The 45,418-nt window shown below is 73.0% G+C and carries 39 protein-coding genes and 1 pseudogene; 26 read left to right on the forward strand and 14 right to left on the reverse strand.

Annotated elements, in window-relative coordinates:
* Positions 1–5,455, reverse strand: a 5,455-nt coding sequence (locus tag AC3EN4_RS29480) for an ATP-binding protein (protein ID WP_435209568.1), incomplete at its 3' end; no start/stop codon positions are given.
* 376 nt (positions 5,456–5,831) lie between these two features.
* Complete coding sequence (locus AC3EN4_RS29485; RefSeq protein WP_306271566.1) at positions 5,832–6,038, reverse strand: hypothetical protein; 207 nt, start codon at positions 6,036–6,038, stop codon at positions 5,832–5,834.
* 230 nt (positions 6,039–6,268) lie between these two features.
* Here AC3EN4_RS29485 and AC3EN4_RS29490 point away from each other — a divergent pair, with 230 nt between their 5' ends.
* A complete protein-coding gene (locus AC3EN4_RS29490) occupies positions 6,269–7,096 on the forward strand; it encodes a hypothetical protein (RefSeq protein ID WP_435209570.1) in 828 nt (275 codons plus the stop codon).
* 9 nt (positions 7,097–7,105) lie between these two features.
* On the opposite strand, the gene AC3EN4_RS29495 is transcribed toward AC3EN4_RS29490, so the two are convergent.
* The 5 genes and pseudogenes from AC3EN4_RS29495 to AC3EN4_RS29515 form a co-directional block, all read right to left on the reverse strand.
* On the reverse strand, positions 7,106–8,311 hold the full coding sequence (locus AC3EN4_RS29495; protein ID WP_435209572.1) for a low temperature requirement protein A: 1,206 nt from the start codon (positions 8,309–8,311) through the stop codon (positions 7,106–7,108).
* Between the two features lie 261 nt (positions 8,312–8,572).
* Positions 8,573–8,809: pseudogene (locus AC3EN4_RS29500) on the reverse strand (helix-hairpin-helix domain-containing protein); the annotation flags it as partial.
* Positions 8,810–10,089: 1,280 nt separating this feature from the next.
* Positions 10,090–11,439 carry an FAD-dependent oxidoreductase gene (locus AC3EN4_RS29505; RefSeq protein ID WP_435209574.1) on the reverse strand — a complete coding sequence of 450 codons (1,350 nt, stop codon included), beginning with the start codon at positions 11,437–11,439 and terminating at the stop codon, positions 10,090–10,092.
* A gap of 1 nt (position 11,440) precedes the next feature.
* Entirely contained in the window at positions 11,441–11,788 is a 348-nt protein-coding gene (locus AC3EN4_RS29510; protein WP_422740150.1) for a TcmI family type II polyketide cyclase, read from the reverse strand.
* A gap of 62 nt (positions 11,789–11,850) precedes the next feature.
* Positions 11,851–12,693, reverse strand: a complete 843-nt coding sequence (locus AC3EN4_RS29515) for an AfsR/SARP family transcriptional regulator (RefSeq protein ID WP_422740151.1) — start codon at positions 12,691–12,693, stop codon at positions 11,851–11,853.
* 434 nt (positions 12,694–13,127) lie between these two features.
* Between AC3EN4_RS29515 and AC3EN4_RS29520 the strand changes: the two genes are divergently transcribed.
* From AC3EN4_RS29520 to AC3EN4_RS29565, 10 genes are all read left to right on the forward strand, one after another.
* Positions 13,128–13,466 carry a TcmI family type II polyketide cyclase gene (locus tag AC3EN4_RS29520; protein ID WP_435209577.1) on the forward strand — a complete coding sequence of 113 codons (339 nt, stop codon included), beginning with the start codon at positions 13,128–13,130 and terminating at the stop codon, positions 13,464–13,466.
* Positions 13,463–15,190 carry an acetyl-CoA carboxylase carboxyltransferase subunit alpha gene (locus tag AC3EN4_RS29525; RefSeq protein WP_435209579.1) on the forward strand — a complete coding sequence of 576 codons (1,728 nt, stop codon included), beginning with the start codon at positions 13,463–13,465 and terminating at the stop codon, positions 15,188–15,190. The genes AC3EN4_RS29520 and AC3EN4_RS29525 overlap by 4 nt, the downstream gene beginning before the upstream one ends.
* Entirely contained in the window at positions 15,187–15,768 is a 582-nt protein-coding gene (gene accB / locus AC3EN4_RS29530; protein ID WP_435209581.1) for an acetyl-CoA carboxylase biotin carboxyl carrier protein, read from the forward strand. Before AC3EN4_RS29525 ends, accB begins: the two co-directional genes overlap by 4 nt.
* A 14-nt stretch (positions 15,769–15,782) precedes the next feature.
* The gene (locus AC3EN4_RS29535) at positions 15,783–17,213 is read left to right on the forward strand and encodes an acetyl-CoA carboxylase biotin carboxylase subunit (protein WP_435209583.1); all 1,431 of its coding nucleotides are present in this window, start codon (positions 15,783–15,785) and stop codon (positions 17,211–17,213) included.
* The gene (locus tag AC3EN4_RS29540; RefSeq protein WP_435209585.1) at positions 17,210–17,989 is read left to right on the forward strand and encodes an SRPBCC family protein; all 780 of its coding nucleotides are present in this window, start codon (positions 17,210–17,212) and stop codon (positions 17,987–17,989) included. The genes AC3EN4_RS29535 and AC3EN4_RS29540 overlap by 4 nt, the downstream gene beginning before the upstream one ends.
* Positions 17,982–18,386, forward strand: coding sequence for a cupin domain-containing protein (locus AC3EN4_RS29545; protein ID WP_422740157.1), 405 nt, complete (start codon positions 17,982–17,984; stop codon positions 18,384–18,386). The genes AC3EN4_RS29540 and AC3EN4_RS29545 overlap by 8 nt, the downstream gene beginning before the upstream one ends.
* 55 nt (positions 18,387–18,441) lie before the next feature.
* Entirely contained in the window at positions 18,442–19,710 is a 1,269-nt protein-coding gene (locus AC3EN4_RS29550; RefSeq protein ID WP_435209588.1) for a beta-ketoacyl-[acyl-carrier-protein] synthase family protein, read from the forward strand.
* Positions 19,707–20,957, forward strand: coding sequence for a beta-ketoacyl synthase N-terminal-like domain-containing protein (locus AC3EN4_RS29555; RefSeq protein ID WP_435209590.1), 1,251 nt, complete (start codon positions 19,707–19,709; stop codon positions 20,955–20,957). Before AC3EN4_RS29550 ends, AC3EN4_RS29555 begins: the two co-directional genes overlap by 4 nt.
* Complete coding sequence (locus AC3EN4_RS29560; RefSeq protein WP_435209592.1) at positions 20,954–21,295, forward strand: antibiotic biosynthesis monooxygenase family protein; 342 nt, start codon at positions 20,954–20,956, stop codon at positions 21,293–21,295. Before AC3EN4_RS29555 ends, AC3EN4_RS29560 begins: the two co-directional genes overlap by 4 nt.
* Positions 21,296–21,406: 111 nt before the next feature.
* A complete protein-coding gene (locus AC3EN4_RS29565) occupies positions 21,407–22,234 on the forward strand; it encodes a M55 family metallopeptidase (protein WP_435209594.1) in 828 nt (275 codons plus the stop codon).
* A 32-nt stretch (positions 22,235–22,266) separates the two neighbouring features.
* Here AC3EN4_RS29565 and sigJ read toward each other — a convergent pair whose 3' ends face one another.
* Both sigJ and AC3EN4_RS29575 read right to left on the reverse strand, forming a co-directional pair.
* Positions 22,267–23,235, reverse strand: a complete 969-nt coding sequence (sigJ, locus tag AC3EN4_RS29570; protein ID WP_435209596.1) for an RNA polymerase sigma factor SigJ — start codon at positions 23,233–23,235, stop codon at positions 22,267–22,269.
* Positions 23,236–23,247: 12 nt separating this feature from the next.
* Entirely contained in the window at positions 23,248–23,982 is a 735-nt protein-coding gene (locus AC3EN4_RS29575; RefSeq protein WP_435209598.1) for an SDR family oxidoreductase, read from the reverse strand.
* 489 nt (positions 23,983–24,471) lie between these two features.
* Between AC3EN4_RS29575 and AC3EN4_RS29580 the strand changes: the two genes are divergently transcribed.
* The 13 genes from AC3EN4_RS29580 to AC3EN4_RS29640 all read left to right on the forward strand — a co-directional run bounded on the left by AC3EN4_RS29580 (position 24,472) and on the right by AC3EN4_RS29640 (position 37,337).
* The gene (locus AC3EN4_RS29580; RefSeq protein ID WP_435209600.1) at positions 24,472–25,866 is read left to right on the forward strand and encodes a class I adenylate-forming enzyme family protein; all 1,395 of its coding nucleotides are present in this window, start codon (positions 24,472–24,474) and stop codon (positions 25,864–25,866) included.
* Between the two features lie 170 nt (positions 25,867–26,036).
* Positions 26,037–26,303 (forward strand): acyl carrier protein, encoded by a 267-nt coding sequence (locus AC3EN4_RS29585; RefSeq protein ID WP_435209602.1) that lies wholly within the window; start codon positions 26,037–26,039, stop codon positions 26,301–26,303.
* The gene (locus tag AC3EN4_RS29590; protein WP_435209604.1) at positions 26,303–26,548 is read left to right on the forward strand and encodes an acyl carrier protein; all 246 of its coding nucleotides are present in this window, start codon (positions 26,303–26,305) and stop codon (positions 26,546–26,548) included. Before AC3EN4_RS29585 ends, AC3EN4_RS29590 begins: the two co-directional genes overlap by 1 nt.
* Positions 26,541–27,638, forward strand: a complete 1,098-nt coding sequence (locus AC3EN4_RS29595; RefSeq protein WP_435209605.1) for a beta-ketoacyl synthase N-terminal-like domain-containing protein — start codon at positions 26,541–26,543, stop codon at positions 27,636–27,638. Before AC3EN4_RS29590 ends, AC3EN4_RS29595 begins: the two co-directional genes overlap by 8 nt.
* Before the next feature lie 158 nt (positions 27,639–27,796).
* Positions 27,797–28,291 carry a beta-ketoacyl synthase chain length factor gene (locus AC3EN4_RS29600; RefSeq protein ID WP_435209607.1) on the forward strand — a complete coding sequence of 165 codons (495 nt, stop codon included), beginning with the start codon at positions 27,797–27,799 and terminating at the stop codon, positions 28,289–28,291.
* Entirely contained in the window at positions 28,288–29,904 is a 1,617-nt protein-coding gene (locus AC3EN4_RS29605) for a class I adenylate-forming enzyme family protein (protein WP_435209609.1), read from the forward strand. The genes AC3EN4_RS29600 and AC3EN4_RS29605 overlap by 4 nt, the downstream gene beginning before the upstream one ends.
* Before the next feature lie 22 nt (positions 29,905–29,926).
* The gene (locus AC3EN4_RS29610) at positions 29,927–31,165 is read left to right on the forward strand and encodes a beta-ketoacyl-[acyl-carrier-protein] synthase family protein (protein ID WP_435209610.1); all 1,239 of its coding nucleotides are present in this window, start codon (positions 29,927–29,929) and stop codon (positions 31,163–31,165) included.
* A gap of 73 nt (positions 31,166–31,238) precedes the next feature.
* Complete coding sequence (hppD, locus tag AC3EN4_RS29615) at positions 31,239–32,318, forward strand: 4-hydroxyphenylpyruvate dioxygenase (protein ID WP_435209611.1); 1,080 nt, start codon at positions 31,239–31,241, stop codon at positions 32,316–32,318.
* Positions 32,315–33,223, forward strand: coding sequence for a phytanoyl-CoA dioxygenase family protein (locus AC3EN4_RS29620; protein WP_435209612.1), 909 nt, complete (start codon positions 32,315–32,317; stop codon positions 33,221–33,223). The genes hppD and AC3EN4_RS29620 overlap by 4 nt, the downstream gene beginning before the upstream one ends.
* A 2-nt stretch (positions 33,224–33,225) precedes the next feature.
* On the forward strand, positions 33,226–34,017 hold the full coding sequence (locus tag AC3EN4_RS29625; RefSeq protein ID WP_435209613.1) for a DUF3050 domain-containing protein: 792 nt from the start codon (positions 33,226–33,228) through the stop codon (positions 34,015–34,017).
* Positions 34,014–34,985 (forward strand): thiamine pyrophosphate-dependent dehydrogenase E1 component subunit alpha, encoded by a 972-nt coding sequence (locus tag AC3EN4_RS29630; protein ID WP_435209615.1) that lies wholly within the window; start codon positions 34,014–34,016, stop codon positions 34,983–34,985. The genes AC3EN4_RS29625 and AC3EN4_RS29630 overlap by 4 nt, the downstream gene beginning before the upstream one ends.
* 28 nt (positions 34,986–35,013) lie before the next feature.
* Positions 35,014–35,982, forward strand: a complete 969-nt coding sequence (locus AC3EN4_RS29635; RefSeq protein ID WP_435209617.1) for an alpha-ketoacid dehydrogenase subunit beta — start codon at positions 35,014–35,016, stop codon at positions 35,980–35,982.
* The gene (locus AC3EN4_RS29640; protein ID WP_435209618.1) at positions 35,979–37,337 is read left to right on the forward strand and encodes a hypothetical protein; all 1,359 of its coding nucleotides are present in this window, start codon (positions 35,979–35,981) and stop codon (positions 37,335–37,337) included. The genes AC3EN4_RS29635 and AC3EN4_RS29640 overlap by 4 nt, the downstream gene beginning before the upstream one ends.
* Before the next feature lie 73 nt (positions 37,338–37,410).
* Here AC3EN4_RS29640 and AC3EN4_RS29645 read toward each other — a convergent pair whose 3' ends face one another.
* Positions 37,411–38,100: an SGNH/GDSL hydrolase family protein gene (locus tag AC3EN4_RS29645; protein ID WP_435209620.1), complete on the reverse strand. Its 690-nt coding sequence runs from the start codon at positions 38,098–38,100 to the stop codon at positions 37,411–37,413.
* Positions 38,101–38,109: 9 nt separating this feature from the next.
* A complete protein-coding gene (locus AC3EN4_RS29650) occupies positions 38,110–39,051 on the reverse strand; it encodes an exo-alpha-sialidase (protein WP_435209622.1) in 942 nt (313 codons plus the stop codon).
* A gap of 224 nt (positions 39,052–39,275) precedes the next feature.
* Between AC3EN4_RS29650 and AC3EN4_RS29655 the strand changes: the two genes are divergently transcribed.
* Positions 39,276–39,842, forward strand: coding sequence for a hypothetical protein (locus tag AC3EN4_RS29655; RefSeq protein ID WP_435209624.1), 567 nt, complete (start codon positions 39,276–39,278; stop codon positions 39,840–39,842).
* Positions 39,843–39,846: 4 nt separating this feature from the next.
* On the opposite strand, the gene AC3EN4_RS29660 is transcribed toward AC3EN4_RS29655, so the two are convergent.
* From AC3EN4_RS29660 to AC3EN4_RS29670, 3 genes are all read right to left on the reverse strand, one after another.
* The gene (locus tag AC3EN4_RS29660; protein ID WP_435209625.1) at positions 39,847–40,752 is read right to left on the reverse strand and encodes an aminoglycoside phosphotransferase family protein; all 906 of its coding nucleotides are present in this window, start codon (positions 40,750–40,752) and stop codon (positions 39,847–39,849) included.
* A gap of 251 nt (positions 40,753–41,003) precedes the next feature.
* Complete coding sequence (locus tag AC3EN4_RS29665; RefSeq protein WP_435209626.1) at positions 41,004–42,224, reverse strand: MFS transporter; 1,221 nt, start codon at positions 42,222–42,224, stop codon at positions 41,004–41,006.
* On the reverse strand, positions 42,221–43,780 hold the full coding sequence (locus AC3EN4_RS29670) for an AMP-binding protein (protein ID WP_435209628.1): 1,560 nt from the start codon (positions 43,778–43,780) through the stop codon (positions 42,221–42,223). The genes AC3EN4_RS29665 and AC3EN4_RS29670 overlap by 4 nt, the downstream gene beginning before the upstream one ends.
* Positions 43,781–44,065: 285 nt before the next feature.
* Between AC3EN4_RS29670 and AC3EN4_RS29675 the strand changes: the two genes are divergently transcribed.
* On the forward strand, positions 44,066–45,370 hold the full coding sequence (locus tag AC3EN4_RS29675) for an SGNH/GDSL hydrolase family protein (RefSeq protein WP_435209630.1): 1,305 nt from the start codon (positions 44,066–44,068) through the stop codon (positions 45,368–45,370).
* Positions 45,371–45,418 lie beyond the last annotated feature (48 nt).

Here is a 45,418-nt window from a genome sequence, read left to right on the forward strand (position 1 = left end):
TCAGCCGCGCCTCGATCGCCTCGATGACGCGCGGACGCAGCTCCGCGGCGCGGATCACGGCGTCCACCGAGCCGACCTCGACGGCCCGCTGGATGTTGTGCACCCGGTCGAACTCCGTGGCCACCTCGCCGAGCTTCTCCGCCCGCACCGAGGACCGCAGCTCGTCGAGCTCGGCCGTCAGCGCGGCGCGCTCGGTGCCGGACGCGGCGGCGACGCGGGCCTCCAGGGCACGTACCCGCTCGTCGGCGGCCGTCCGGGCGTTGACGTCGGCGGAGAACACCACCGCGGCGGCGGGAGCGCCACCGAGCACCGAGGCGAACGACCCCTCCAACGCGAGCACGGTCATGCTCGGGTTCAGCGCCTTCGAGAACACCACGAACGCGCCACCGTGGTACCGCGAGATCACGCAGAACACGATCGGACCCCGGAAGTTGACGATCGCCCGGCCGATCTCCGCGCCGTACTCCAGTTGCAGCTTGCGCATCGACTCGGGCGAGCCGTCGAAGCCGGACAGGTTGGCCAGCACGACCAGCGGACGGTTGCCGCTGGCCGCGTTGATGGCCCGCGCGGCCTTCTTCGACGAGCGCGGGAACAGCGTGCCCGCCGTGTAGGTGTCCGGGCCGTCGGTGGGCGGGAACCCCCGGCGCGGCACCGACCGGGACTCGATGCCCAGCAGGCACACCGGGATGCCGCCGAGGTGGGCGTCCTGCACGACCGCCGTGTCGGCGTCCGCCATGCCCGCCCACCGCTCCAGCACCGGCCGGTCCTGGTCGGCCAGGGCCCGCAGCACCGTCCGGATGTCGAACGGCTTCTTGCGGTCCGGGTTGGCCTCGGCGGAGAAGATCTCGCCGACCGTGCGGAACGGGCTGCCCGCCACGTCGTGCGGGAACTCCGAGATGTCCCGGTCCACCGGGTCGGTGGTGGTCACCCGCCGCGGGGCGTCCTCGCCGGGCGCGACGTACGTGTGGTCGTAGTGGGCCATCAGCACGTCCCGGGCGGCGGTCAGGTTCGGCGCCCAGTACTGCGCCTGCCCGTTCGGGCCCATCACCCGGTCGTACCCGCCGATGCCGAAGTTGTCCTCGGCGGAGACGCCGCCGGAGAAGTCCAGCGACTGCTTGCCGGTGAGCACCATCGCCGAGTCCGGGGTCATCACCAGCACGCCCTTGGTGTGCATGAGCATCGTGGCCTCGGCGTTCCAGTACGGCTGCGCGCCCACGTTGATGCCCGCGACCACGATGTTGATCTCACCGCCGTCCTGGGTGAACTCGACGATGCGCTTGAGCGCCGCCGCCACCCAGTCCATGTTCTCGGTACCCGAGGTCATCGAGATCCGGGCCCCGGCGGACAGCGCCCACCACTCCACCGGCACCCGCATCCGCTCCGCCAGGTCCAGCGCGGCGATCACCCGCCGGCACTCCGGCTCGGACAGCGCGCCCAACGACTTCGTCGGGTCGCCGAGCAGCACGACCCGGGTCACGCCCTGCGGGTGCCGTGCGGTGGGCGCGGTGACGACGCCGGCGACGATGGCGGCGCGGTTGCGCCCCTTGGGCCGGTCCACCGGCACCAGCGCGTACGCGTCGTCGAGGTCGTGCTCGACGAACTCACCGAGCCGGGCGGTCAGCTCGTACGGGTACACCGTGTTGCGGCTGCTGGCCCGGAGCACCTTGAGCCGGTACTCGTCCAGCGGCTCGACCGGCTCGGCCGGCGGCTCGCCCACGGTCAGCTCCGCGCCGCCCTGGGCGTCGAACGAGATCCGTACCGCGATCTTGGTCAGCTCGCCGGTGCGGCGGTCGCGCTGCCGCGCGATGAACAGGATCTCCTCCAGGCCGGCGCCCACCGTCGTCGGGCGCACCCGCCCGGCGATCATCTCCATCTCCTCGCGGGTCAGCTCGCTCGGCGGCCACACGTAGATGACGATCCGGTTGGTGGTGAACCGCGTCTTCGACGGCCGGCGCGACTGGGCCCGGCGGATCGAGTCGAGGCAGGCTGCCACCGCGTCCTCGGCGGTGGGCAGCGCCACCAGCCGACCGTCCTGCTCGCGCAGCTCGGTCAGGTCACGGACCTGGGCGAACGCCACCAGGCGCTCGTCGGCCGGGTTCTCCCGCGCCACGCACTGGAAGAGGTAGACCTCCTCGTCCGACGACGGCAGCCGGGTCAGGTCGAACTTGTGCAGCCGCTCCAACTGCATCCGCTGCGCGATGTACGGGTGCAGACCGCGGATCAGCCGGTCCTCGACCATCCCCGCGTCCGAGGGGCGGAAGGTGAAGTGGTGGTGCATGACCGCCCCGCCGCGGCCCGCGACGGTGGCGGTGAGCCGACGGACCTGCGCCGGCAGCGGATAGGCGGCGAGCACGTCGCGCAGCGCGGCGGCCATCGCGTCGAAGTCCTCCGGCTGGTTCTCCCAGCCGAGGTAGATGTCGGCGTCGACCGACTCCTCGGTGGCGGCCAGCTCGGCGAGCCCGCGCAGCGCGTCGCCCAGCCCGTCGAAGCGGACGGCCGCGGAGACCACACTGGAGTCCGCCCGCTCGGCGACCACGAAGGCGCAGTCGCCGACCTCGCGGGTCCGCACCCGGCTGAGCGCCTTGTTGCCGTAGTAGCGGCGGGTCAGCACCTCGAGCATCACCGTGTTGTCGAGGTGGTGCCGCACGAGCCGCTGGCCGAGCAGCCGGACCAGCGGCTCGGTGCTGCGGACCATCTCGGCGACGCGCTCGGCGCGGTCCGGCGCGTCCGGGTGGGCGTCCAGGTGTCGCAGGTGGGCCCGGACCTGCGCGTAGACGCGGGCCCGGTTGCGGCGCAGCAGCGGCTGCGCGAACCAGGCGAACACCACGCCCCGGGCCAGGTCGGCGATGGCCGGGAAGCGGACCTGCGTCGCGGCGATCAGCCGTTCCAACGCCAGACCGGCGGGCTCGCGCAGCGACTCGTCCGGCGGGGTCTCGCGCAGCCACTCACGCAGCAGCGCCGCCACCACGGTGGCGTCCACGGACGCGCGCTGCTGGGCCAGGAAGATCCGGAACACGGCGGCTTCCAGGCCGGGGGAGCGCTCCAGGTCGGTGACGCCGTAGTGGCCGAGCGCCTTGGCGAGCTTGGCCTGGAAGGCGTCCGGCAGCCCGGCCCGCTCCACGTCGAGGCTCTGCAGGTAGGTGTGCAGGTACTCCCGGTCGCTGCGCGCGTGGGCGCCGCCGTCCTCGCCGGTCGGCCGGTTACGGCTCAGCTCGGCCAGGTCGGCGAAGACGTCGACGAGGTCCACCTCGGCGGCCAGCGGCCGGTGCCCGTCCTCGGCCGCCAACCGGCGTACGACGAGGTAGTCGTCGAGCACCCGGCGGTCGTCGTGCGGGTCGACGTCGAAACCGAGCAGCAGGCCGCGCAGGTCCTCCTGACCGCGCCGGCTGCGCTCGTACGCCGATCGGCCGGCGTCGGCGGCGGGCAGGTCCAGCTCGACGGTGGGACCGCTCGGGCCGGCCACGGCGTCGGACGCCTCGTCGGCGACCGGCTCCAGCCGCAGCAGCGGCGCACCGGCCTCCACCTGGCTGCCCACCGAGACGGCGCACTCCTTGAGCCGGGCCTTGAACGGCGCGCGCAGCACCGTCTCCATCTTCATGGCCTCCAGCACCAGCACCGGTGCGCCCGCCTCGACCTCGGCGCCCACCTCCAGCGGGGTGGCGACGACCAGTGCGGGCATGGGGGAGCGCAGGACGCCACCCTCGTCGCGGCTGACCCGGTGCGTCACGCCGTCCACCTCGACCAGATGGGTCGGGCCGTGCGTGCCGGTGAGCAGGCGGTACCGGGCGCCGTTGACGGCGATCTGGCCGGTGTGCCGGTCGAAGCGGTCCAGCTCGACGTCGGCCGTGCGGACGTCGCCGCCCACCTCGATGCCCACCCGGAACCGGTGCGCGCCGATCCGGGCCACCCGCAGCCGGTAGGTGACACCGCGCAGCTTGAGGTCCAGCGGTCGGCCGCTGGCGTGCTGCACCTGCGGACGTCCACCGGCGGCGGTCGACAGCAGCCGCTGCCGCTCGGCGCGCTCCTCCTCCTCGTACGACTCGATCGCGGCGGCGGCCAGCGCGACGGCGGAGTGCCGGTGCGTGACGAGCCGGCCCTCGCCCCGGACCCGGTCGATCCAGCCGGTGTCGGCGCTGGCGTCGATGACCTCGGGCTGGTCGAGCAGGTCGAGCACGAAGCTCTTGTTCGTCGCGCCACCGTCGATGATCACGGTGGTGTCGGCCATCGCCCGCCGCAGCTTGCCCAGCGCCTCGTCCCGGTTCCGCCCGTACGCGATGATCTTCGCAATCATCGAGTCGAAGTCGGCCGGGATGGTGTCGCCCTCGCTCACGCCGGTGTCCACCCGGATGCCCGGCCCGGCCGGCAGGTCGAGTCGCGCGATCCGCCCCGGTGACGGCGCGAAGTCGCGGTCGGGGTCCTCGGCGTTCAGCCGCGCCTCGATGGCGTGCCCGCGCTCGACGGGCGGGTCACCCACGAGCCGGCCGCCCGACGCGACGTGCAGCTGCGCCTTCACCAGGTCAAAACCGGTGGTCAGCTCGGTGATCGGGTGCTCGACCTGGAGCCGGGTGTTGACCTCCAGGAACGCGAACAGCCGGTCGCCGGGGTGGTAGAGGAACTCCACGGTCGCCGCGCCCCGGTAACCGACCGCCACGGCGAGCCGCTCCGCCGACGTCTTCAGCTCGGCGGCCTGCGCCTTGTCGAGCACCGGCGAGGCCGACTCCTCGATGACCTTCTGGTTGCGCCGCTGCACCGAGCAGTCCCGTACGCCCAGCGCCCAGGCGGTGCCCTGACCGTCGGCGATCACCTGGACCTCGACGTGCCGGGCGCCGGTGACCAGGCGCTCCAGGAACACGATGCCGCTGCCGAACGCCCGCGCCGCCTCCTGGCTGGTGCGCTCGTACGCGTCGGCGAGTTCGGCGTCGTTGGTGACCACGCGGATGCCGCGCCCGCCACCGCCGGCCGTCGCCTTGAGCATCAGCGGGTAGCCGATCTCGGCCGCCGCCGCCGTCGCGGCGTCCAGGCTCTCGACGGCGCCGCGGCTCCACGGCGCGACCGGCACGCCCACCTCCTCGGCGATCAGCTTCGCGCCGATCTTGTCGCCGAGCTGGCGCATGGCCTCCGGGCTCGGTCCGACGAAGGTGACCCCGATCTTCTCGCACAGCTCCGCGAAGGCCGGATCCTCGGCGACGAAGCCCCAGCCGACCCACGCGGCGTCGGCGCCGGTCTCGGTCAGGGCGCGCTCGAGCGTCGCGAGGTTCAGGTACGGGCGGGCCGACGCCGGACCGAGGTCGTAGGCGATGTCGGCCTCGCGCACGAAGGTGGCCGTGCGGTCGACGTCGGTGTGGAGGGCGACCGTCTCGATCCGGCTGCCCGTCTCCGCGGCCAGCTCCCGGACCGCGTGGATGAGCCGCATGGCGGCCTCACCACGGTTGACGATGGCGACACGGTTGAACACCCGACTGACCCCTTTGGTAGACCATGATGTACGTGCCGAGACACGACGGCTCCCGGCAGTGATCACTTTTCCGGCTCGGAGCGGACGGCGCCATGGTGCAACGGCCGAACCAACCGCCGCTGAATTGTAGAGACCCCACAAAACTTTTTGGCTGTCCGTCGCGGAGCGCCGGATAGATGTCCCCTCTTCGCGATGAACGCCCCGACATCACCTTTCGGCTTCTTCACCCCATTGCGCCCACCCTGGGCCCGTCGCCCACCCCTGACCGAGCGGACGCGCCACGGCCGACGGTTCGCCGTGACGCGCCGCGGCCGACCCCGGGACAGCGAAAAGGCCCGCGCCCTCTGTGGGCGCGGGCCGGTGGAACGTCTTCGTCCTACTTGGACGGCTCGGGCAGCTTGCAGTCGACCTTGGGGTTGGCCCCGATGTAGTTCAGCGGTCCGGCCACGATCGTGACCAGGATCGTCCCCGCCTCGGCGCAGTTGGTGTCGTCGCCGCTGTAGTAGCCCCGCTGGCCGGCGGCGACCGCGCCGATCACCAGCCAGATCACGACGATGACTCCGAGTATCGAGGTGCCGCGCATCGCTGCCTCCTGAAGGAATGTGGTGTATCTGAGGTGCAGGCGTTGTACCCAATCGGGTCGCGTCGCCAAACGGTGGGCGCGGCGTACCCGGGCGCATCGTCCGTCCGGCCGATGTCGGCATCGGCCGCCCGCACCACGTCTCCCCGCGCGGCTATCGGATCGCCGACCGACCCGGCCGCCGCGCGGGGCATCGGACGTAGAACTGCCTCACGGCCCGCCGAGGAGGACCCATGGACGTCCCGACACCGTCGCTCTACATCGACCGCCCCCAGGACGTCGCGGTCGCTGCCCGCGCGCTCGCCGAAGGCGCGGTCGTCGCGGTGGCGTTCGCCAACGTCTACGCTCTCGTCGCCCGCCCGGACCCGGCCACCGTATGTCGGGTGAACCTGGCCAAGGGCCGGGCCGTCGACCAGGTCGGCAGTATCACCACCGCGATCGGGCGCATCCCGGGGATGTTCGACTGGACCCGCATCTCGCCGCGGTTGCCGGTCGGCCGGGTACGGGCCCTGATGGACACGCTCTACGGGGCCGGGCCGTTCGGCTTCCGGGGTCCGGCCGCCAGCCGGCTGCCCGAGCACCTCACGCAGGTCGACGCCGGACTGCGTACCGCCCAGGTCATCGCTCCCGGCCTCACCTGCCCGTCCAACGCGTTCTTCGAGCGGGCGCTCGTCGAGGCCGGCACCGACCATCTCTACATCACGTCGGCGAACCGGTCCCGGCACCACACCGGAGCCCTCGACGAGCCGGCCCACTGGAAGGCCGGGGCGCTCGCCGCCGACTTCGCTCACCTGCGCGACCTGGTCGTGCTGGCCCACCCGGACGAGGCGGTGGCCCGGGCCGCCTACCCGGGCTACCTCACCACCTCGGTCACCCTGCTCTCGTTCCACGCGCCGGTCGGCGAACTGGAGGAACCGCCGGTGCTGACCGTGGACCGGCACGGCTCGCTGCACGTCGACGACGTGCGTCGGGCCGCCGTGCCGCTGGGCCTTCAGGTCCGCCTCGGCGCGACCGCCGGGCAACGGCTACAGGCCCGGGGGTACGCGGGCGCGCTGGTGTGACCATGCGGCTCAGTGCGGCGGTGCGGGGGCTTCGGGCGGTTTGCCGCGGCTGCGCCGGTGGTCCGCGTAGGCGACCCCGGCCAGCACCAGCATCGCGCCGACCGAGGTGGCCAGCGGTGGCAGGTACAGCGCCACGGGCGCGATCGTCAGCAACGCGAGGAGCCCGCCGGGGCGGGACGGCGACACCCGGCTGAACACCTCGTACTCGAACGACGACCGGCCGATCAGGAACAGCGCCGGGCCACCGAGGATCACCGCCGCCCAGGCCGGCGGCGTACGACCGAAATGCTCGTGCAGCACCAGGTCGAACCCGGCGGCCGTGGTCACCACCCCGGCGATCATCAACAGGTGGGTGTACGGGGCGGTGAACAGGAACTTGGCCGGCGCACCGGACATCTTGATGGCCGTTGGCAGCAGTTGGCCGGACTTGTGGACGTAGATCCGCCAGAGCAGCAGGGTGGTCACGAACGCCACCGCGAACGACGCGATGTTCTGCGCCTCGGTGTGCGCCAGGTTGAACATGGTGCCGATGGTCAGGATGGCGTCGCCGAGCGCGATGATGAAGAACTGCTGGTACCGCTCGGAGAGGTGCTCGGCCGTGACGTTGCGCTGCGGCTCCGGCACCACCCCGAGGCCCGGCACCGGGTACGCCAGCCGGAAGCCGGTGTAGTCGATGGCCAGCGCGATGGCCCAGCACGCCAGCCGGGCGTCACCGGCCACGAACGCGCCGATGATCCAGGGGATCGCCGACACGACGAACCAGCTGAAGATGCGCAGCGCCCGGCGCTGGGTCTGGGGTTCGCGACGCACGGCCGGCATCAGGAACAGCCCGCGCCCGAGGTGGATGGCCACGTACGTGCCCGCGAAGACGATGCCGCGCGCGTTGAACGCCTCCGGGATCGCCGTGGTCATCAGCAGCGCGCCGAACATGACGGCCGAGATCAGCAGCTTGATCTCGGTCCGTTCCGGGTCGTACAGGTCGGTGACGAGGGTGGTGATCGCCCACGTCCACCAGACGGCAGCCAGCAGGATCAACGCCTGCCCGGCGCGGTGCCAGTCCAACTGGGTGACCATGCCGCGCGAGATGAGCGCCAGCGCGACCACGTACACCAGGTCGAAGAAGAGTTCGAGCAGCGTCACCCGGCGGGGGGAGTCCGGGTCGCGCACCGGTGGTTGCGTCCTGCCCGGCCCGGGCTCCGGCGCGGAGTAGTGCACGCTCGCTCCTGCGGTGCCGGTGGACTCGGCGGACCGTCCTGCCCACCTTCACCGACGCTAGCCAGCGGCGCACCCGCGCACCCCGGGATTCGTCGCACCGTCCCCCGACCGGGCGGTCGATCGACGATTTCGCGGGCGGCCGGGTCCGCTGATCGGCCCGGGGGTCGATCAGGACGGGCGTCGTCCCCACCGTGCTCGGGCGCCCGGAACGAGCGAACCCCCGGCGGTCCGCAGGGACGGCCGGGGGTTCGTGGTGGTGCGTCAGCCCTGGTCGCCGCCGGGCAGAACGGCGCTCGCCTGGTCGCCGGCGCCGGCCAGCACCCGAGCCTGCTGGGGCCAGCTGGCCAGCCCGGGCGCGGCGCGCAGACCGGCGGCCCGGATCAGGTCGCGCAGCGCCGGCTCGTCCAGTTCGCCGAGCTGGCGGTAGGTGCGCACGCCGGCCGCCTGCAGCGCGGCGGCCATCTTCGGCCCCACCCCCTGGATCCGGCGGAAGTCGTCCGCCGGACCGGTCGGGTCGGTGTCCGCCGTGGCCGCCGGGATCGACGCGGCGTCGGCCGCGCGGACCGGCGGCGTGGCCCGCGCCGGCTCGGCCTCGTCGACGTCCGCCGCCGTCCCGGCCGCCGCGACCGCCGGGGTCGTCTCGGCCGGCGTCGTCCCGGTGTACGCGCTCTCGGCGGCAACGCCGTCGGCCTGCTCGGTCGGCGTGGCCCCGACCGGCGTGGCCGCGACCGGCGCGACCTCGGTCGCCGTGGCCGCGACCGGCGCGACCTCGGTCGCCGTGGCCGCGACCGGCGTGGCCTCGACCGGCGTGGCCGCGACCGGCGCGACCTCGGTCGCCGTGGCCGCGACCGGCGTGGCCTCGACCGGCGTGGCCGCGACCGGCGCGACCTCGGTCGGCGTGGCCTCGACCGGCGTGACGTCGACCGGCGCGACCTCGACCGGGGTGGCGTCAGTGACGGTCGGGCTGGTCTCGGCCTGCTCGATCGGCGTGGTGTCGGCGGGCGTGTCGTCGACGGGCGTGTCGTCGACGGGCGTGGTTACGACCGGCGTGGTGTCGGTGGGCTCTGCCGGCGTGCTGTCGGGCGACGGGGTGTCGGTGCTGTCGTCCAGCGGCTGGCGCGGTGCGATCACCGTCGCCGGGGCGGGCTGCTCGTCGACCGTGCCCGGCTCGTCGACCGGGTCGGTCCGCTCGGTCGTCGGAAGGGTCGGCGGGGCTTCGGTGAGGGCCATGTCGCCGGGGTCGACGGCGTTCGGCGCGGAATCGTCGTCCGGCGTGGTCACGGCGGCCGGCGCGCTGACCGTGTCCACCGGGGTCGGCTCGTCGGCGACCGCCACCGGAGCGGGGTCGATGGTCGCCGCCGGCCGGGCCTCGTCGGTCGTGGCCGGTGGCTCCGGGTTGCTGACCACGGCCAGGCCGGCGACCGGGTCACCGTCCACGATGGGCCGGGTGGTGGCCCCCGCGCCCTGCCGGCCGCGCAGCAACCATCCGGCGGCCAGGCCCAGCAGCACCGCCACGACCACTATCAGCGAGTGTCCGATAGACCACTCCACGGCGAACCTCCCTCACACCTCGTCGAGAAAGTCACGAAAAAAACTCGCCGCAGCTTCGCACACGCGCTCGGACGACGACAGACAGGACCGGCGGCACGCGACCACCACCTCGCGGGGTGCCCGGCAGGTGACGCAGAGTCGCACCTACCTGCCCGTCCACCAACGGCGGAGACGAAGCGACCCGGGTACGACGTGTGCACGTCGTACCCGGGTCGCTGGTGCCGTGGTCAGTCCTGGTCGCCCTCGTAGGTGTGGAAGTCGTCGACGAAACGGCGTCGCAGCGGGGGGACCCGGCTGGTCACTCCGAAGTAGCCGCGCGCGCCGAGCAACGCGAGACGGCCCACCACCGGCTTGTACATCCGGTCGTCGCCGTTGGTGCCGCTGCGGTTCAGCGACTCGGCGACCCGTGCGAAGCCGTACGGCACCATCGCGGCTTCGTAGTCCGCCACGGCCTGCACGAGCGTCTTGTCCCCGGCGGCGGCGCTGGTGAGGTGCTGGCAGAGCAGGCGGGCGTCGCGCAGCGCGGTGTTCGCCCCCACCCCGCGCCCCGGGGTCATCGTGTGGATGGCGTCCCCGAGCAGGGTGACGGTGCTGCTCTTCCACGGTGGCGTCGGCTCGGACGTGCTCACCCTGATCGGCAGGACACTGCCCGGATCGCTGATCCGCAGCAGTTCCCGCAGGTGCGGGTGCCAGTTGGGGGTCAGGTCCAGCGCGACCCGTTTCAGATCCTCGCCCCGGCGTTGCAGGACGTCGGACGGGAACCGGCGGGCGGTGCTCCAGATGATCAGGTTGATGTAGTCGGCGCTGGTGTGCTCCGACAGGCCGGACCAGTCCCGCAGCAGGGCGGCGTCGTCGGCGCCGACGCCGGGCTTGACCGCCCCGTCCGGGTCCCACTTGAACTCCATCACGTGCAGCACACCCATCGTGCCGCCGGCGCCGAAGATCAGCGAGATGCCCCGACCGACGCGCTCGGGCACGAGGCTGCGGGTCTGCGCGGTCAACGGGATGCGGGTGGCGATGTTGATGGTCCCCGCGTCCCGGATCACGGCGTGCGGCAGGTACTGGCGGCGTACCGCCGAGTGCGTGCCGTCCGCCGCCACCAGCAGGTCGCCGGTGGCGCTGGTCCCGTCGGCGAAGTGCGCGGTGACCGTGCCGTCGTCGTGCTGCTCGTACCGGACGAAGGTCTTGTCGAAGTGCACCACGTCGGCGAGGCCGGTCAGCAGCACCTGGCGCAGCACCATCCGGGCCACCGAGTGCTCGGTGTGCACGGGATCGACGGCCGGCCGCAGCTCGAACGACGCGGTCTCGCGCAGCCGCTGCGTGACGACGTTGAAGTAGCTCGGCGGCCGGGCGCAGGTGGCCAGGAACGTGGCGAACAACCGCGGTGGCAGGCAGTCGCGCAGCGCCCGGCTGCCGGTGGGACCGATCCCCACCCGGTAACCGAGCAGCCCTTCGCCGCTGTGCCGGTGCCGCTCGTAGACGGCGACGCTGATGCCGGCGCGGCGCAACCCGTGCGCCAGGCACAGGCCGCCGGTGCCGGCGCCGATGATCAGGACGTGTGGTCCGGTGGTGGACATGTCAGCCGGCCGGGTGAGGCGCCGCCGCGTCGGCCGCGTCCCAGCGGTAGAAGCACTCGGCGATGGCGTCCTTGGGGGAGCGCCAGGTCGACAGGTACGGCGAGGTGTGCGCGGCGAGCCGCTCGTTGACCTGCTGGAACAGCGGATGGGTACGGGCGGCCGCGAGGGCGCCCGGGTCCACGTCCGAGGTTTCGATGAGGTGCACGAACACGTCGTGCAGGCCGTACAGGGACCGGTGCGTGACACCGGTGAGGCCGGGCAGTTCGGTGGCGTCGGACTCGGCGAAGATCTGGGCGACCCGCCCCTCCGCGCCCGGGATGATCCGGCTGACGATCAGTAGACGACTCATGGGACCCCTTCCGCCGGTGGCCGATCCCGACCCGCGGGCCGGTGGTCACGTGCTCGATGCGGTCACCGTGCCGCAGGCTGTGTCACATCACCGTCACGTGCGCCGCCCGGTCCGTGACGGCCGAGCGGCGGTGTCCCGGCCGGCGGCTGCGGACGGCTGGCCGCCCGGATCGGGGCGAGCGTGTCGTCGAGCAGGGCGCTCATCGCCGGGCTGGGTTCGAGACGCAGCTCGCGGCGCAGCAGGTCGCGGTAGACGTAGAAGGCGTGCACGGCCTCGAAGGCGTTGCCCTCGGCGAGGTGGATCCGCACCACCAGCCGGTGCGGCGTCTCGCGCAGCGGCTCGGCGGCCATCGCCTCCAACGCCGCCTCCAACGCCTCGCCGTGCCGACCGGCGGCGAGGTGCTGGGCGGACACCTGCTCCAGCATGTGCAGGCGCAGTTGCCGCAGCCGCTCCCGGTCCAGCAGCACCCAGTCGTCGTACCAGCCGGGCAGCAGGTCGTGCCGGCCGGCGGCGAGCGCCCCGGCGGTGCTCCGCGGGTCGTCGCCGTTGCGCACCCGGGCGGCCGTCCCGACGAGGTCGTCCACGTCGAGGCGGACGGCCGGGGCCAGTCGGACCGTGTCGCCGGCGACGATCATCGGGCAGCACGGGTCCTGCCGCAGCCGCCACAGCGCGGTCCGCAGCGACGACAGCGCCCGCTCCTCGGACACGTCGGGCCAGAGCAGCCCGGCGAGCTGGCTGCGGGTGGCGCCGGGGCGCAGCCCGATCAGCGCGATGACCCGTTGCAGCCCGCGTGGCACCACGATGTGCGCGGTGGCGTGCAGGAGGCGGAAGCCGCCGAGCAGGTGCAGCGTGAGGTCACCCGGGTCGGGACCTGCGGCGCTCGGCACGGACGAATCAGCGGCCACGGCGGCACCCCCTGCGGAACGCTCGTCCCGACTGTCTGCTGTGTCCCGGATCGGCTGCCCGCGTCGCCACCGTCGGCTCCGTCGATGGAATCCGACCACGGCTGTCCAGGCGCGGCACCACCCGCCGGAGCCGCCGGGCTGACCACCGTGAAGATTATCAATTACGGTCACGGTGAGTCAACGCCCATGTTGGCCCCATCTCGCCCATGAAATCGGTTCTGAACTGGTAAAACGTCGATCCTTTCCGGTGGGCTGCACAAGGGACGCATAGCTCATGCACAGGTTGCGTCAACGCAGCGTCACCAATGGGCGTCGCCGGCCGGCCCGTCGCGGTGACGCCGCCGTGACGACGACTGCCGCATCGTGGCGGCAGTCGTCCAGCGCGTCCGAGAGGCCATCGGCCCGGCCCGGACGCCGTGGGGGGAGGCCCAGCCATGGACCGATCGCTGATCATCGCGAAGGTCGTACCGACCGCGCAGGAGCAGGTCGCCGAGATCTTCGCCGAGTCGGACGCGACCGAGCTGCCGCACCTGGTCGGCGTCCGGCACCGCGCGCTGTACCGGCTGCACGACCTCTACGTGCACCTGCTCGAGACCGAGCAACCGGCGCAGCCGGCGGTCGAGGCCGCCCGGGGGCACCCCGAGTTCGTCCGGGTCAGCGACCGGCTCCGACCGTACGTCTCGCCGTACCTGCCGTCCTGGCGCTCCCCGCGCGACGCGATGGCGCGCTGCTTCTACCGGTACGACGCCCCGGACGCCGGGGGGCGCTCGTGACCGCCGTCGCGGGGCAGGAGGAGCAACTCTGGTCCCGCTGCGCCGGCTGCGCGAGCCTGCTCTACCGCAAGCGGCTGCGCCGCAACCTGGACGTCTGCCCGGAGTGCGGTGAGCACTCCCGGCTCGGCGCGCCGGAGCGGCTGCGGCAACTCGTCGACCCGGGCTCCCTGCGCCTGCTGCCCGACCGGCTGCCCGAGGCGGACCCGCTGGACTTCGTCGACGTGCTGCCGTACCCGCACCGGCTCACCGCCGCCCGGGCCGCCACCGGCCTGCCCGAGGCCGTCCTCTGCGGCACCGGCACCATCGGCGGGCACCCGGCCGCCCTGGCGGTGATGGACTTCCGCTTCCTCGGGGGCAGCCTCGGCGCCGCGGTGGGCGAACTGATCACCCGTACCGCCGAGCGGGCGCTCGACGACCGGGTGCCGCTCATCCTGGTCACCGCGTCCGGCGGCGCACGGATGCAGGAGGGCGCCCTGTCGCTGATGCAGATGGCCACGGTCAGCCAGGCGATCGCCGCCCTGCGCGAGGCGGGCCTGCTCACCATCAGCGTGCTCACCGACCCGACCTACGGCGGCGTGGCGGCGTCCTTCGCCACCAACACCGACCTGGTGCTCGCCGAGAGCGGCGCCCGGATGGGCTTCGCCGGTCCCCGGGTGATCCGCCAGGTCACCGGTCGGGCCCTGCCGGAGGGGTTCCAGACCGCCGACTTCCTGCTGCGCCACGGGCAGGTGGACATGGTGGTGCAGCGCCGGTCGTTGCGCGGTCGGCTGGCGGCCCTGCTGGCCGCGGTCCGCGCCGGCCGTCCGGCGCGGACACCCGTACCCCGTCAGGAGCCGGCGCGGGACCACGAGCGCCTGGCCGACGCGGTCCCGCCGGCGGCGGCCGACGGCGGCCCGCCGCCGGAGGTGGGCGACGCCTGGGACACCGTGCGCACGGCCCGCCACCCCGGTCGACCCACCACCCTGGACTATCTGGACTCGGTCTTCGACGGGTTCGTCGAGCTGCACGGCGACCGGCTCGGCGGGGACTGTCCTGCCATCGTGGGCGGGATCGCCCGGTTGGCCGGGCGGCACGTGATGGTGATCGGCCACCAGAAGGGGCACACCACCGCCGATCTGGTCGCCCGCAACTTCGGCATGGCCAGCCCGGCCGGGCACCGCAAGGCGTTGCGGCTGATGCGTCTCGCCGCCCGACTCGGCCTGCCGGTGGTCACCCTCGTCGACACGCCCGGCGCCGACCCGGGCATCAGCGCCGAGGAGCAGGGGCAGGCGGCGGCGATCGCGGAGAACATCCTCACCCTCACCGTGCTGCCGACCCCCGTCGTCACGGTGATCACCGGTGAGGGCGGCAGCGGCGGCGCGCTGGCCCTCGGCGTCGCCGACCGGGTGCTGATGCTCCAACACGCCGTCTACTCGGTGATCAGCCCGGAGGGCTGCGCCGCCATCCTCTGGCCGGACCGCTCCGCCGCCCCGCAGGCGGCCCGCGCGCTGCGGCTGACCGCACCCGACCTGCGCCGCCTCGGGGTCGTCGACGAGATCGTCCCCGAGCCGGCGACGGCCGCCCACGACGACCCGGCCGAGACCGCCCGGCGGCTGCGCGCCGCTCTGCTGGCCAACCTGCTGCCACTGCTGGACGTGCCGCCCGCGATGCTGGTCCGGCTGCGACGGCAGCGCTTCCGCCGGTTCGGCGCCACCCGCGCCGGTGCCCAGGTGGGTGCCCGGTGACCGCCGGCGCCACGGTGTCCACCGCCGACGGCCCGAACGGCCGGGCGGACGTCGACGGGCAGCTCCCTGCGGGGAATCCGGGGTCCGACCCGGACGGCGAGGAGGTGCTGGCCGGGCTCCGTCGACAGGCGCGGCATCTGCTCGCCGAGCTGGCCGGGCCGGTACGCCGGATCCGGTTGCGCAGCGGGGCGACCGTGCTGGAGATCGAGTGGCATCCGGACGAGGCGGTCGGACGGTCGGACGTACCCCCGCCGCTGCCGGCGGTCGCCCCCACGCCGTCGCCGCCCGCGGCCGTGCCCGGGCCGCCGGCCGCGCTGATCCGTCCCCCGGTCCCCGGGCGTGCGGCGGTCCGGGCGCCGATCGTCGGCACCTTCTACCGCGCGTCGGAGCCGGGTGCGCGACCGTTCGTCGCCGTCGGCGACCTGGTCCGTCCCGGCCAGCCGGTGGGGATCGTCGAGGCGATGAAGCTGATGAACGAGGTGAGCGCCGACCGGGCCGGCCGGGTCGTCGCGATCCTCGTCGAGGACGGTCAGCCGGTGGAGTACGACCAGGCGCTGGTCGAGCTGGATCCGGCCTGACGGCGGGGGTGCGCATGTTCGAGACCGTGCTGATCGCCAACCGGGGCGAGATCGCCCTGCGGGTGCTACGGGCCTGCCGGGAACTCGGCGTCCGTACGGCGGTCGTCTACTCGGCCGCCGACGCGGACTCCGCGGCCGTCCGCCTCGCCGACCAGGCCGTGCGGATCGGGCCGGCGTCCAGCCGGCGCAGCTACCTCAACGCCGCCGCGATCGTGGAGGCGGCCCGCCAGGTGGGCGCGCAGGCCGTGCACCCCGGGTACGGCTTCCTCTCCGAGGACGCCGACTTCGCCGAGATCTGCGCGGACAACGGGCTGGTCTTCATCGGCCCGCCGCCGTCGGTGATGGCGGCGCTGGCCGACAAGTCCTCGGCCCGGGCCCTGATGAGCCGGGCCGGGCTGCCCCTGCCGGCGGGGAGCGTCGCGCCGGTGGCGACCGCCGCGGCGGCGGCCGAGGTCGCCGACTCCGTCGGCTATCCGGTGATCGTCAAGGCCGCCGCCGGGGGCGGCGGCCGGGGGATGACCGTGGTACGCCGTCCGGCCGAGCTGGCCCGGGCGTACGCGCGGACCCGGGCCGCCGCCCAGGCCGCCTTCGGCGACGACCGGGTGTACGTCGAGCGTTACCTCACCGAGGCGCGGCACGTCGAGGTGCAGGTGCTCTGCGACGCCCACGGCAACGGCGTGCACCTGGGCACCCGCGACTGCTCGGTGCAGCGGCGGCACCAGAAGCTCGTCGAGGAGGCCCCCGCGCCCGCGCTGTCCGCCGCGACGCTCGACGCCATCGCGGAGACCGCGCTGCGGGGCGCGCTGGAGGTCGGCTTCGTCGGCGCCGGCACGCTGGAGTTCCTGGTCGACGCCGAGGAACGCTTCCACTTCCTGGAGATCAACTGTCGGATCCAGGTGGAGCACCCCGTCACCGAGATGGTCACCGGGATCGACCTGGTGCACGAGCAACTGCACATCGCGGCCGGCGTGCCGCTGCGGTGGCGGCAGGAGGAGATCCGCCTACGCGGCGTCTCGGTGGAGTGCCGGGTGAACACCGAGGACCCGGCGCGCGGCTTCGCCCCCACCCCCGGGCGGCTGGAGCGGTTCACCCCGCCGGGCGGACCGTTCACCCGGGTGGACACCCACGCCCGCGCCGGCTACCTGGTCGGCCCCTGGTACGACTCCCTGCTGGCCAAGGTCGTGGTCTGGGCACCCGATCGGGAGTCGGCGCTCAACCGGCTGGAACGCGCCCTGGACGAGTTCGACATCGCGGGTCCGGGCGTGCACACCACGATTCCGTTCGTCCGGCGGGTGCTCGACGACGCCGGGTTCCGCAAGGGCCGCTACACCACCGGCCTCGTCGACCGCCTGCTCGCCGCGCCCGCGTCGCGGCCGGCGGCCACCCCCACACCCCGCGCCGCGCCCGCCGCGGAGCCCGACGTAACCCACAGGAGGACCCGATGACCGTCACCCATGGTCGCCCGATGACCACCGAGATCACCGACATCCTGGTGGCGCACTGCGGCCTGGACGCCGAGACCGCGGCCCGCTCGCCCGCCGCGTCGCTGGAGGAACTGGGCATGGACTCGCTCGCCCTGCTGGAGCTCTCCGCGGTCGTCGCCGACCGGTGGCAGGTGAGTATCGGGGAGGAGGCGGGGCAACTGAGCATCGCGGCGGTGGCCGACCTGGTCGCCCGCCGCGTCGACCCGCCCGGGCACACCGAGAACTCGGTGGTCATCGACGCGCCGCTCGCGCTGGTCTGGGACGTCACCAACGACGTGGCGAACTGGACCGAGCTGTTCACCGAGTACGCCGTGGTGGAGATCCTGCACCGCGACGGGCACACCGTACGGTTCCGGCTCACCATGTACCCGGACGAGAACGGGGTGGCGTGGAGCTGGGTCAGCGAGCGCACCGCCGATCCGGTGAGCCGTCAGGTGCGGGCGCACCGGGTGGAGACCGGGCCGTTCGAGTACATGCGGATCCACTGGCGCTACACCGAGGAGGACGACGGCACCCGGATGACCTGGACGCAGGACTTCGCCATGAAGCCGACCGCGCCGGTCGACAACGCCGCCATGACCGAGCGGATCAACACCAACAGCGTCATCCAACTCGCGGTGATCAAGGATCGGGTGGAGCGGATCGCCCGGGAACGCGCCGGCCAGGACGGCAGGTCCGATCCGACGCAGCTTGAGGGTTCGACGGCCGGCGTTTCGACGGAGGTCGGCGATGAGTGACCTGGGCACCCGGCTGATCGCGGCATCGGACGTGCCGGCCGACCGGCGACGCGGCGGTGAGCTGCGGGTGCTGTTGGGCCCGCGCACCGTCGGCAGCACCTCCGGCTTCCTCGGGGTGGCGACCCTCGCGCCGGGGGAGCGGATCGCCGAGCACTACCACCCCTACAGCGAGGAGTTCCTGTACGTGTCGCGCGGCACGATCACCGTCGACCTGGACGACCAGCCCACCGAGGTGGCCGCCGGTGAGGCGCTGTTCGTCCCGGTCAACGTGCGGCACCGGTTGCGCAACACCGGCACCGAGCCGGCCGAGGTGGTCTTCCACCTGGGCCCCCTGGCCCCGCGCCCGGAGCTGGGGCACGTCGACACCGAACTCGTCGAACAGCGGGGTGGGTCGTGAGCGCGAGGAGTGAGCCGGGTTTGCGAGCCCCGCAGTCGCGAACAGAGGTGGCGTCGTGACCGGGCGGCGCACGGTGGTGACCGGGGTGGGCGTGGTCGCCCCCGGCGGCGCCAGCCGGGACCGGTTCTGGAAGACCATCACCGAGGGGCGTACGGCCACCCGGCGGATCAGCTTCTTCGACCCGTCGCCGTTCCGCTCGCAGATCGCCGCCGAGTGCGACTTCGACCCGGTCGCCGCCGGGCTCACCGACGTCGAGCGGCGGCGCGCCGACCGGTACGTGCAGTTCGCGCTGGCCTGCTCCACCGAGGCCATCGCGGACGCCGGTCTGGTGCTCGACGACGCCGAGCGGGACCGCGCCGGGGTGGTGCTCGGCACCGCTGTGGGCGGCACGATGGCCCTGGAGGAGGAGTACGTGCGGGTCAGTGAGCACGGCCGGCGGTGGCTGGTCGACGCGACGCTCGGCGGTCCGTACCTCTACCAGGCGCTGGTGCCCAGCAGCCTGGCCGCGGACGTGGCCTGCCGGCACGGCCTGCACGGCCCGGCGCAGGTCGTCTCGACCGGCTGCACGTCCGGCATCGACGCCATCGGCTACGCCCACCTGATGATCGTGGACGGCGAGGCGGACATCGTGCTGGCCGGCGCGGCCGACTCGCCGATCTCACCGGTCACCGTCGCCTCGTTCGACGCGATCAAGGCGACCAGTCCCGACAACGACGATCCGGCGCACGCCTCCCGCCCGTTCGACGCCGACCGGCACGGGTTCGTGCTGGCCGAGGGCGCGGCCGTGCTGGTGCTCGAGGAGGCCGAGCACGCCCGTCGGCGCGGCGCCCACGTCTACTGCGAGGTCGCCGGCTACGCCAGCCGTAGCAACGGCTACCACATGACGGGGCTGCGTCCCGACGGGCTGGAGATGGGCCTGGCCGTCAGCGACGCGCTGCGGCAGGGCCGGATCATTCCCGAGCAGGTCTCCTACATCAGCGCGCACGGCTCGGGCACCCGGCAGAACGACCGGCACGAGACGGCCGCGTTCAAGCGGGCGCTGGGGCAGGCCGCGTACCGGGTGCCGATCAGCTCCATCAAGTCGATGGTCGGGCACTCGCTCGGCGCGATCGGGTCGATCGAGATGGCCGCCTGCGCCCTCGCGATCGAGTTCGGGGTGGTGCCGCCGACGGCCAACTGGAGTACTCGGGACCCGGAGTGCGACCTGGACTACGTACCCAACGAGGCCCGGGAGGTCCCGGTGAACGTGGCCCTCTCGGTGGGCAGCGGGTTCGGCGGCTTCCAGTCGGCGATGGTGTTCCGCCGGCTCCCGGCGGCGGCGTGAGCACCGCCCGGGCGGTCGTCACCGGCATCGGTGTGGTCGCGCCCAGCGGCGTCGGGGTGGACGCGCACTGGCGTACCGTCCTGAACGGCACCCGACGCACCGGGCCGATCACGCTCTTCGACCCGGCGGGCTACCCCACCCGCCTCGGCGGCGAGGTGCCCGACTTCGTCGCCGGGTCGTACGCCGAGAGTCGGCAACTGGTGCAGACCGACCGGTGGACGCACCTCGGCTTCGCCGCCACCCGCCTGGCGCTGGCCGACGCCGGGCTGCCCGAACGGGCACCCGATCCGTACGGCTACGCGGTGACCCTGGCCAGCTCGTCCGGGGGCAACCTGTTCGGCCAGCGGGAGCTGCAACGGCTGTGGGGCGGTCCGTCGCGCACCGTCGGCGCGTACCAGTCGATCGCCTGGTTCTACGCGGCCAGTGTCGGGCAGCTCTCCATCCACCACCAGTTCAAGGGGCCGAGTGGCGTGCTGGTCGCGGAGGCGGCCGGCGGGCTGGACAGCCTGGCGCACGCCGCCCGGGCGGTACGGCGGGGCACGCCGGTGGTGATCGCCGGGGCGACCGAGTGTCCACTGAGTCCGTACGCCCTGGCCTGCCAGCTACGCTCCGGGCTGCTCAGCGACGTGGCCGATCCGGAGCGGGCGTACCGGCCGTTCGATGCGACGGCCAGCGGCTACCTGCCGGCCGAGGGCGGCGCGGTGTTCGTGGTGGAGGAGTTGGGCCACGCGCTGGCCCGGGGCGCCCGGATCTACGGTGAGGTCAGCGGCTGGGGCGCCACCCACGACGCCGCCCACACCACGGCCGACAGCGCCGGCGACCCGGTCCAGTACGCGCGGGCGATGCGGCTGGCCCTGGACCGGGCCGGCGTACCGGCGACCGGTGTCGACGTGGTGCTGCCCGACGCCCTCGGGGTGCCCCGCTACGACCGCAGCGAGGCCGCGGCGCTGCGTGCCGTGTTCGCCGACCGGCCGCCGCCGGTCACCACCCAGAAGCCGCTGACCGGCCGGGCCCACCAGGGCGGCTCGGCGCTGGACGTGGCCACCGCGCTGCTCGCGTTCGCCCACGACACGCTGCCCGCCTCGGTCGGCCCCGACGAGGTTGCCGACGGATGCGAGCTGGACTTCCTGCGCGAGCACCGCCGGCCGCGCAGCCGCCTCGCGCTGGTCTGCGCGCGGGGCTTCGACGGGTTCAACAGCGCGCTGGTCCTGCGGGGCGCCGCGCCGACGGAAGGAGAGACGCCGTGAGCGAGCAGCGGGCCCGAGTGGTCTTCCTGGTGCGGGTGCCGGCGCCACGTACGGAGGCGTTCCTGGCCGCGTACGAACAGATCCGGCACCTGGTCGCCGACGGCGTGCCGGGGCACCTGGTCGACCAGGTGTGCCGCTCGTCCACCGACCCGGAGCAGTGGCTGATCACCAGCGAGTGGGCGAGCCTGGCCGACTTCGAGGCGTGGGAGCGTACCGAGGAGCACCGCGACCTGGTGCGGCCGATGCGCGAGTGCTTCACCGACGCCCGTTCGCTGCGCTTCCACATCCACGCCCAGACCCCGGACGAGGCCCGTCTCGCCGCCGCCACGGGGCTCTGATCCACTCCAGGTCGCCGACGTGGGGGTGTCCGGACGTGTTGATGCCCCCACATCGGCGACCTGCAGTGATCATCACCGTGACCCCTCGGGAGCGCGTAGGGTCCCAGGGTCATGAAGGTACTGATCTCCGTCGACATGGAGGGCGTCTCCGGGATCGTGCATCCCACCGAGACGAATCCCGATCGGTACGACTACGAGCGCGGTCGGACCCTGATGACCGCCGAGGCGAACGCGGTTGTCGCCGGCGTTCTCGATGCCGCACCTGACGCCGTGGTGTGGGTCGCCGACGCGCACGGGTCGTTCCGCAACATCCTGCCGGAGGACCTCGACCGCCGTGCTCACCTCGTGCGCGGCAGACCCCGCCCGCTGGGCATGCTGGCGGGGCTGGACGAGCACACCGATGCCGTCATGTTCATCGGTTACCACGCTCGGGCCGGTGCCGGCCCCGCCGTACTGGCCCACACGATGAGTGACGCGATCCTCGACGTACGCGTCGCGGGGCGGTCGCTGGGCGAGATCGGTCTCAACGCCGCGATGGCGGGACATGTGCAGGCGCCGGTGGTTCTGCTCAGCGGAGACGACGCCGCCTGCGCCGAGTTCGGTGAGCTGGTGCCCTCGGCGGTCGCGGTCGCCGTCAAGCAGACCCTGGGCCAGGCCGCCGCCGTGGCCCTGCACCCGCGGGAGGCGCGCGAGCGGCTGCGTCGCGCTGCCGCCGACGCCATCACCCGACGCGCCTCGATTCCCCCGTGGACGATGACCGGGCCGTTGGACGTCGAGGTCGACCTGTACGGCCCCTACATGGTCGACCTCGCCGTGCTGGTGCCGGGTGTGACCCGGGTCGGCGGCGGTCGGACGGTCGCCTTCCGCGCCGCCGACGCCGCCGAGGCGTACCGGCTCGTCCAGCTGCTCGTCCAACTCGCCAGCATCAAACCGGGCTGACGCGGGAAGCGCCCGACATCGACCACGGAGACTCAGTCGAGTGGCCAACTCGTCAGTTTCAGCGGATTGAGCATCAGCCACACGTTCGTGACACGTCCGGCGCTGACGTCAAAGGTGGCCATCCCGTAACGACGCTCCCCATCCGTCAGCATGTATCCGAGACCGTCGGCCGTGTCGCGTCGCTCAAAACGGAGGGCGGGTTGCTTGCGCATCACTCCCATGAGCCACCGCGCTACATGGTCCCCACCACGGATGACCCGAGGTGCGGCATTGACGAATCCGCCGCCATCCACGCGCAGCTCGACATCTGGGGCCAGCACGCGCAACAGTTCTTCGATCTTCCCTCCAACCGTTGCGTCGCGGAATGCCCGAACGACCTCATCATGCTGTCGCGGAGAAACCCGCGCTCGCCGTCCCCCTCGAACGTGCTGACGTGCGGACGTCGCCAATTGCCGTACGGCACCCGGTGAACGGCCCACCACACCAGCAATCTCGCCGAACGGCACGCCGAACACATCATGCAGTACGAACGTCACTCGCTCCGCTGGGGTCATGGACTCGAGGACCGTGAGCAGAGCCATGCTGACCGTTTCATCGAGGGAAACGTGATCGAGCGGATCGGCGGCGATATGACGGGAGCTCGTTGGCCCCTTCGCCGCATCCGCAAAGAGGTCAGATGGAACCGGCTCCGGTAGCCACTGTCCGACGTACGTCTCCCGTCGTGCCCGCGCGGAGCCCAGCATGTCGAGTGAGATCCGGCTCGCAACTCGCATCAACCACGCACCGGGTGTGGCAATCGCTTCGCGTTCCTCGGCATCGAGGCGGTACCACCTGACATACGTCTCCTGCACGACGTCTTCAGCGTCGGCCAGGGTGCCCATCATGCGAAACGCCAGCGACATCAGGTGGCGACGTTCGGCGGCGACGGAATCGAAAGCCCGCGATTCATCGCGCTCGGCTCCTCCGGACCCTGCGGATTCGACAGGAAGATCTTCCGACATCAGGCGCCCTTTTCAGACGATCGGGATCCCTGAAATGGGGTACCGCACAGTGCCCACCCGGTGAGCGCCACGGGGAACCATGGCATCAGGTGCCCCTTCCGCGTCCACGGTCACAACCTCGCGGTCGTCTCCGCGATCCGCCAGCGTGGCACGGAAGAGGTCATCGTGGTAGAAGCGGTCGGGCCCGGCGATCTCGACCTCGCCTCCCGGCTCCATTGTCGTGGCAGCCTCGGCGAGCAGCTCGATGACCTCGTCCAGCTCGACGGGCTGGATGAACGACCGGGGAGCGACGACCTTGCCGTCCACCGTGTGCTGGTCGATGAGGACGGGAATGTAGCTCTGGAACTGAGTGGCTCGGATGATGGTCGCGGGAATCGAGCCGGATCGTGCGGCCTTCTCCTGGGCTACCTTGCCGAGGTAGTACCCAATCTCAGACGCGTCTCCTTGTCCGACGCCGACGATGGAGAGCAGGACGTGACGACGCACACCTGCCCGCTTGCCCTCCGCATCCAGATTGTTGATCGATCCCTCGAAGAACGAAATTGCCCCCTCCGCGTCAAAGCGGGGTGTGTTCAGGACGTTCACGATGGTGTCGACCCCGACGAGGGCCTCGGCGAGCCCTTCGCCGGAGATCACGTCGATCCCGTCATCGAGTCCTCCCGAGACCACCTCGACGCCTCTGGCCTCCAGCTTGTCGGCAAGGGGGGAGCCGACACGGCCGCGCCCACCAGCGATGAAAACCTTCACTTCGCACTCCGTTCCGGGCCACCGGTCGCCGCCCTCACCAATATGACGACGCAGGCCACGGATATGTCAGGCTTTGCGGCGGATTCTCTCCCGGAGCCCCTCAGGCACGGCGACCGGCGGGCAAGCCGGGGTGGGCCTCACCGGTGAATGCGGGCCGTGGGAAGGGCGATCGCGCCCGCGTTGGACGGTGCGGCTCCGCCGCCGGCGTGGCCCGGCGGGCCGACCTCGCCGGCCTGACCCGTCCGTGATCGACTCGGGATCCCGGAAACGGCGGTATCCGACCGAGTGGGATGCCCCGGCTTGCGGGAAGCCGAGTCGATCATGAGTTGGAGCGGTATGTGGCAATCGGTCCGGGCGCTCAATTTGATCTAGCCATTTGCATCTAGCGATGCCCAGCGCGGCTGTCGTAGGGTTCCGGCAGCACCTCGAAAGATGCCGGAAATTGGCTCCTATGCCCTACTTTGCGCTGCGCGTCGAATGGTGGGGGCAATGAATCATTTCGCCGAAAACCTTACGGTAGATGACCCGGGCTGGGTGGACGAAGTCCTGTTCGCCGGCCGTCCGACCGATGTTTGTCTCCGCCTGCCGGAGCCGATCGACCGGGCCACCCTGCACCGGTTGGTGACCGCCGCGCAGGACCGGCTGACCGCTGCCGGACTGCGTCCCGGTGGCGCCGCCGCGCTGCGGTTGCCGCCGTCGCTGGCGTACGTCGTCAACCTGCTCGCCACCTGGCGGGCGGGCGCGCAGGCCATCCTGCTCGACCACCGGCTGACCGACCACGAGGTGGACCGGGCGCTGACCCGACTCACCCCGCAGGTGGTCGTCGCGCCGCTGCGCACCGGCGGCGGCGCGCTGAAGGTGTTCGTCGACGTCACCGAGAGCGTCACCGGCTACGCCGACCGTCCGGCGGTCAGCGGCCACGCCGTGATTCAGCTCAGCTCCGGCTCGACCGGTCCGTCCAAGGTGATCGGCCGGACCGCCGCCGACCTGGTCGCCGAGGTGCGCCGTTACACCCGGATCGACGGGGTGGCGCTGCCCGGCGAGCGGATCATCCTGCTGCCCTCCATGGTGCACGTGCTGGGTCTGGTCGGCGGCCTGCTCTACGGGCTGCACGCCGGCGTGGAACTGGTGCCGCCGCAGCGCCTCAGCGGCGACGCCGTCCTGGCCGCGATCGCGGCCGAGGAAACCCCGGCCACCGTGCTGGGCGTGCCGTTCCACATCGGTCTGCTCGCCTCCAGCCGGCCGACCGGCCCACTGCCGCAGTTCCGGCGGATGACCACCGGCGGCGAGCTGGTCCCGGCCGCGGTGGCCCGGGCGTTCACCGACCGGTACGGGGTGCCGCTGGGCAACATGTACGGGATGACCGAGGTCGGGGTCATCGGCACCGACCTGTACGGCGCGCACCGCCCGTCGATCGCCCCCGCGCCCGGCATCGAGGTCCGCGAGTCCGGCGGTGAGCTGTGGGTGTCCTGCCCGGCGTCGCCGTACGTCGGGTTGAGTGACCCCACCCGCTGGTCCGACGGCTGGCTGCACACCCGCGACGCCGGCACCGTCGACGCCGACACCGGCCTGGTCACCGTGCGCGGTCGCCTCGACTCGCAGGTCTCCGTGGGTGGCCTGAAGGTCGACCTCGCCGAGGTCGAGGCCACCGTCGCGGAGCTGCCCGGCGTGGCCGCCGCCGTGGTGGTCTGGGACGACGGCATCACCGCCTACGTCCAGCCCGACGGCCCGCTGTCCGAGGAGATGCTGGACAAACTCCTCGCCGAACGGTTGGCCGGCTACAAACGACCCCGGGTGCTGCACCTGCTCGACGCGTTGCCCCGCACCACCACCGGCAAGCTGGTCCGCTCGACGGACGCGCTGCGCTCGGCGGTGACGTCGTGACCGGCCCGCTGCGCCAGCTCGACGCCGCCACCCGCGCAGACACCCGCGCCGCCAGCCGCGCGTGGCAACCCTACGGCGGGATCCGGCCGACCGCCGGTGTCCCGACCGACCCAGACCTACGCGGTGTCCCGATCGGACACCGTCACCTGGCATTCGCAGAGAGGGTATCCATGAGAGCCGAGGTCCGCGCCTTCGTCGTCGAGCAGCTCGTCGACATGAACTACGACGTCGAGGGGCTCGACGACGACACCACGCTCGGCCCGTCCGGCGTCGACCTGGAATCGCTGGCCCTGTCCGACCTGGCCGTCCGGGTCGAGGACCACTTCGGTCTGAAGTTCGCCGACGACGAGTCGGAGAAGCTGGCGCTGATGACGGTCGGCGAGTTCACCACGATGGTCGCCGACCGCGTCGCCGAGGCGAAGCGCGACGACGCCTGATGACCGGTCAGCCCGACCTGGGGCGAGCTGACCTGCTGACCATGCTCGCCGAACTCACCGCGAAACCCGCCGACGAGGTCCCGGACCGGGTCGGCTCGATGGAACTGGCCTGGCTCGTGCACCTTGTCGAGCAGCGCTACCAGCGTCAACTCGACCTCACCGACGACGACCTGGCCGGCATCCGTACCGTCGACGACGCCCTGACGGTCCTGCGGGCGTCGTTGACCGCTCCCGCAGATGGCTGAGCCGCCCGTCGTCCAGCTCACCGGTGTACACGCGGTCAGCGCCCTGGGTCGGGGCGCGGAGGCGCAGCTCGCCGCCGCGCCGGTCTTCGGTCCGGTCCACCGCTTCGACACGGCCGCCCGCCGGGTCACCGTGGCGGCCACCCTGCCCGAGGTCGGCACCCTCGCCGACGAACTGGTCGACGCGATCGACGCGGCCTGCCGGTCGGCCGGCCTGGACCGCGCCCGGCGCGCGGAGTCCGCGCTGCTGCTCGCCGTACACGGCGGCCCGGCGCCCGGCGTCGAGCCGGTCCCGTCCGCGCTGGCCGGCCGGCTCGCCGCCCGATGTGGACTCTCCGGTCACACCCGGGTCTACACCAGCGCGTGCGTGTCGGCGAGTACGGCGGTGGCCGACGCCGCCACCCTGATCAGCCGGGGGGAGTTGACCCGGGTGGTGGTGGCCGCCGGCTACCTCGTCGAGCCGGACCAGTTCGCTCTCTTCGACGCGGGCCGCGCCCTCGCCGACGACGGCGCGGTCCGCCCGTTCAGCGCCGGCCGCCGGGGGCTGCTGCTCGGTGACGGCGTGGCCGCCGTGGTGGTCGAGTCCCGGGCCGCGGGGCGGCGTGGCGTGGAGCCGGTGGTGACCGTCGCGGGTTGGGGCCGCGCCGGGGACGCGTACCACCCGTGCCAGCCGGACCCGACCGGTGCCGGGCTGGCCCGCGCGGCCGGCGCCGCGCTGCGCCGGGCCGGGCTGCCACCGCAGGCGGTCGGGTACGTCAACGCCAACGCCACCGGCACCGCGCAGAGCGACGCCGCCGAGGCCGCGGCGCTGCGGCGGGCCTTCGACGGGTACGCCGCCGAGGTGCCGGTCAGCTCCACGAAGGGGTTGCACGGGCACGCGTTGGAGGCGTCCGGGCTGCTCGAACTGGTGGTCACGGCGATGGCGCTGCGGGCCGGCGAGTTGCCGGTCAACGCCGGCTGGCAGGCCCCCGACGAGGCGTGCCCCCTCAACGTCATCACCGGCGCTCCGCGCCGCACGACGCCGACCCACGCCCTCACCCTCAACGCCGCCTTCGGCGGGGCCAACACCGCCCTCCTGGTCGGCGTGCCATGAGCACCCCCAGCACCCCCTCACCCCTGCCCGTCCCCTCGCGATCTTGCACTTCCTGTGGCGACATAAGGGGCGAAGAACGCAGTCCGACCGCACAAAGTGCAAGATCGCGGGGCGGAGACGGGGGCGGGGACGGGGGCGCGGGCGCGGGTGGGGGTGGGGTGCGGGAGATTGCGCGGGCGGGGTGGCCGGAGCCGGGGGACGGGGTGGTGCCGGGGGTGCCGGGATTCGTGCACTCGGCGTTCGCGCCGACGGTGGTGGCGGTCGCCGAGCGGTGCCTGCGGCGGCGGTACGGGACCTCGCCGGCACCGGAGGAGGTGCGTACGGCGATCGTGCTGGTCAGCGCCAGTGGTGACCGGGCCAGCGCCGCACACGTCCGCGCCACGGTCGAGGCCGGCGGCCGGGTCGGGCCGCTGTTCTTCTACCAGTCCGTACCCAACAGTGTGGCCGGGCACCTCGCGGCCCGCTGGGGGCTGCGCGGCCCGGTGGTCTGCCTCAGCCCGACCGGAGACCCGTACGCCGAGGGCGCCGCGCAGGCGGCCCTGCTGCACGACGACGGTGACGCCGACGAGGTGTTGCTGATCCTGATCGAACAGACGCCCGACCTGTCCACCGAGGCGGTCGCGGTGCTGCTGGGGGGAGGAGCACGACCATGAGGAAACCGGGACTGCGTGGCCGGTTGGCCGCCGACACCGAGCTGGGCGCGGGCAACATGCTGGCCCGCGTGCTGGCGCACGGCGCCGACCCGGACGGGCCGGCGCTGACCTTCGACACCGCCGTCGACGGGCATCCGGCCGAGGTGCCACTGACGCTGGGCCAGCTCGACGAGCGGGTCGCCGCCCGCGCCGCGTGGCTGCACGAGCAGGGGGTACGCCCCCGTGATCCGGTGGCCGTCTGGGCCACCGCCGCCGCCGACATGGTGCTGAGCTTCCTGGCGCTGGCCCGGCTCGGCGCGATCCCGGCGCTGATGAACGGCAAGCTCCGTCCGGAGATCGCCGCCGAGTACATCCGTCGGCTGCGCGGCGTCGGTGTGCTCGCCGACGACGCGCACACCGCCCTGCTGGCCGGACACGAGCTGGGCGTACCGGTGCTCGGCACGCCCGCCCGGGCCGGCACCGGCGACCCGGCGGCGGCCCCGGCGCACTACCGGCACCACCCCGACGATCCGATCGTGATCACCCACACCTCCGGGACGACCGGGGTGCCCAAGGCGGTGCTGCACTCCCACGCCAGCCTCTTCGCCGCCACCCGGCACCTGCTGAGCATGCCGCAGGCGCAGGGCACCAGCCGGATCCTCAACGCGCTGCCCGCGCCGCACACCGCGACCGTGCTGATGGTCAACCAGGCGTTGGGCAACCGCGCGCAGATGTTCCTCCTGTCCGAGCAGGGTGGTGAGCGGGTCCTCGACGCGATCCAACGCTGGCGTCCCGACGGCGTGTTCGGTTTCTCGGTCACCTGGGCCGAGCTGGCCCGGTTCGACCTGTCCGGGTACGACCTGGACTCGGTGCGGCTCTGGTTCAACACCGGCGACTGCTCGCACGAGCCGCACATCCGCCGCCTCGTCGCGGTCGGCTGGCACGACACGGTCACCAGGGACGGGGTGGCGCGGGTGCCCGGTTCGCTCTTCATCGACGGGCTGGGCTCCAGCGAGATGGGGCACTCGATGTTCCACATCACCCACCGCGCCGACACCGACCGGTACGGCCGCTGCATCGGTCGGCCGTACCAGTTCACCAAGGTCGCCGTGCTGGACGCCGACGGCGAGCCGGTGCCGGTCGGCGAGGTGGGTTTCCTGGGCATCGACTCGCCGTCGCTGTTCCGGGGCTACTGGAACGACTCGGCCACCACCTACCGGTTCCGCCAGCGCGGCTGGTACCTGACCGGCGACCTGGTCCGTGCCGACGCCGAGGGCCGGTACTACCACCTGGACCGCGCGGTCGACTCGGTCGACGCCGGGGACGGGCGCCGGTTCTTCACCGCCCTGTCCGAGGAACGGATCCTCGCCACCTGCCCGGACGTCACCGACTGCACCGTCGTCATCGTCGCCGAGGACGGGCGGGTGGTGACCGACGTGCTGCTGGAGTTGGCCGCCGGTGCCGACGAGGCCGAGGACCGTACCGAACGGGTCCGCGCCGCGCTCGGCGCGGACGTCGGCGGCACGCTGCGCCGGGTCGTGCCGGTACGCTCCGACGACATCCCGGTGACCGTGACCGGCAAGGTCCGCAAGGTGGCCCTGCGGGAGCGCTACCTCACCGAGGCCGCGTCGTGACCGGGCGGGTCGGAGCGCCGTCGTGACGGCGCTGATCACCGGCATGGGTCTGTTCAGTCCGGTCGGGCGGGGCGTCGAGGAGACGTTCGACGCGTTGACGACCGGACGGTCCGGGCTGACCCGCCCACCCGAGGGGCATCCGGCGGCGGGCTCGCTGGACGTCGCCGGCCTGCTGCCCGACATCGACCCGCGCAGCGTCCTGCCCGGACCGGAGAGCCGGGTGCTGGACCGGACCGTGGTGCTCGCGCTGCTCACCGCCGCCGACGCGCTCGCCGACGCCGGCATCGAGGTGGGGCGCGATGTCGACCCCGCCCGGATCGGGGTGATCGTGGGCGGGGTCGGCGGGATGGCCACCCTGGAGTCGCAGGTGCTGGCCCGGTCCGCGCGGGGGCGCTCGGCGGTCAGCCCGTACCTGCTCACCGGCATCCTGCCGAACATGCCGGCGGCACGGATCGCCATCGCGTACGGCATCCGGGGCTACAGCTCGTCGGTCGGCACGGCCTGCGCCTCCGGGGCCCAGGCGGTGGCCGACGCGGTCCGGCTGATCCGCTGCGGGGAGGCCGACGTGGTGGTCTGCGGGGCCAGCGAGGCGCCGCTCTTCCCGACCTTCACCGACACGTTCGGCAACGCCCGGGCGCTGGCCCGCGCCGGGACCGACCCGACCCGGGCGAGCCGGCCGTTCGACACCGCCCGCACCGGGTTCGTGCTGGCCGAGGGGGCGGCGCTGCTGGTCCTCGAACGCGCCGAGCACGCCGCCGCGCGCGGGGCCCGGGGGTACGCCGAGGTGGCCGGCTACGGCGCGACCACCGACGCGTACCACCCGACCGCCCCGCGTCCGGACGGCGCGGGCGCGGCGGCCTGCATCCGGGGTGCGCTGCGCAGTTCGGGAGTGCCCGCGGCGGCGGTCGGCTACGTCAACGCCCACGGCACCGGCACGAAACTCGGCGACATCGCGGAGACCACGGCCCTCGCGGACGTCTTCGGAGACGGTGCCGTGCCGGTCAGCTCCACCAAGGCGCTCACCGGGCACCTGCTCGGCGCGTCCGGGGTGCTGGAGACGGCGGCGACGGCGCTGGCGCTCGGCCGGGGGCTGCTGCCGCCGACGTACCACCTCGACGACCTGGACCCGGCGTGCCCGGGGGACCACATCCGGGGGGCGCCGCGCCGGACCGACGCGGAGTACGCGCTGACCAACTCGTTCGGGTTCGGCGGCCAGAACGTGAGCCTGGTGCTCGCGCGGGTCGCCGAGCCGAGGAGGTGAGCGACGCGCATCCCGGACGGGGGGCGTCCGGACGGCAACACGGACGAAGCGATGGGGAAGGGCACTCGAGAACATGGACATCCGTGGTATCGACCACATCGAACTCTACGTAGGTGACGCTCGGCAGGCGGCGTTCTGGTTCAGCACCGCCGTCGGGTTCCAGCTCTGCGGGCAGGGGGGCCCGGAGACGGGGCTGGCCGGGCAGCGCTCGCTGCTGCTCCGTCACGGCGACATCCGGCTGCTGCTCACCTCCGGACTGGACGTCGACCATCCGGCGGCCCGGTACGTGCACCGGCACGGCGACGGCATCGCGGTGATCGCCGTCGAGGTCGACGACGTCGCGGCCGCGTACGCCGAGCTGCTGGCCCGGGGTGCGACGGGCGTGACGCCACCGACCACGGTGACCGGCGCGGACGCCGAGGTGGTCACCGCCGAGGTGGAGGGCTTCGCCGACGTGCGGCACCGCCTGGTGCAGCGCCGGGGCGACCGGGGCGACTTCCTGCCCGGGCTGATCACGCCAACCCCGCCCGGGGTGCACGACGCCGAGCCGGTCCTCGCCGAGGTCGACCACCTGGCGGTCTGCGTACCGCCCGGGGACCTCGACGGAACCGTCCGGCACTTCGAGGAGCTGTTCGGCTTCGCGCAGATCTTCGAGGAGCACGTCGAGGTCGCCGGGCAGGGGATGAACTCGAAGGTGGTGCAGAGCCCGTCCGGCGGCGTCACGGTGGTGCTGCTGGAGCCGGACCGGACCCGCCGGCCCGGGCAGATCGACGCGTTCCTCGACCAGCACTCCGGTGGCGGAGTGCAGCACCTGGGGCTGCGCACCGACGACATCGTGGCGGCCGTGGAGGACCTCGGCCGACGCGGGGTCCGCTTCGCCGGCACCCCCGGCGCCTACTACGACACCCTCGAGGCGCGGGTGGGGCGGGTGGACGCGCCGCTGGACCGGCTGCGCGAGCTGGGGGTGCTCGTCGACTCCGACCACGGTGGACAGTTGTTGCAGATCTTCGCCGAGTCGATGCACGTACGTCGCACGCTCTTCCTGGAGCTGATCGAGCGGCGGGGCGCGAGCGGCTTCGGCAGCGGCAACATCAAGGCGCTCTACGAGGCCAAGGAGCGCGAACTCGCCACGTTGCAGGGGGTGGGGGCGTGAGCCTGACCGCTGCCGAGCAAGCGTTGCTGCCCTCCGACGAGGACGTGCGGCACTACGCCGAGCACGGCTGGTACCTGTCGAAGAAGCTGTTCACCGACGACGAGGTGGACGCGCTGGTCGCCGCCGCGCAGCGCTACTACGACGGCGAGCGGGACCGCCGCCTGCCGGTACGCCCGCCGAAGCTCGCCTACTGGGAGCCGTCGAACGGGCCGGTGCAGCGGCACAACGACTACGTCCACCACGAACACGACGGCCTCGGCGCGATCCTGCGCAAGCCGCTGCTCGGCGCGGTGGCCGCCCGACTGGCGCAGGCCGACGAGATCCGCGTCTTCCAGTCCACCCTGATCCTCAAGCCACCGATCTCCGGCGAGCCGAGCAACATCGTGCCCTGGCACTTCGACAAGCACTACTGGGCGTCCTCGTCGTCGGAGAAGATGCTCACCGCGTTCATCCCCTTCCACGACTGCGGGGAGGAGATGGGCACCATCACGATGGTCGACGGCTCGCACCTGTGGAAGGAGATCGGCGCGGACGACACCGTGGTGCGGCACTTCGCCGACCGGGACCGCGGCCAGCTCGAGGAGATGCTGGCCGAGAACGCCGCGTACAACGGCGCGGAGATCCGCAAGATCCCGATGGTGATCCCCCGGGGACACGTGAGCTTCCACCACTGCCGCACCTACCACGGCAGCGGCCCCAACGTCAGCGGTCGCCCCCGACAGGCGGTCTCGCTGCACCTGCAGGACGGCGACAACGCCTGGCGGGAGTATCCGCTCTCGGACGGCACCCTCGCCGCGTACAACCACGACGTGCTGGTCCGTCGCACTCACGAGGGGCGACCGGACTACGCGGATCCCGACTACTGCCCGGTCATCTGGCGCGACCGCGCCCAGCAGGGAGGTTGACAATGTCACGGTACGACTGGGGTAAGACGCACCCGGGCATCGAGCGGCTGGAGGCGGCGGTGACCGAGCGGCGCGACGCCGTGGTCAAGCACCCGCTCTACGCCAACCTGGACACCCACGAGGCGCTTGTCACCTTCATGGAGCACCACGTCTTCGCGGTCTGGGACTTCATGTCACTGCTGAAGTCGTTGCAGCGGCAGCTGACCTGCGTCACCGTGCCGTGGATCCCGACCGGCCCGACCGGCAGCCGCCGGCTCATCAACGACATCGTGATGGTCGAGGAGAGCGACGAGCTGGGCGAGGGCTACATCAGCCACTTCGAGCTGTACGTGCGGGGGATGGCCGAGGCCGGCGCGGACACCACCGCCGTGAACGCCCTCGTCGACCTGCTGCGCGCCGGCCGGCCGGTGACCGACGCGCTCACCGAGGCCGGGGTGCCGGCCGCGTCCGCCCAATTCGCCGCGACCACCTGGCACATCATCGAGTCGACCCCGGTGCACTGCCAGGCGGCGGCCTTCGCGTTCGGCCGCGAGGACCTGATCCCCGACATGTTCACCCAGGTCGTCGCCGTCAACGAGCGCAGCAACCGGCTGCACACGTTCGTCGACTACCTGGAACGGCACATCGAGGTCGACGGCGAGCAGCACACGCCGATGGCCATGCAGATGCTCGCCGACCTGTGCGGCGACGACGACGCCAAGTGGCAGGAGTGCGCCGACACGGTCAACACCGCCCTCGCCGCTCGCGCCCGGCTGTGGGACGACATCCTCGCCGCCGTCAAGGGCCCCACGTGAGCGACGCCGACCCGGTCCGGCTCTACCGCACGGTCCGGCTGATCCGCCGGTTCGAGGAGCGGGCGGTGGAGCTGGTCCACGGCGGGCAGATCGTCGGCGGCATCCACCCGTACCTCGGTCAGGAGGGGATCGCCGCCGGCGTCTGCGCCGCGCTGGGCGTCGACGACGTGCTCGCCGGCACGCACCGCGGGCACGGGCACGTGCTGGCCCGCGGCGCGGACCCGGCGCGGATGCTCGCCGAGCTGTGCGGCCGGGTCACCGGGCTCAACGCCGGTCGGGGCGGCTCGATGCACGCCGCCGACCTGAGCATCGGCGTGCTCGGCGCGAACGCCATCGTCGGCGCGTCCGGGGCGATCATCACCGGCGCGGTCTGGGCCCGCCGCCGGCAGGGTCGGGACACCGTCGGGGTGAGCTTCTTCGGCGACGGCGCGGTCAACGAGGGGATGCTGCTGGAGGCGTTCAACCTGGCCGCGCTCTGGCGGGTGCCGGTGCTGTTCGTCTGCGAGAACAACGGCTACGCCACCACCATGCCGGTCGCCGGCGCGGTCGCCGGCAGCATCGCCGGCCGCGCCGCCGCCTTCGGCATCCCGGCCGTCGACGTCGACGGCCAGGACCCGGAGACGGTACGCGCCGCCGCCTGCGCCGCCGTCGCGCGGATGCGCGCCGGCGGCGGCCCCGAGCTGATCGAGGCCCGTACCTACCGCTTCGACGCCCACCACACCTTCGAACACGGGGTACGCCTCGACTACCGGACGCCCGATGAGGTGTCCCGGGGTCGGTCCCGGGACCCGGTGGCCATCCAGGGTTCCCGGCTCGCCGACGCCGACCGGGCAGCCGTGGACGCCGAGGTCGAGGCGACCCTCGACGCGGCGGTCGGCTTCGCCCTGGCCAGCGCGCACCCCGACCCGGCCGACTCGCTCGCCCACCTGTACGCCAGCGGCCTGACCGCCCGCACCGGAGGTGGCTGAATGACCCTTCCCACCGGAGGTGGTTGAGGTGCCCCGACTGTCGTACCGGCGGGCGTTGACCCGGGCCCTCGCCGACGAGCTGGCCCGCGACGAGTCGGTGTTCCTGCTCGGCGAGGACGTCCAGGTCGGCGCGTCGCTGGTGACCACCGGGCTCGCCAAGCGGTTCGGCACCGACCGGGTCCGCGACACTCCGCTGTCCGAGCAGGCGTTCACCAGCTTCGCCACCGGCGCGGCGCTGGCCGGACTCCGACCGGTGATCGAGTTCCAGATCCCGTCGCTGCTGTTCCTCGTCTTCGAGCAGATCGTCAACCACGCGCACAAGTTCCCGTTGATGACCGGCGGGCAGTGCGCCGTGCCGGTCACCTACCTGGTGCCCGGCTCCGGGTCACGCACCGGATGGGCCGGGCAGCACTCGGACCACCCGTACAGCCTCTTCGCGCACGTCGGGGTGGTCACCGCCGTACCGGCCACCCCGGCCGACGCGTACGGGCTGCTGGTCACCGCGATCCGGCACGACGATCCGGTGGTCGTGTTCGCGCCGGCCGGCGCGATGGACGTTCGAGACGACGTCGCCGCGCTGGAACCGGTGCCGCTGGGTCGGGGCCGTGTGCACCGGCACGGCGACGACGTCACCGTGGTCGCGGTCGGGCACCTCGTGCACGACGCGCTCGCCGTCGCCGAGGAGTTGGCCGGCGACGTGTCGGTCGAGGTCTTCGACCCGCGCACCCTGTACCCGTTCGACATCGACGGCGTCTGCGAGTCGGTGGCCCGTACCGGCCGTCTCGTCGTCCTCGACGACGCCAACCGCTCCTGCGGCATCGCCGCCGAGATCATCGCCTCGGTCGTGGAGCGGGTCCGGCTGCTCGCTCCGCCGCGCCGGGTGACCCGACCCGACGGCGCGGTGCTGCCGTTCGCCCCCGCCCTGGACCGGGCCGTGCAGCCCGGCCGGGAGCAGCTCACCACCGCCATCCACCTGACGATGAAGGACGGCTCATGATCGACCCGAACTATCCCTGGCCGTCGGCCGACGGGGCATGGACCGACCTGCCCGACCCGGCCCGCCGGGCCATGGTGGCCACCGGCGCCGCCGCCTGGGAGCGCGTCTTCCACGGCCGCGCCACGTACAACAAGCAGTGGCGGCTGGCCCGGCCTCCGGTGCTGGCCGCGGACACCTGGCGGGAGCTGAACGACGTCTGCGACCGGCTGGCCCAACTCATCCTCGACGCCTGCCGCCGCCGGGTGCACACCGCCGGCGAGCTACGTCGGTTGCTCGGTGTCCCGGCGGGGGAGACCCGCCTGTTGGACGAGTCGGAGCCGCTGAGCGAGGCGCTGTTGGCCGCGTACCGGCCGGACGTGATCTTCACCGACGGCGTGCCGAAGTTCGTCGAGTACAACATCGACAGCAGCCTCGGGGGAGGGTTCGACGCGGACACCGTCATCCAGCGGTTCGCGCAGCTCTACACCGAGCACGGGCTCCTCGACGACCTGCCCCTGCGGGCCGCGCCGTCCCTGCTGGACCAGCGGTTCGTGGCGATCCGCGACGAACTCGGCCTGCCCGAGGGCACCCGGCTGGCCCTGTTGATGGACTTCGACGCCGACTACCCGGGCCTGGACGACCCGGAGACGTTCATCCGGATCCTCAGCCCGCTCGCCGTCCGGGCCCGGGACTTCGGCATCGACCTGGTCATCGCGCCGCTGTCCACGGCCACCCTGGACGCCGCCAACCGCCTCGTCGTGGACGGCGCGCCGGTCGACGCGCTGTTCCGGCTCTTCGTGCCGAACCGGGTCACGCCCACCGCCGGCCTGGACGCCGTGGCCGGCGCCCTCGCGGCCGGCACGCTGCCGATGTACGTGTCGACGGCGGCCTGGCTGCTCGGCAACAAGACCACCTTCGCCTGGCTGTGGGAGGACGTCGACACGCTGCCGGCCGACGACGCGACGCTGATCCGCCGGCATGTGCCGTACACGGTGCCGTTGACCGTCGCGGTGCTCGACCGGGCGATCGCCGAGCAGTCCTCGCTGGTGGCGAAGCCGGCCGACGGCTCGGCCGGGCACGGCGTGCTGATCGGGCCCGAGCTGAGCCCGTCGGACTGGGTCGAGGGTCTGCGCGCGGCCGTCGACCGGGGCGGGGCGATCCTGCAGCAGTACCTGCCGGCGGACCGGGTGCCGATGGACTTCGTCCAGATCGAGACCGGCGAGACGGTCACCGCCGACGTCCCGTACTCGCTGGCCCCGTACCTGTTCGGTCGAACAGCGTCCGGCGGCCTGGCGCGGGTCGGCTACCCCGGCGGCGACGGCATCCTCAACCTCGCCCACGGAGTCCTCCTGACCGGAATCCTCCTCCACGACTGACCCACCCGGTTCTGCCCGTCGATCATGAAGTTATTGTCCCGACACGCCGATGACGGTGACGATAACTTCATGATCAGCGCGCGGTGGGGTCTCTGCGGTGGCGGGACAGGGCGCGGAGGGTTTCGGCCGTCGCTATCGCGTCGCTGCGGCCGCTGCCGTGCCGGCCGTCGGTGCTGTAGAGGGTCGGGTCGGCCGTCAGCGGGTGGTCGGTGAGGTGCACGTGGACCGTTCCCAGGCGTTCGGCCAGCCGTGCGGTGTGGGCGGAGAGGCGGCGCATCCGCTCACCGAGGCCGGCCCGGACGTGTTCGGGCACGGCCGGGCTGTGCGACACGTCGAACATGCCCACGGTGATCACGTCCGCGCCCGCCTCGCGGAGCGCGCCGATCATCGCGGTCAGCTCGACGTCGACCGCGTCCGCGTCGTACGCCGGATGAAAGGCGTCGTTGCCGCCGCAGACCACCAGCGCGAGGTCCGGTGCGGCGGCGAGCGCCGGGGCGAGTTGGCCGGCCCGCACCTGGTGCGCGCGCAGTCCGCGTCGGCCCAGATTCAGGTACGCCAGCTCGGGGCGTACCGCCCGCAGTTCGGCGGCGAGCCGGTCGACCCACTGCACGTCCGGGTAGCCCGGCGTCGGCTCGCACATGCCCTCCACCACACTGTCGCCGAGCGCCACGAACCGTCGCCACGGGTGCGCGCGCAGCAGCTCGGTGGCCTCGCCGGGACGCAGACAGTACGGGTCCGTCGATTCGCTCAGCGTCGATGGCATGCCGGCACGCTAGCCGACCGCCGTCTCCTCGGCCAGGCTCACCTCGGCCAGGTACACGCAGGTCCGTTCCTCGTGTGAGGAGTAGTAGCTGACCCACAGCCGGTCGTCGTGCCACACCAGACCGGGGTAGCTGGTGTCGCCGCCGGACGGCAGCGTCACCAGTTCGGTAAGCGTGCCGCGCTCGGGGTCGACCGCGCAGATCGCGGTCCGGATGTCGCCGTCGAGCAGGCGTACCCCGGCGATCAGTCGCCCGTCGGGCAGCCGCCGCAGCGCCGGGCCGCCCACCCGTACGCCCAGGTCGGTCCAGGTCCACTCACGGTACGGTGGGCCCGCGCGCCCGAGCTGCGCGGTGGCGCTGTCACCGTCGCGGCGCAGCAGGCAGTGCGCGGTGCCGTCCGGGGCGAAGGCCAGCCCGGACTCGTTGGGGTAGCCGCCCTCGAACAGCGTCGGCACCCACGGCCGCAGGTCGAGCCCGTCGACGCTGCGGTAGAGCCGGGCGAACCGGGGATCCCGGGTGGCGTAGGCGACGCCGTACATGGCGTCGCCGTGCCAGGCGGCCTGCCACACCCATACGTCCGGCTCGCCCACCGGCGTCGGCCCGCTCCAGGCGTGGCCGTCGTCGGAGAGCCAGGACACCGTCGTGAACGTCCCGGTCCGGGCCGCGGCGAGCAGTTGCAGCCGCCCGTCAGGCCGGGCCACGAAACGCGGGTCGCGCAGGTCGACGCCGGTCGCCGCCAGGACCGCCGCGGCACTCCACGCCCGTCCGTCCGTCGAGGTCAACACCCGGATCACCCCGTCGTCGGAGAGGTGGTTCCGGGCCTCACGAAAAGCGCAGAACCACGTCCGGGCGTGCCGGACGAGGTCGGTGAACGCGCTGTGCGGCGCGCTGTCGCCGATCCGGTGTACGGCGACGACCTCGGCGGTGGTGCGACGGGTGGGTGACGACGTCATGCGCGGCGGGCCTCCTGGCGCTGGTGGGCGGGACGCCCCCGGGACGACGGCCGACGGTAGCCGCCGCCGTCGACGCCCGGACGGCCGTGCGGCGAACGGCGGACAAACGGTGGCGTGTCGGATAGACGTCGCTGTGGGCGGCGTCGGCGCGCGGGGCCGGGGATCGATGGCGGCGGCCGGTCACGATGACGGTGGTCGGACGGCGTCGGTCGGGAGGTGGCAGCGTGTTCGCGTCGTTCCTGCAGCAACTGGCCAGCAAACTGGTCGAGGAGATCCTCAAGAAGATCGTCGAGTGGCTGGCGCCGAAGGCGCTGGGGTCGGTGCCGCACGCCGCCTCGCCGAACTGCCCGCGCTGCGGCGGGTACGGAGTGGCCCGCTGGGCGCCCGGCGGAGTGTGGCCGCTCTTCATCCCGTCGCTGCTGACGTTCACCTGGGGTTTCGCGGCCCTGCTGCTCAGCCTGCCGGTGCTGCTGTTCGGGGTGGTCGGCGCGCTGGTGACCGGCGAGGGAATGTCCGCTCTCGTCGCGCTGCTGGGTCTGCCGGTCTGGGCGACCGTGATGCTGCTGGGCGCGTTCGGGCTGGCCCACTACCACAGCTACCCGCCCAAGCGTTGCCACCGCTGCCACGGAAGCTGGCCCCGGCGGACGCGCGAGGAGTACCTGCGCGCGGCCCAGCCGGTGTTCGTCTGCGCGTGCGGCCAACGGCTGCGGGTGCCCCGCGCCGCCGGCTCACGGCTTCGCTGCCCGCGCTGCCGCACCGAACACGCCACCCCGGCGGCGGCCGGCCGCTGACGGCTCAGCGGCGTTCGTGCAGCAGTTCGTCGATCACCCGCTGGGAACCGGCGGGGTCGGGACCGTCGAGGGTGATCAGGGCCTTCCACAGTGCCCAACCGCGCCCGCGCGCCCAGGTGCCCGCGTCGACGTCGAGCGCGTCGCGGAACGCGGCCCGGCTGACGCCGTGCAGCAGGGTCCAGGCGATCACCGTGTCGCAGGCGGGATCGCCGACGCCGCAGCAGCCGAAGTCGATGACGGCGGCGAGCCGGCCGTCGCGCACCAGCAGATTGGCGTACGCGATGTCGCCGTGGAACCACACCGGCGGCCCGGCCCAGGTGGCATCGAGCGCGTCCTGCCAGACGGCGGTGACGGCGTCGACGTCGAGCCGGTCGCGGTGTGTCCCGATCGCCTCCCGGGTCTCGGCGTCGTAGGTGGACAGTGGCCCTCCCCGCCAGAAGCTGTGCGGGCCGGCCGCCGGGCCGTCGGTGGGGTCGACGGCGCGCAGGGCCCGCAGGAAGGCCGCGAGGTCCGTCGCGAACCGGGTCAGGTCGTCGATCCGCTCCGCGCGCGCGGTGTGTCCGTCGATCCAGCGGTAGACCGACCAGGGGTACGGGTAGCCCGCTCCCGGTCGGCCCTGGGCCAGCGGCACGGGGATCTCCCACGACAGCCGCTCGCCGAGCACGGGCAGCCACCGCTGCTCCTTGGCGACCTGGAGCATGTACCCTTCGCCGCTGGGCAGCCGCACGGTCATCTCGTCGCCCAGGTGGAAGGTGCGGTTGTCCCAGCCACCCACGTCGACGGGACGGACCGGCAGGTCGGCCCAGCGCGGGAACTGCTCGGCGACCAGGCGGCGCGCCAACGCGGCGTCGATCGGTGGGGCGGCCGGCTCGTCGGTGTGCGGCATATCGGGTGCGGGTTGTGCGCTCATCCGCCCGAGCCTGCGGGCTCCGAGGGCCGACCCGCAACCGATTTGCGTCCGATGGGGACCGGTCGGCCAACGCTCGGGACAGGTGTCGGGGAGGTGCCGGGAGGTGCCGGGCGGCCTGGCCCTACCTCAACTGCCGCCTTTGCTCTGCTTCAACCGAGGCAACACCGAAGCCCCGAAAGTGTTGCGTGGGTTGAAGCAGAGCAAAGGGGGCGTAGCAGCTGGTTGCGAGCCGTCCGCTGGGCAGCAGGACATCAGGCGGCGGCAGGTGTCGGCCGCGTCGGCGTCTTCGGGTTGGACCCCCTGGCCACCAGCGGAACTGCGGTGACGAGCAGGCAGGCCGCCGCCATCAGCAGCAGCGCCGGGGTGAGGCCGAACGCGTCCACCGACCAACCGCCGAGCAGCGCGCCGACCGGCAGGCCGACGAACGCCAGCGAACCGGCGATGCCGAGGACCCGGGTCTGCAGATCCGGTGGCACCCGCTCGTAGAGCGCCACCCCGAGCAGCGGATTCACCGCCGCGATACCGATCCCGGACACGAAGGTCACCGCGAGGACGACCGGCAGTTCGTCGCTGACCGCCAGCGCCACCAGCCGGGGTGTGCCGGCGACGGTAGCCCCGATCAGGAACGTCAACCGGCCGGGCAACCGGGGCCCGAGCGCGGTGAACGCCACGTTGCCCAGCAGCGCGCCCGCCGAGAACGCCGCCAACACGAGACCGAGCCCGCTCGGGCCGTGCAGTTCCCGGGCGACCCAGAACGGGATGTAGACGGCCACGCTCGCGTTGGCCACCATGTTCAGCGCCGAGACGACCACCAGCATGCCCAGCAGCGGCCGGTCCCGACCGAGGTAGCCGAAGCCGTCCCGCAGCGCGCGGAGGTAGCCCACCGGCGCGGCGGGCGTCGTCGGGGCGGCCGGCGGGCGGACCAGGAGGCCGATGAGCAGCGCGCAGATCGCGAAGCTGGCCGCGTCGATGAGGATCGCCTGGGTCACCCCGAACGCGGCGATCAGCAGACCGCCCACGGCGGCGCCGAAGAGCGTCACCACCCGGCTCAACCCGTCGTACGCCGAGGTGAGGCGGATCAGCGGTACCCCGGCGGCCTCGGCGACCGGCCGGAACATGACGTGCTTGACCCGGTCCCCGATGCCGCGCAGCGCCCCGGCCACCGCGACCAACGCCACCAGCGGTACGAAGCCCAGCCACGGCGTGAGCGCCACGACGACCATCGCCAGCGCGCTGCCCGCGTCGCAGAGGATCGACGTCCGGCGCAGGCCGATCCGGTCCGCCCAGGGTGTGCCGAGGGCGCTGGACAGCAGGTACGGGAGCGTCTCGGCGAACGCGACCAGACCCATCTTGGTGGGGCTGCCGGTGGTGACCAGCACCAGCCAGGGGATGGTCACCACGGAGATGCGGGTGCCCAGGTTGGAGATCAGGTCCGCGCCGACCAGGACGACCAACTGCCGACGGGGGGTCACGCCCCGACCGCCGCCGCCCGCCGCGCGGCGTACTCGGCGCGCAGCGCCCGCTTGTCCACCTTGACCGACCGGTTCACCGGCAACCGGTCGACGAACTCCACCCCGGCCGGCGCCCACATCTCGTTCAGCTCGGCGGTCACCAGGTCGATCAGGTCCACCGCGGTGACCGTCGCGCCCGGCGCGGGCACCACGTACGCGTACGGCACCTCGCCGACCTCGTCGTCCGGTACGCCGATCACGGCGGCGGCCCGCACCTGGGGGTGCCCGGCCAGCGCGTCCTCGATGGGCCGGCAGAAGATCGCCCAGTTCCGCCGGTGCGTGACGATCATGTCGTGCGCCCGGTCGACCAGGTAGAGGTAGCCGTCCTCGTCGAGGTGGCCGATGTCCCGGGTACGGACCCAGCCGTCGACGAGCGTCTGCGCGGTCAGCTCGGGCTGCCCGTGGTAGCCGGCGAAGCTGAGTCGGCTGCGCACCCACACCTCGCCGTCGTGACCTGGCGGCAGCACCACGCCGTCGTCGTCCCGGATCTCGATCCGCACGTCGCCGTAGGGACGCCCGCAGGAGCGCAGCCGCTCCGGGTGCTCCGGATCGTCGGTCAGCCCGGGCAGCGCGGTGATCACGACCGCCTCGCTGAGGCCGTACACGATGCGCAGCACCGGGCCGAACCGCGCGATGGCCTGGCGCAGCCGGGCGGGCGCGGCGGGCCCGGCGCCCACGTTGAACATGAACATCGCCGAGAAGTCCGCGCCCACCAGCGCCGGATGGTCCAGCAACTCGTAGAGCATCGGCGGGGTCACGAAGGTGGAGTTGATCCGCTCGCGCTGAACGGTCGCCACGAACGCCCTCGGGTCCCAGTCGTCCCGCAGGAACAGCACACCGCCGGTGAACATGTTGAACAGGGTGGTGATCTGGCCGCTGGCCAACCACATCGGCGAGTGCGACAGGTGCCGCAGCAGCGGGAAACCGGCGGCGCGGAAGTCGGCCGCGAGGGTGAGGATCTGGGCGTAGAAGCTCTCGGTGTGGTGCACCAGCTTCGGCGCTCCGGTGGTGCCGCTGGTCTGCAGGAACGACTCCGGCGCGGGGACCGTCGCCGGCAGCGGCACCGCAACCGCCGGCTCCGCCGTGAGGTCCGGGCCCGCACCGCCCGGGCCCAGGCAGCACACCGGTACGCCGGGCAGCGCGGCGGCCAGTTCCGGGCCCAGGCTGGCCGGGTCGCGGGCGTCGTAGACCAGGGCGTCGGGGCGGGCCAGCCGGACGAACTCGTCGACCTCCCGGCGGGCGGTCACCGGGGCGACCCACATCGTCCGGCAGCCGAGCAGGTGCAGCGCGAGCTGGAGCAGCGGACCCTCCACGGCGTTGGCCATGGTCACCAGCACCGCCGCGCCGGGGCGTACGCCGTGCCCGGCCAGCGTCGCGGCCATCGCGCGGACCCGCGCGGCGGCCTCGGTGTAGGTCAGGCGGTGACCACCGCCGACCAGCGCCTCCCGATCGCCGAACTCGGCGAACAGGTCCAGTGCCCTGTCCACATAGGTCGCGTGCCCGGGTCCGTCAGTCATCCGGCAAACCCCCATCGCAGGAAAGCGGCGGTCTCCGGGTCGGTTTCCCGGCGACGTCGCGGGCGGTGGGCGCGCGGTCGGCGACCGCACCGCCGCCGCCTGCGAGCCTAGGCCGGCGTGGGCGCGGCGGGACCGGGCCGAAGGGCGAAACCGCAGGCCCGGCGGACATTTGATCGTGTCGATCAGTCGATTGACGCCCGTCATCGGCGACGGCTAGGTTTCTGGACCATCGTCCAGCGGGAGCCGTCAGCGGACGGCCCTGGGCTGCCACACGATGGAGGTTCAATGTCGACCCCGAAGAGATGGCATGTCGTCACCGCCCTCGCGGCGTTACTGGTCACCGCAACACCCGCCGTCGTCGCCACCGCCGGCGGATCGGCCACCGTCGCCGGCCGCCCGGACCGGGGCGAGTGGGCGGGGAGTTGGGCCGCGGCGGTCACCCGGGGCAACTCGGTCGGCCTGACCAACACCGGCCTGAACGACCAGAGTGTCCGGATGGTCGTGCACGTCTCGGTGGGTGGCCCGGCGCTGCGGGTACGGCTGAGCAACCTCTACGGCGAGCAGGCGGTCCGGGTGGGCCGGGCCACCGTGGCCCGGCCGAACACGGCGACCGCCGACGACGTCTCCGACATCGACCCGGCCTCGCTGCGCCCGCTGACCTTCACCGGCGCGGCCTCGGCGACCATGAACCGGGGCGCCGAGTTGCTCAGCGATCCGCTGACCTTCGCCGTCGCGGACGACAGCGACCTGGTGATCACCCTGCACTTCCCGACGCCGACCGGGCCGACCACCTTCCACGGGCAGTCCCAGCAGACGAACTTCATCGGCGCGGGCGACCTCACCGGGGCGGCGGACGGCGCCGGTTTCACCATCCGACCGAACTGCTGCTGGTTCTTCCTGTCCGGCGTCGACGTGCAGCGCAAGGGCACCCCCGGCGCGCTGGTGGTGCTCGGCGACTCCATCGGCGACGGCAACGGCAGCACCGTCAACGCCAACCGGCGCTGGCCCGACCTGCTCGCCGACCGGCTGCTCGCCGACCGGCCCGACAAGCGCACCCCGGGCGTGCTCAACCTGAGCCTGGCCGGCAACCGCCTCAACCACGAGGGCACCGAGCCGGGCGCCGGGGACTACCCCGGCTACTTCCAACTCGGCCCGAACGCGGCGGCCCGCCTCAACGAGGACGTCTTCGCCCAGACCGGGGCGCGCACCGTCGTCACCCACCTGGGCATCAACGACATCTGGATGTCCAACGACTCGTCCGAGGCCATCATCGCCACCCTGCGGCAGATCAACCAGCAGCTCCAGCAGCGCGGGCTGACCAGCCTGGTGGCCACCCTCACGCCGTACGAGGGGCACGGCGCGCCCGGGGTGTGGACGCCGGAGAAGGAGGCCACCCGGCAGGCCGTGAACGCGTACCTGCGCGGCAGCCGGGAGTTCGACGGGCTGCTCGACTTCGACCGGGTGCTGCGGGACCCGGCCAGGCCCAGCCAGTTGCTGCCCGCGTACGACTCGGGGGACCACATCCACCCGAACGACGCCGGCAACAAGGCGATGGCCGACGCCGTGCCGTTACGGCTGCTCGGCCTGTGACACCACCGGGGGCGGGGGGGGGGGTCCCCCCCCCCCCCCACCCCCACA

Source organism: Micromonospora sp. bgisy143 (assembly GCF_057708145.1).

Coding starts and splice junctions, on each gene's coding strand:
- AC3EN4_RS29485 (WP_306271566.1), bottom strand. CDS start 6,038: ATGCGCGGCACCTCGATACTCGGAGTCATCGTCGTGATCTGGCTGGTG.
- AC3EN4_RS29490 (WP_435209570.1), top strand. CDS start 6,269: ATGGACGTCCCGACACCGTCGCTCTACATCGACCGCCCCCAGGACGTC.
- AC3EN4_RS29505 (WP_435209574.1), bottom strand. CDS start 11,439: ATGTCCACCACCGGACCACACGTCCTGATCATCGGCGCCGGCACCGGC.
- AC3EN4_RS29510 (WP_422740150.1), bottom strand. CDS start 11,788: ATGAGTCGTCTACTGATCGTCAGCCGGATCATCCCGGGCGCGGAGGGG.
- AC3EN4_RS29520 (WP_435209577.1), top strand. CDS start 13,128: ATGGACCGATCGCTGATCATCGCGAAGGTCGTACCGACCGCGCAGGAG.
- AC3EN4_RS29535 (WP_435209583.1), top strand. CDS start 15,783: ATGTTCGAGACCGTGCTGATCGCCAACCGGGGCGAGATCGCCCTGCGG.
- AC3EN4_RS29540 (WP_435209585.1), top strand. CDS start 17,210: ATGACCGTCACCCATGGTCGCCCGATGACCACCGAGATCACCGACATC.
- AC3EN4_RS29545 (WP_422740157.1), top strand. CDS start 17,982: ATGAGTGACCTGGGCACCCGGCTGATCGCGGCATCGGACGTGCCGGCC.
- AC3EN4_RS29565 (WP_435209594.1), top strand. CDS start 21,407: ATGAAGGTACTGATCTCCGTCGACATGGAGGGCGTCTCCGGGATCGTG.
- sigJ (WP_435209596.1), bottom strand. CDS start 23,235: ATGTCGGAAGATCTTCCTGTCGAATCCGCAGGGTCCGGAGGAGCCGAG.
- AC3EN4_RS29580 (WP_435209600.1), top strand. CDS start 24,472: ATGAATCATTTCGCCGAAAACCTTACGGTAGATGACCCGGGCTGGGTG.
- AC3EN4_RS29585 (WP_435209602.1), top strand. CDS start 26,037: ATGAGAGCCGAGGTCCGCGCCTTCGTCGTCGAGCAGCTCGTCGACATG.
- AC3EN4_RS29590 (WP_435209604.1), top strand. CDS start 26,303: ATGACCGGTCAGCCCGACCTGGGGCGAGCTGACCTGCTGACCATGCTC.
- AC3EN4_RS29595 (WP_435209605.1), top strand. CDS start 26,541: ATGGCTGAGCCGCCCGTCGTCCAGCTCACCGGTGTACACGCGGTCAGC.
- AC3EN4_RS29605 (WP_435209609.1), top strand. CDS start 28,288: ATGAGGAAACCGGGACTGCGTGGCCGGTTGGCCGCCGACACCGAGCTG.
- hppD (WP_435209611.1), top strand. CDS start 31,239: ATGGACATCCGTGGTATCGACCACATCGAACTCTACGTAGGTGACGCT.
- AC3EN4_RS29625 (WP_435209613.1), top strand. CDS start 33,226: ATGTCACGGTACGACTGGGGTAAGACGCACCCGGGCATCGAGCGGCTG.
- AC3EN4_RS29640 (WP_435209618.1), top strand. CDS start 35,979: ATGATCGACCCGAACTATCCCTGGCCGTCGGCCGACGGGGCATGGACC.
- AC3EN4_RS29645 (WP_435209620.1), bottom strand. CDS start 38,100: ATGCCATCGACGCTGAGCGAATCGACGGACCCGTACTGTCTGCGTCCC.
- AC3EN4_RS29650 (WP_435209622.1), bottom strand. CDS start 39,051: ATGACGTCGTCACCCACCCGTCGCACCACCGCCGAGGTCGTCGCCGTA.
- AC3EN4_RS29660 (WP_435209625.1), bottom strand. CDS start 40,752: ATGAGCGCACAACCCGCACCCGATATGCCGCACACCGACGAGCCGGCC.
- AC3EN4_RS29670 (WP_435209628.1), bottom strand. CDS start 43,780: ATGACTGACGGACCCGGGCACGCGACCTATGTGGACAGGGCACTGGAC.
- AC3EN4_RS29675 (WP_435209630.1), top strand. CDS start 44,066: ATGTCGACCCCGAAGAGATGGCATGTCGTCACCGCCCTCGCGGCGTTA.